Here is a 57,413-nt window from a genome sequence, read left to right as displayed (position 1 = left end):
GAGGGGCACTTCACCGCCGCGGAGATCGCGGAGCTGTGCGACCCGGCCGGGTACACCGGCATGGCCGGCGCCCTGGTGGACCGGGCGCTGCGGCACTGAGCGAGCCCGGGAGAACGGAGCGGGGACCTCGCGGGCACAGGCCCGCGAGGTCCCCGTCCGGGCCGGCCCCGGATCAGCGCCGGTCCGGCCGCTGCTTCAGTCCCGGATGACGGTCTTGGTCCGCATCAGGAACTCCCCCAGGTAGCCGTCGTGCGGCACCCCGGGCCGGATCCAGTACGTCGGGTGGTCGCCCCGGTAGACGTTGCTGATGCTCGGCTCCCGGAGCAGCCGGTCGAACAGCGCGTCGTCCCCGGTGAGCGCGGTCAGCACCAGCGAGTTCCGCAGCGGCGCCACCCCCGCCTCCGGCGTCCACGGCGCCACCCAGACGCAGGGGAAGGCGAGTTCGACGCCGGTCTGGTCGGCGTCCGGCCGGTCCAGCTGGTGCACGGCCGGGCGCAGCACCGCGCTGCCGTCGCCGAGTTCGGCCACCACGCCGTCCCCGCCGAGCCAGGCCCTGGTGCCGGCCGCCCGGCGCAGCAGGTACGCCTCGATCGCCCGGGCCTCGGCCACCGGCTGGACCGAGAGCACCGCCTTCTCGTCCTCCGGCGGCAGGCTCGGGATCCCGGCCAGCCGCTCCGCGATCGCCCGGGCCAGCGGCGCCGGGTCGCCCTCGACCAGCACGGCGGTGGCGTTGATGCAGGCCACGCCGCCCTGGTGGGCGATCGAGTCGACGATGGTGTCCAGGTGCTCGCGCCAGTCGGTGTCCCGGGTGACCAGGATCTTGGACCGGCCGGGGCCCTGCGGCAGCACGGTGCTGCCCGCGTACTTGCGGACCACCTCGTCGCCGCCGTAGACCATGCCCAGGTCGGCGCCGGCCAGGATCTCGTCCGCGGCCTCGTGGTCGGTGGGCAGCAGCATCACCTGGTCGGCGGCGAAGCCCGCCAGCCGCAGCGCGGTGACCAGCCGGTGCGGGGTGAGCGGCTCACGGCGGGAGGGGCGGACGGCGACCCGGTAGCCGAGTGCCAGCGCCTCCAGCCAGAGCCCGTGCGGGCCGGGGTGGTTGCCGGCCGCGTGGACGGCGAAGACCTCGCCGCGACGGGTCCAGACGGCGCTGCCGTCGAGGGTGGCGCCGTCCCGCCAGTCGCTCACCGCGCCGGCCGGGCGGGCCCGGTAGGCGGACCAGCCGGCCTTCTCGGCCGAGTCGGCGATGGCCCGGGTGGCGTCCCGGACGACCGTGATCGGCACCCCGGAGACCCGGGCCACGGCGCGCTCGTAGGACGGGAAGTCCAGGCCGTCGATGGTCTCCGAGGTGAAGATCCGGCCGGCCCGGGCCAGCGCGGCGAAGCGCTCCTCGGCCGGCAGCGACTCGGCCGCGTGCAGGGCGCGCATCGCCCGGGTGACGAACAGCTTCGGGACGAGGCTGAGTTCGGCGAACGGCGCGCCGGTGACGTCGGTCACCTCGGTGCGGCGCCGGGCCCGGAACGGCTCGCCGGGGCCGAGCGCGTCCAGTTGGAGCAGCGGCTGCTGCGCGGGCGGCTCGGAATGTGCGGGCGGCTGCGCGGGCTGCGTCATCAGTACACCCCCTCGATCACGGTCTCGTTGTCGAACTCCTGGACCGGGGCGATGTCCGCCACCGCGTCGCCGAGGTGCCCGGGCAGCGCGGCGATCCGGGTGCCGTGGTCGCGCTCCAGGTTGTTGGGCATCAGCAGGCTCTTGGACACGTGGTGCATGACCACCTGCCCGCGCTCGCCGTACTCCACCGTCCGCCCGGTCTCCGGGTCGATCACGCCGAAGCTCATGTACGGCGAGTACGGGTCGTAGACGCAGGGGTCGTCGTCGGTCAGCCCGTGCCGCTCGCTGGCGTTGCCGAGGATCATGGTCGAGCCGTAGCCGCTGTAGAGCACGGCGTTCGGGAAGACCTCGGTGCGGTAGAGGTGGCGGGTGTCCGGGTCCATCTGGGTGCCGACCCAGTTGATCGCCCGGATCTTCTCGCCGACCAGCTTGGCGAGGCCGTCGCGGCGGGCGATCCGCTCCAGCACCGGCGGGGTGCACATCAACACGCCGATGTCCTGGGTCTCCAGCAGGTACGCGACCTGGTCGACGATGTGCTCGGCGTACGCGCCGGCCTCGGCGCCCTTGCCGTCGGCGATCAGCCGCTTCACCCAGCGCGGGTCGAGGTCGACGGTGAAGGACAGGCCGCCGCGGTAGGCGGTCTGGGCCTTGATCACGTCGCCGACCATGTGCGGGCCGGTGGGGGCGACCACCAGCCAGTTGACGCCCTGCGGCACGCCGTGGCCGTCCAGTTGGGCGCTGGACCAACCGAGCAGCCGGTCCAGCCAGTCGCGCAGCAGCACGATCCGCTTGGGCGCGCCGGTGGTGCCGCCGCTCTCGTAGACGCCGACCACCTCGGGGCGGTCGCCGTAGCCGCGCGGGATCAGGTCCTCGACCCGGGCGGTGCGCAGTTCGCCGGCGAGGTTGGGGAACTTGGCGAGGTCGGCGTGGGTGCGGACCTCGGTGAGCGGGTCGAAGCCGAGGCCCGCGGCCCGGGCCAGCCAGAACGGCGAGCCGGTCTCCGGCGAGAAGTGCCAGCGCATCGCGGCGCGCAGGTACTCGTCGGGGTCCGGCACGGCGTCGAACGGCAGGTCGAGCAGCGGGTCGGCGGCGGGGTTGGCTGCAGCAGGCACAGCGGTCCTTCCTCGGGTCAGCGGGCGGTGCCGGGCGGGTTGTCGATCGCGTAGCGCCAGCGGCCGTCGGCGCCGCGCCGGGCGACGTCGGTGGCCGTGCCCTCGTCGCGGAGCGGACCGTCCGGGCCCTCGCCCTCGATCAGGTAGTCCCCGATCAGCAGCGCGAGGTCGCCGGCCACGTAGCACTGCCGGACCTCGATCCGGATCGGCAGGCCGAAGGCGAGGAAGCGGCCGGTGGCGGCGCGCCGCTCGTCGCCGGTCACCACCTCGCCGGGCGCGTTGACGAAGACGGCGCCGGGCTCGAAGAGCCGCTCCACGGCCTGCGCGTCACCGGCGTTGAAGGCCGCGGCGAAGACCAGCGGCAGTTGGGCCGGGTCGGTGGGCGGCAGGCCGGCGTCCGGACCGGTTCCGGTCGTGGTAGTGGTCATGGCGGAGCTCATCCCGTCTGGACGGCGGCGGTGACCCCGCCGGACGGCTGGTCGGGCAGCCGGTCGAGGCTGAACCCGAAGTGGGTCTTGTACGCCTCCAGGACGGCGTCGTCGGTGCCGAACTCCTGGGTGCCGCGCTCGCCGCCGGCCACCGTGGAGAGCTGGTTGCCCTTGAGGGTGATCCGGCCGTCCTCGGTCCGCAGCGAGCAGAACACGTCCTGCAGGAAGGGGGATTCGGGCGCGGTGCGGTACCACCAGAGGGTCGGGCGGAAGTCCTCGATCCGCACCGGGCGGTCCTCCAGCCGGTACAGCGGCTTGCCGTTGAGGAACACGTCGAAGCCGCCGCCCTCGACGTCGGCCAGCCGGTACTCGCCGTCCGGGTCCTGCTGGACCTCGCGCGAGGCCAGCCGCAGCGGGTGCCGGCTGTTGCGACCGAAGCCGGTGTCGACCAGCCACTGCTCGCCGTCGACGGTGACCCGCAGGGCGAGGTGGCACAGGGCCGCGCCGAGGGTGCCGCCGGGGCGGTGGACCCGGCCGGGGAGGATCTCCACCTGGTAGCCGAGGGCGGTGAGCAGGAACGAGAGGGCCGGGTTGACCTCGTAGCAGCCGCCGCCGCGGCGCTGCCGGACGATCTTGTCGAGGACCTGCTCGTCCATGTGGATGGGCTCGTCGAGGTGGTAGCCGAGGTTCTCGAACGGCACGGACAGCACTTGCCGTTCCTGGAGGTGGGTGAGCGCGGCGAGGTCGGCCCGCTCGGGCCGTTCGGCGCCGATCCGGGCGAGGTACGCGTCCACCATGGCGTCGTCCAGCACGGTGATCTCCTCTTGTCGGGTTCCGGTGGTCCGGTGCTGCGGTGGTTCGGTGGTCCGGTGCTGCGGTACTGCCGTGGTCAGGTGTTGCGGTGTTGCGGTGGTCCGGTGCTGCCGCCGGGTTTTCCGGCTCCGGTAATCCTTTTCCGGATGGAACGGTTGTGGGACGTGTACAACCCGTCAGGGGAATTCGGGAGCCCCGGGCGCTATTCGAACGGAGTCCGGCAATCCGAGCGCGTGAGCGATCAGATCACCGGTGATCCGGACTCCGCCGAGGGTGAGCACCGACTCGGCGTGGAACTGCACCGAGGCGAAGCCCGGCCCGCGCAGCGCGTGCACCTCGCCGGTCGCGGCGTCCCCGGCGACCCGGACCGCGCCGCCGCCGGGCGCCTCGAACTCCGCCGGCCCGCCCGGGCAGGCGTCCCACACCGCGGCGAAGGTGTTGTAGAAGCCGACCCGCTCGGCGGCACCGAACAGGTCGACCGAGCGCTGCACCCCCTGGTTGGGCACCGCGCGGCGGACCAGCGGCAGCCCCAGCTCGGCGGAGAGCACCTGGTGGCTCAGGCAGACCGCCAGGAACGGCCGCCGCGCGTCCAGCAACTCCCTTGCCGCCGTGCGCAGATGGGCGATCTTCGGATGGGAGGTGTCGCGCGGGTCGCCCGGACCGGGCCCGAGCACCACCAGGTCGGCCCCCTCGCGCGAGTACGGCTCGTCGAACCGCCGCACCACGACCTCCGGGCCGAGCGCCCGCAGTTGGTGGCCGATCATCGCGGTGAAGGTGTCCTCGGCGTCCACCACCAGCACCCGCAGGCCCGCCAGTTCGGGGCGCGGACGGGCCCGTCCGGACACCTCGGCGAGCCAGAAGCCGGACAGGTCCCGGTTGCGCCCGGCCAGGGCCGCCCGCACCTCGGGGTGCGCGGCGAACCCGCCCCGGCGGCCGTCCACCGGGGTGGACGACCCGGCCGCCCCGGCCCCGCTCGCGGCGAGCAGCCCGGCCGCCTTGGCGCCGGTCTCGGCCACCTCGGAGCGCGGGTCCGAGTGCCGCACCAGGGTCGCCCCCACCCCGATCCCCAGCCGGCCGGTGGCCGGGTCGATGTCGGCGGTGCGGATCAGGATCCCGGAGTCCAGGGAGCGCCCGCCGGCCGTGTCCCGGCCGATCAGCGCGGCCACCCCGCTGTAGTAACCCCGGCCCCCGGGCTCGTACTTGGCGATCACCCGGGCGGCGGACTCCAGCGGGCTGCCGGTGACGGTGGGCGCGAACAGGGTCTCGCGCAGCACCTCGCGCGGGTCCCGGGTGGTCCGGCCCTCGATGAAGTACTCGGTGTGCGCGAGCCGGGCCATCTCCTTGAGGTACGGGCCGACCACCCGGCCGCCGCCCGGGCAGATCCGGGCCATCATCTTGAGTTCCTCGTCGAGCACCATGCAGAGCTCGTCGGTCTCCTTGCGGTCCGCCAGGAACTCCAGCAGCCCGTCCAGCTCCGGCCCCTGCTCCGGGTAGCGGTAGGTGCCGCTGATCGGGTTCATCACCGCCCGCCCGCCGTGCACGCTGATGTGCCGCTCGGGCGTGGCGCCGACCAGGGTCCGCTCCCCGGTGTGCACCAGGAAGGTCCAGTAGGCGCCGGTCTCCCGCTGGAGCAGCCGGCGGAACAGGGTGAGCGCGGCGGCGGTGGTGTCCCCGCCGACGGCGGCGACGAAGGAGCGTTTGAGCACGAAGTTGGCGCCGGTGCCCTCCCCGATCTCCTCGGCGAGCACCCGGCGCACGGTCTGCGCGTACTCCTCGTCGCCGATGTCGAAGGCGCCGCCGGTCAGGTCGACCGGGCCGTCGGGGAGGCGGTCGAGCAGCTCGGCGAGCGGGAGCTCGGACTGCTCGGTGACGGTCAGCGCGAGCAGCGGGGTGCCGTCGTCCGGCGCCTCGAAGCCGCGCTCGGCGATCTGCCGGTAGGGGACCAGGACGAGCAGCTCGTGCCGCTCGCCGCCGGGCCGTTCGCCACCGGAGGGCGGGGCCGCCGCCGGCAGGTCGGCCAGTGGCAGATCGGCCAGCGTGGCAGGCGCCGACACCTCGCCGAGCAGCAGCTCGACGACCCCCGGGCCGGTGGCCTCGGGCCGGTGCAGCAGCGCGAACGCGGGCGGCCGGGCGGCCAGCACCCGGCCCAGCGGGTCCAGCGGGTCCAGCGGGTCCAGCGGGTCCAGCGGGGAAGGGGTCGCGTCACGCACCGAGCCCGGCACCCCCGTCCACCGTGAGGTCGTGCAGGGTGATGTGACCCGCCTCGTCGGACAGCAGGAAGGCGACGGCGTACGCGACGTCCTCGGGCCGGGCCAGCTTGCCGAGCGGGATGCCGACCTTGAAGGCGGAGGGCACCCCGGCGACGGTGGCGGCCCGGCCGTCGACGCCGTCGGCCCACATCCCGCTGAGCATCGGGGTGTCGGTGGAGCCGGGCGCGACCACGTTGCAGCGGATCCCGTAGCGGGCGACCTCCAGGCCGAGGCTCTTGGTGAAGTGGGTGGCCGCCGCCTTGGAGGCCGCGTAGGCGGCCATCTCGGCGCGTGGGGTGAGGCCCGCGTTGGAGGCGACCGTGACGATCGCGCCCCGCCGGCGCGGGATCATCCGGTGGACCACCGCCCGGGAGACCCGGAAGACGCCCTCCGCGTTGATCGCGAAGGTGGTCCGCCAGTCCTCGTCGGTGAGGTCGCGGACCTCGCCGAGCCGCAGCACACCGGCGTTGTTGACCAGGTGGTCGATCGGGCCGAGCTCCCGCTCGGCGGTGTCGACGGCGGCCTCGACCGAGGCGCTGTCGGTGACGTCGGCGGGGACGGCCGCGACCGTGAGGCCCTCGGCGGCCAGCTTGCCGGTGAGTTCGGCGAGGCGGTCGGCGTCCCGGTCCACGGCCGCGACCAGCGCGCCGCGAACGGCCAGCAGCCGGACCACGGCGGCGCCGATGCCGCCCGCCGCGCCGGTGACCAGTGTCACCTTGTTTCTCATGTGCGGACCTCCCTGGGGGACGCGGACCAACAGCTCGGGCCGCGGGTGGGTTGGGGGTGGTGCACGGGTCGGAACGGGATGGTGCGAGCGGTGCAGGGAGTACGGGACGTGCAGGCGGTGCAGGGCATGAGGGGCGTACGCGACCCGGGCGGCCGCGACCCGGGCGGCCGCGCGCCCGGCGCTCAGGCGCGCCAGGCGGACACCACCGCGAGCGCCTGGCCCGGGTTGAGCCGCGGGTCGCACAGGCTCGTGTACTTGTCGCCGACCCGGGCCAGCCCGGCCGCGTCGTCGGCGCACTCGGTCACGTCGTCGGGGGTGGTCTCCAGGTGCAGGCCCCCGGCGGCGGCACCCTCCGCCCGGACCGCCCGCTGGAACGCCTCGACCTCCCGGACCAGGTCCGGCACCAGCCGGGTCTTGAGCCCGTCCGGCCCGGCGACGGTGTTGCCGTGCATCGGGTCGCACAGCCAGACCACCGGGTGGCCGGCCGCGTGCACCGCCCTGACCAGGCCCGGGAGGACCTCGGCGACGCGGTCGGCGCCGAGCCGGGCGATCAGGGTGAGCCGGCCGGGTTCCCGGCCGGGGTCGAGCAGGGCGCACAGCCGCAGCAGCTCCGCCGGGGTGGTGGTCGGACCGACCTTGCAGCCGACCGGGTTGACCACCGAGGCCAGCAGGGCGACGTGCGCGCCGTCCGGGTCCCGGGTCCGCTCGCCGATCCACGGGAAGTGCGTGGAGGCCAGCAGCGGGCGGCCCCGCGCGTCCCGGCGCAGCAGCGGCAGCTCGTAGTCCAGCAGCAGTGCCTCGTGGCTGGCCCACACCGGCGGACAGGCGACGGACGGGTCGCCCGGGGCGAGCCGGGACAGGTGGTCCAGCACCCGGCGGGACGCCTCGTAGCCCACCGCCAGCCGGCGCGGATCGGGGGTGCGGCGGACCGGGTCGGGTTCCGGGCCGTTGACCAGGTGCCCCCGGTAGACCGGGAGTTCGACGCCGTCGCAGAGCTCGGTGGGGCTGGAGCGGGGCTTGGCGAACTGGCCGGCGATCCGGCCGATCCGGAGCACCGGGCGGTGGGTGGTGAGCTTCAGCCGCCCGGCCAGCAGGTCGAGCAGCGCGGCCTTGCGGGCGGTGTCGCCGGCGGTGCACTCCTGCGGGTCCTCGGCGCAGTCGCCCGCCTGGAGGACATGCGCCTCCCCCCGCGCGACCCGGCCGAGCAGGGCCCGCAGCCGGTGCACGTCGGCGGCCGCGACCAGCGCCGGACGGTCGGCCAACTCCTTCTTCGCGGCGGCGAGTTCGTACGGATCGGGCCAGTCCGGCTGCTGCCCGGCGGGGCGGTCGGCGAGCTGTCCCAGGAGCAGGTGGTCCACTGACGTCTCCCTCCCGGACCGGCGGGGCCCCTACTGGTCGGCGAGGCCGCCGAGCAGTCCGGCCACCCGGACCACCCGGCGGGCCTGGAACTCCACGGCGGCGATGTTCTCCTCGTGCACCTGGCCCGGCACGTTCCGGGACACCGCGCTGGCCCCGTACGGATTGCCGTTCTGCGGGCGGAACAGCACCGGGTCGGTGGAGCCGGTGGCCAGGATCAGCGAACCCCAGTGGCAGAAGGCGTTGTGCAGCGCGAGGATCGCCGTCTCGTGGCCGCCGTGCGGCGCGGAACCCGAGGTGAACGCGGACACCGCCTTGTCGGCCAGCCCGCCCGGGATCGACAGCGGCGCCGTCGCGTCGACGAACCGCAGCACCGGCGCGGCCGGCAGGCCGAACCGCACCGGGGTGCCGATCAGGATGCCGTCCGCCCAGGCCAGGTCGTCGATCGTGGCCACCGGGACGTCCGCGGTGCGGTCCCGCAGCTCCCGCGCGGCCTCCTCGGTGCCCGGTACATAGGTGTCGTCCGGCAGGTCGGCGATCCGGCGCAGCCGCACCTCGGCGCCCGCCTTCCCGGCGGCGTCGGCCGCCGCCCCGGCCAGCCTGGCGACATTTCCGGTGGAGGACCAATAGATGACGGCAATGGTGGTCACAGCGGTGAACTCCTCGGTGACGTGGGCGCGTTCCACTGATCGTTGACCGTGGACGGCCGACCGGCCAACGGAGTTCCCGGCACTACGTCAGGTGGGGCCGCACTCCATCAAATACTCGGCGGCCAGTTCTCCGGGCACCCCGCAATGACCATGCCCGGCATTGACCCCCGCCCGGCCGGGCATTGACCCGGAGCCGACCTGACATTGACCGGGGCACTCACTTTTCCGGGCACGAATTGCTGCCTATCCTCGGCCACGGCACCGTTTTCGGTCCGTCACAGAGCCGAGGAGCAGTGATCCCGCAGTGAAGAAACCGCCGGCCGCCGACCCCAGAACCGGAGACCTGCGGCCGCTGATCGCCGAGGGTGTCTCGCCCTGGCTGGACGGGATCAACCGCGGCCTGGTCACCTCGGGCCTGCTCGGCCGGCTGATCGACCGCACCGGTCTGCGCGGCGCCACCACCAATCCCGCCCTGCTGACCGGTCCGATGCGCCACGACCCCGTCTACGACGAGCAGTTGGCCCGGCTGGCGGAGCACCACGTCTCCCCGGAGGGCTCGGTCTGGGCCGCCACCGTGCACGACCTGCGGCTGGTCTGCGAGGAGTTCCTCGGCGTGCACCGCGCCACCCACGGCCACGACGGCCTGGTCTCGGCCGACCTGGACCCCCGGCTGGCGCACGACGCCGCCGCGACCGTCACCGAGGCCGTCGAACTGGCCCGCGCCGTGGACCGGCCCAACCTGCTGGTCAAGATCCCGGCCACCGCCGCCGGCCTCACCGCGATCCGCGACTGCGTCGGCCGCGGGCTCGGCGTGCACGCCACCGGGCTGTACTCGGTGCGGCGCTACGGGCAGGTGGTGGACGCCTACTTCGACGGCCTGGAGCAGGCGCTCGCGGCCGGCCTCCCACTGGCCGCGATCGCCTCGGTGGCCTCGCTCCCGGTCGGCCGGGTGGACCGGGAGATCGACCGGCGGCTCGCCGCGACCGCCGGCCCGGACGCCGCCGCGCTGCGCGGCCTCACCGCCCAGGCGGCAGCCCGGCTGATGTACCGGGCCTACGAGGAGCGGCTCGGCGACGGCCGCTGGCGCACCCTGCGCGCCTCCGGGGCCCGCCCGCAGCGGCTGCTGTGGACCGACTCGGCGCTGGGCGGGGCCGCCGCCCAGGCCCGGTACGTGGCCGGGCTGGTCTCCTGGGGCACCGCGCACGCGATGACCAGGCCGGTACTGGACGAGGCGGTCCGCAAGCTCCGGCTGGAGGGCGACACCCTGCTCGGCCAGTACGAGGCGGCCCGGGCGGTGCTGGACCGGTTGGGCCGGCTCGGCATCGACTACGGCGCGGTCGCCCGGCGGCTGGAGGAGCAGAGCGTCCCGCTGCTGGTCGACCACTGGCTGCGCCTGCACGCCGCCGTCGAGGGGCGCCCGGCCGCCCGGCCCGGCGATCAGGAACCGGCCCGACTCCCCCTCCGCTGAACCCGACTTCCCTGCTGTCGAATCATCCTGATGATCCGTCACTGGGGCACCAAGGGCCCCGCCCGGACGGCCCGGACCTGTTCTTGACGGGAACAACCGCCCCCGCATACCTTCCGGATTGCAGGCCGTCACGCACTCCTTCCGTTCACGGGGTCCGGGCGCGTCTCGTGGATCCAGCCCGGACGAGGCCGCGGCGTCGGGGTGCGTGCACCGCAAGGCGGAGGTAGCGGCACCTCCCGGCCACCGGGCTGGGGGCGGAGCCGCTGCGATGGGGGCACCTCCCGGCCGCAGGGCCGGGGCGCGCGTGCCCTGGGGGTACCTCCCGGCCGACGGCCGGGGGAGCGTCGCGGACCAGGGCCGATCCACACGACACGCCCCAGGGGGAGGGAAGGTCATGACGCGACGGTCCGCCGACTCAATCGCGTTCAACGTCCTGGAACTGCTGGCCAGCGAGGCTCCGGCCGCCCAACTGGCGGAGCTGGTCGAGCAGGCCCGGCGGAGCTGCGAGTCCGCCCCGGAGCGGGAGGCGATCTGCCGGATCGAGCAGCTCGGCCTGTCCATCCGCTCCCGGTCCCAGCAGCGGCGCCGCCGCGAGGCCGGGCTGGCCGCGCTCGCCGACACCGCCCGCGACCTGGCCCTGCCCTACGAACTCGACAGCCTGCTGCGGGTGATCACCCGCCGGGCCCGGCTGCTGCTGGGCGCCGACCTCTCCTGCCTCACCACCGCCGAACCGGCCGGCGGCGACAGCGCCCCCGGACCGGTCCGGATCCGCACCACCGACGGCCCGAGCGCCTCGCTGCGGGTCGGCCTGGCCGTCCCCGACGGCTTCGGCCTGGGCGGCGGCGTACCGGCCGACCCGGGACCGTTCTGGACTCCGGACTTCCTCGTGGACGAGCGGATCCGGCGCAGCCCGGTGGTCGACGGGGCGATCCGCGCCGAGGGGCTGCGCGCCGTGATGGCCGTCCCGCTAGGCCACCGCGCCCGCCCGTTCGGCACCCTGTACGTCGCCGAACGCGCGGTGCGCTACTTCACCACCGACGAGATCTCGCTGATGGCCGCGCTCGGCGACCTCGCCGGGGTGGCGATCGAGAAGGCCCGGCTGCTGGAGCGCGCCGCCCGGACCGCCCCCGCCGCGGCGACCCCGGCCCGCAACGACGACCCGGCCGCCCCGGCCGGCGCCGCCGACCCGGCCGCCGAACTCGCCGAGGCCCACCGCGCCCTGGTCGACCTGGCGCTCTCCGGCCGCGACCCGCACGCCCTGGTCCGCGACGCCGGCCGCCGGCTCGACCTCGGCCTGCGGGTGTACGCGAGCGACGGCACCGTGCTGGCCTCGACCGGCGAACTGCCCGAACTCGACGGGCCGACCGTGGTCGCCACCGCCGTCGACACCCATGCGGCCGGCCGGCCGGTCCGGCTGGCCGGGCCGCTGTGGGCGGCCCCGGTCCGGGCCGGCTCCACCGATCTGGGCACCCTGCTCGCCCGGCCGACCGGCCGGCGGGCGGACCTGGCCGCGGAGTTCTGCCAGAGCATCGCCCAGGCGGTCGCGGTCGCCCTGCTGCTGGAGGGCCAGCGCTCGGCCGCCCCGGTCCGCCACGTCGGCGACGAACTGCTCGACGAACTGCTGAGCAGTCCGCAGCGCCCGCCCCGCCAGCTCGACGTCCGGGCCCGCCGGCTCGGCATCGACCTGTCCGCGGCGCACGTCCTGGTGGTCGCCCGGCCCGAGGGCGAGGCCCAGGGCAGGACCGCGACCTGGGCCGGGCTGTACGCCCACCGGATGAGCGGCCTCAAACGCGTCCACAACGGCCGGGCGGTGCTGCTGCTGCCCGGCAGCGACCCGGGCCGGGCCGCCCGCGCGGTCGCCGAGGAGCTCACCCCGCTGCTCGGCCTGCCGGTAACGGTCGGCGCGGCCGGTCCGGTCAGCGATCCGACCTCGGTCTTCCACGGCTACCAGGAGGCGCTGCGCTGCCTGGACGCGATGACCTCGCTGGGCGCGGTCGGCCGCGCCGCCTCGGCCCGCGAACTCGGCTTCGTGGGCGTCCTGCTGGCCGACAACCACGATGTCGAGGGGTTCATCGAGTCGGCGGTCGGCCCGGTGCTCGACTACGACCGGCAGCGGCTGACCGAGCTGACCCGCACCCTCCAGGCCTGGTTCGACACCGGCAACAGCCCGACCCACGCCGCCCAGCGGCTGCACGTCCACCCCAACACGGTGGCCCGCCGGCTGGAGCGGATCGGCGAACTGCTCGGCCCGGACTGGCTGAAGCCCGAGCGGTCCTTCGAGATCCAGCTCGCGCTCCGGCTCAGCCGGGTGCGCCGCACCCTGCTCGACCGGGTCGCCCGTGCCGACCCCGGCCGTCCCGGGGACGCGGCGGGCGACCCGACCGGCGACCCGACCGGCGATCCGACGCGCGACCCGACGCGCGACCGGTGGGGCGGTCCGACCGGCAGCCCGACCGACCGCCCGGACCGGACCGACCGGACCGGCCCCGCCGGCTGACCCCGCCGCGCCGCTACAGCTGGACAGTGCCCCGGTACAGCCGGTCGGCATCCCGGTACAGCCGCTCGCCACCTCAGTACAGCCGGTCGTCGCCGCGGGCCAGCACCGCGACCGCGTGCGCCGCCGAGGCCAGGGTGATGTGCCGGTGCCAGCCGCCGAACGAGCGGCCCGCGAAGTCCCGCACCCCGACCCGGTCGGCGGTCCTGGTGAAGTCCAGGTCCACCCGGTCGGACAGCCGGGCCAGCCGCACCAGCGCCGCCACCGGCAGATCCACCAGGTCGGTCAGCCACAGCTCGGCCGGCCAGCGCCCGCCGGCCGAGCCCATCCCGAGCAGCAGCAGCTCCCCGCCGCCGCCCCGGCCCCGGCCCTGGCGGGCGGCCCCGGGCCCGGCCGGACGCACCCGGACGGCGGCGACCAGTCCGCCGCGCAGCTCGCCGGACGGGTCGGACCAGACCACCGGCCGGCGCAGTTCCCGGGCCGCGGTGAGCAGTTGGCAGGCGGGCCCCGGTCCGGCCGGGTGGCCGGGCAGCGGCGCGACCGGCCGCAGCGGGAACGAGCCGGAGATCCGGGCCAGCATCGGCAGCCGCTCGCCCCGCATCCGGCGCACCAGCCGCAGCCCGTCGGCGTCCCTGGCGTCCGCGACCACCGGGCGCACCGGCAGCCCCCAGCGGGCCGGCAGGCCGAGCACCGCCTCCAAGGCGCAGTCGCCGAGGCTCTCCGCGTCGACCTCGTCGGGTATCAGCGCCTGGCTGCGCCTCGGCGCGTCCTCCAGCCAGGTCCGCGGCAGGTGCAGCCGCCAGTTGACCGGGCCGCTGAAGCTCTCCGACGCGGCCCAGACGCCCACCGCCTGCTGGGCGTTGAGCACCTGGCCGAGGGCCGGGATGAAGCGGCGGTCCACCCCCACCGAGTGGTCGCCGGCCTTGGGGACGACCATCGGCCGCAGCACGTAGGCCTGCGGCGGGGCGATCCGGGCGAGGTGCTGGGCCAGTGCCTGGCGGACCGGGCCCCAGTCCCAGGTGGAGCTGGTGATGAAGTGGTGCAGGCTCTGCTCGGCGGCCGGGCCGCCGACCACCGTGGCGATGTTGCGGATCGACTTGCGTCCGCGTGCGCCCAGCAGCCCGCGCAGGTACTGGGCGCCCTTGCGCCGCTGGTCGCTGCGCGGCAGCGAGGCGAACAGCACGCCGCACAGCTCCTTGAGCAGCACCTCGTGCGAGGCGTCGAGCAACTGCGCGTCCTCCGGCGGAGCCTGGGGGTCCGTCGGCAGGGTTCGGGTCATGGCCGGGCCGCTCATCGGTCCCCCTCGAATGGCGGATGACTGCGCCGTGCTCACGCTAGGGCGCGCGCCCCGCTCCGCTAAGGTGCGCGGCCCACCCGTCCGGCGCGGACGGTGGTGGCCCGGCCACCGGGGTCCCGACCGCCGGTGCGGCGGGTCCGGATTCCGGTGTGCCGGGCCGGTGCCCGGTCAGGCGGTGAAGTCGGCCACGTGGTCGCGGGCCCACTCGGCGAAGGTCCGGGCGGGGCGGCCGGTGAGCTGCTCCACCGTGTCGGACACCTCGGTCGGGACGCCGTCGGAGTTGGCCCAGTAGCCGACCACCGCGTCCATCACCCAGATCGGGACGATCGGGGCGAGGGCCTCGCGCGCCTCGGCGTCGGTCAGCTCCTCGAACTCCAGCGGCCGCCCGAGCGCCTCGGCCAGGTCGGCGAGCTGCTCGCGCTGGGTGATCGACCGGGGGCCGCTGATGAAGTACGCCCGGTTCTCGTGGCCCTCGCCGGTGAGCGCCGCCACCGCGACCGCGGCGATGTCCTTCTCGTGGATCGCGTCGCTGTGCGACTCGGGGTACGGGAAGCGGATCCGCCCCTCGGCCCGGATCGACTCCGGCCAGCCCCACATCAGGATGTTGGTGGCGAAGTTGTGCGGCCGCAGGAAGGTGTACGCGATCCCGGAGGCGAGGACGGCGTCCTCGACCGCGCGGTGCATCTCCACGATCGGCTTCTGCACCGGGAAGGCGTCCACGACGGTCTGCGAGGAGAGCACCACGACGTGCCGCACGCCGGCCTCCCGCGCCGCGGCGAGGAAGCCCGCCGTGCCCTGCGGCACCGCGTAGAGGAACACCTTGTCGACGCCGGCCAGCGCCGGGCCGTAGGTGTCCGGGTCGGTGAGGTCGAGCGCCGCGGCGTCGACCGGGGCGGGCGGTGCCAGCTTCTCCGGGGTCCGGGCTCCGGCCCGGACGTCGGCGCCGGCCGCCAGCAGCTGCGCCAGCACCTCGGCGCCGACCTGGCCGGTCGCCCCGGTGACGAGGATCTTGCCCATGGGTACGGCTCGCTTTCGAAGGTGGGAGGTGGGAGTCAGGAGGTGGGAGCGGGGCCGGCCGGCTTGCGGCGCGGTGAGGAGAACCGCTTGGTGATCGGTGCCTCGACCAGCCGGTAGAGGATCCAGGAGAGCAGCACGGTGACGCCGATCGCGAGCAGCAGCAGGCCGATGCCCTCGGGCGTCGAGTACAGCTTGGTGCCGAGCAGGTCGCGCATCTCGGTCAGCACGATGAAGTGCAGCAGGTAGAAGGCGAAGGAGATCTCCCCGAGCCAGGTCATCGCCCGGTTGCGGAAGGGCGTGAACCGGCCGTCCCGGTCGGCTATCGCGGCGGAGGCGACCAGCAGCGCGATCGGCACCACGGTGGTGACCCGCTGCGCGTACAGGTAGGGCACCCAGCGGGTGGCGACGTAGCCGGCCACCAGGAGCAGGCCCGACCACACCATGCCGATGTCGCGCCAGCGGCCGGAGCGCACCGCGAGGGCGACCAGGATGCCGAGCGCGAAGTCCAGCAGCCGCACCGGCGGGAGCACGTAGGAGAACCAGTACTGCACCACCGAGGAGTCGTAGCCGCCGGGGACGCCAGGGGTGTCGGGCAGCACCAGGTAGGCCAGCGCCGGGGTGGCGACGATGGCGGCGACGGTGCCGCCGATCCAGAGGAACAGCCGCTCCGGCCGGATCCGCCGCAGCGCCCGGTGCAGCAGCGGGAAGGAGAGGTAGAAGACCAGCTCGGCGCCGAGCGACCAGCTCGGCGGGTCGACGCTGAAGTAGGTGTTGAAGTCGGGTATCCAGACCTGCAGCATCAGCAGGTTCAGGACGGCCGTGCGGACCGGGGTGTAGGAGCCCGCGAAGAAGATCATGGCCAGCGCCCAGGCGACCACGTAGTTCGGGACGATCTTGACCATCCGGCGCCGCCAGAAGCCGGTGGCGGTGTCGCCCGGGCGGGCCGACCAGGTGAGCACGAAGCCGCTGAGCACGAAGAAGAACGCCACCCCGAGGCCGCCGGCCTGGTCGGCGAGGTCGACGAAGCGGAACTCGGTGCTGTCGTCGGCGAAGAACCGCAGGGTCGGGATCGGCAGGGCGGCGTGGTACGCGAAGACCGCAAGGGCGGCGGGGAAGCGCAGGCCGGTCAGGGACGGCAGACGACTGGCGGAGGGCTGCGTCGTCCGCGCTCCGCTCCCGCCGGCGGGTCTCGGTCCCGGCTGGGCGAGGAGTCGGTCGGTGGCCATGTGGTTCCGTCCTTGGGTGTCGAGCGGTGGGTCGGACCAGTAGCAGGCCGTCCCGACCCGGAGGCCAAGTAAACTACTCCGTGCAGATGAGAGATTGCACCGATCGGTGTAGCATCTATGTCAGGTCGGGGGACACCCCGTCCCCGTCCGGCTTTCCGCCCGAGACCAGGGAGTTGACGAACGATGCCGCGATCCGCCGCCGCCCGTCCGCGCCTCCCGCAGGATCGGCCCCATGCGTGCAGCGTTCATCCCGAGGCTCGGACCGGCGTCGGACATCCGCTACGGCGAGGTGCCCGAGCCGGTCCCCGGGCCCACCGATGTCCTGGTCGACGTGGCCGCCGTCTCGGTCAACCCGGTCGACACCTTCGTCCGCTCGGGGCTCTTCCGGACCCCCCTGCCCTTCCCGTTCGTGATCGGCCGGGACCTCGTGGGCACCGTGGCCGGGGCCGGCCCCGGCGCCCCCCGCTTCGCCCCCGGTGACCGCGTCTGGACCAACAGCCTCGGCCACGACGGCCGCCAGGGCGCGGCAGCCGAACGGGCCGCCGTCCCCGCCGACCGGCTCTACCACCTGCCCCCCGGCGTGGACCCGACGACGGCCGTCGCCGTGGTCCACCCCGCCGCCACCGCCCACCTCGCCCTGTTCACCCACGGCGGGCTGCGCACCGGCGAGACCGTGCTGGTCGGGGGCGGCGGCGGCAACGTCGGCGGCGCCCTGATCGTGCTCGCCGCCGAGGCCGGCGCCCGGGTGGTCACCACCGCGCGGCCCGCCGACGCGGAGCACTGCCGGGCCCTCGGCGCCACCGAGGTCCTCGACTACCGCGCCCCCGACCTGCCCGACCTGGTCCGCGCCGCCTGCCCCGGCGGCATCGACCTCCACCTCGACACCTCCGGCACCAACGACCTCACCACCGCCGTCGACCTGCTCGCCCCGCGCGGCCGGATCGTGCTGCTCGCCGGCGCCCGCTCCCGCCCCGAACTGCCCGCCGGACAGCTCTACATGAAGGACGGCTCGATCCGCGGGTTCGTCATCTCGCACGCCTCCGGCGCCGAACTCGCGGACGCGGCGGTCACCGTCAACCGGCTGCTCGCGGCCGGCCGGCTGCGGCCCCGGGCCCTGGAGGTCCGGCCGCTGAGCGCCGCCGCCGAGACCCACCAGCGGCTGGAGAAGGGCGAGTTGAACGGCCGCCGGGTGGTCCTGACGACGCCCGGCCGGTAGCCGCCGAACGCCACAGCTACGCCGCCCCGTCCCCCGTCCGCTCCCCGACGCCCCCGACGCCCCCGACGCCCCCGAAAGGCTCCCCATGTCCCCGTCCGCCGACGCCGAGCAGACCGCCGGGCCACGCCGTTCGGGCCTCCTGCTGGCCCTGCTGGCGTTCGCCCAGTTGATCGTCTCGATCGACTACAACATCGTCTACGTGGCGCTCCCGGAGATCGGCAGCGGCCTCGACTTCTCCGCCCAGAACCTGCAGTGGGTGGTCAGCGCCTACGCCGTCGCCTTCGGCGGCTTCCTGCTCTTCGGCGGCCGCGCCTCCGACCTGTTCGGCCGCCGCCGGATGTTCGTGCTCGGCCTGCTGCTCTACGCCGGCTCCTCGCTGCTCGGCGGCCTCGCCAACACGCCCGGCCTGCTGATCGCGGCCCGCGCCCTCCAGGGCCTCGGCGGCGCCTTCCTGTTCCCCGCCACCCTCGCCCTGGTGGTGCTCAGCTTCACCGAGGGCCGCGAACGCAACCGGGCGCTCTCGGTCTGGGCCGCCGCCGGCGCCAGCGGCATGATCATCGGCTCGCTGGCCGGCGGGGTGCTCACCCAGGCCTTCGGCTGGGAGGCGGTGTTCTACGTCAACGTGCCGCTGGCCGGCGGCGCCGCGCTGCTCGCCCCCCGGCTGATCGGAGCCGACGGACCGCGCGACGGATCCCGCTCGTTCGACCTGCCCGGCGCGCTGACCGCCACCGCCGGGGCCACCCTGGTGGTCTTCACCCTGGTCCAGGGCCCCGCCTCCGGCTGGACCTCGCCGACCGTGCTCACCACCGCCGTGCTCGGCCTCGGACTGCTCGCCGCCTTCGTCGCGATCGAGTCCCGGACCGCCGACCCGCTGATGCCGCTGCGGCTGTTCCGCAACCGCAACCTGTCCACCGGCGTGCTGACCACCTTCCTGTTCATGGCCAGCTTCGGCACCCTGCTGTACTTCCTGACCGTCTACTTCCAGACCGTGCACGAGTACAGCGCGCTGCGCACCGGCGTCGCCTTCCTGATCCCGATGGTCTGCGGCTTCGTCGGCTCCATGCTGGGCGGCCGGCTCGCCACCCGGTTCGGCGCCCGCAACACCCTGATCGCCTCCTACCTGCTCGGCGCGCTCGGCACCGCCGCGACCGCGCTGACCATGGCGCCGGACGGCAGCTACGTCGCGCTGCTGCCCGGCCTGGTCGTCCTGAGCCTGTGCCAGGGCGTCATCTTCACCACGATGTTCTCCGCCTCCGCCACCGGCGTGCACCCCTACGAGCAGGGCATCGCCTCCGGCATCGTCTCCACCGGCCAGCAGGTCGGCAGCGCGGTGGGCCTCGGCATCCTGGTGGCGATCGCCAACGCCGGCACCGACGGCCTCACCGGCGAGGCCCTCCGCTCCGCCACCACCGACGGCCTGCGCACCGCCGTCCTGGTCGCCACCGGTGGCATCGTCGCACTCGTCCTGGTCGCGCTCGGCTTCGAGCGCGCCCCCCACCGGGCCGCGGCCGCCGCCGAGAACGCCTCCGCCAAGAGCCTCGCCTGACCCCGACGTTCCCCCGCACCTCCCCCCGCCCCTTCCCCACTCCCGAGGAGAACCACGTCATGCCCTTCGTCGCCAGCCCCAGCGCCCGCGTCTCCTACACCGTGGAGGGCTCCGGCCACCCGCCGCTGGTCTTCGTGCACGGCACCGGCTTCGGCGCCGGGGGCACCTTCGGCCACCTCACCGGCGACTTCACCGACAGCCGCACCGTCCTGCTGCCGGACTTCGCCGGCTGCGGCGACACCGAGGACGACGGCCGCGAGCTGACCCCCGAGCTGCTGGCCGAGCAGATCGCCGCCGTGATCGAGGCGGCCGGCGACGGCCCGGCCGACGTGGTCGGCTTCTCGCTCGGCTCGGTGGTCGCCGCGACCCTCGCCGCGCTCCGCCCGGAGCTGGTGCGCAGCCTGGTCCTCACCGCCGGCTGGAGCCGCCCGGACGACGCCTACCTGCGCAACCACATGACCACCTGGCGGGCCATCAGCGGCGACGCCGAGGCCTTCGGCCGGTTCGGCACCCTGACCGCGTTCAGCCGCGACCACCTGAACTCGCTGGAGCCCGACGCGCTCGAGGGCATCATCAAGGGCAACGAGCCCACCGAGGGCGCGCTGCGCCACATCGACCTCAACCTGAGCGCCGACATCCGCCCGCTGCTGCCCCGGATCACCGCCCGCACCCTGGTGATCGGCTGCACCCAGGACGCCACCGTCCCGGTCGGGCTCTCCCGCGAGCTGGCCGACGCCATCGCCGGCAGCACCTACGCGGAGATCGACAGCGGCCACGTGGTCGTCTACGAGCAGGGCGCCGAGTGGTCCCGGCTGGTCCGCGAGTTCGTCCTCCAGGAGGGCTAGAGCTTTGCCGAGGCGACTTTGCAAAGAGTGACTTTGCAAAGTCCTGGCGCACTTTGCAAAGTCACCTCGGGACTTTGCAAAGTGCGCGCGGGCTCCTCCCCGGTCCCGCCCCGGCACCGCCCCGGCACCGCCCGGTCCCGCCCCCGGTCCCGCCCGCCCCGGGTGCCGACGCCTCGTCACCCGGGGCGTAGGGTGCCCGCCGTGGACGAACTGATATTCCGGGGGCGGGACCGCTACCGCCCGTCCTGGTCGCAGCTGGCGATCGTGCTCGTACTGCTGGTCGCCCAGGGGTTCGCGGCCCTGCACGGGCTCGGCACGGTGGGCTTCCTCTGGCTCGCCGGCTGCACGCTGGCGCTCTCCGCCCTGGGCCTGTGGGTCACGGTCCGCAGCTGGAGCCGGGTCGGCCCCGAGGGCATCACCATCTGCTGGGGCTTCGGGCGCGGCCGCACCTACCCCTGGGACCGGATCCGCTGGATCGACGTCCGCACGGTCGACGCCCAGGGCGGCACCACCTCCCAGGTGCGGATGTTCATCGCCAACGGGCGGCGCCGGACCCTGCCCGGGCTGCTGCACAGCGACCTGTACCCGTCCCCGGACTTCGACGAGCAGTTCCACCGGGTCCGCAACTGGTGGGAGCTGAACACCGAGGCCTCGGCCCGGGTCGAGCCCGGGCGGCGGTTCCGGGACCGGATCACCGTGACCGTGGCCGCCGTCCTCGCCACCCTGGTCATCGCCGCCGTCGGCGCCGCCGTGATCTTCCTCCGGTAGCCGCGCCGACCGGGCCCTCACCCACCGCGACCGCCCCGATCCGGACGGTTCCCACGGCGTGCCGGACCGCCGTTGGCAGCGGACGGGCGTCCCCTGTGACACTGGAGGCGCTCGAAAACCGAGGTGCGCTCCGCCGCCCCTCCTTGCGAACCTAGAGGGATGCCCGCCGTGAGTTCTCCCGCAGTCCAGTCCGCCGCCGAGCCCGCCCGGAGCGAGGCGCCCGGCATCGGCGAGCTGGCCGCGCGCCTGCCCGAGCTGACCCTGCGCGACCAGGTCCGGATCGGCCGCCGACTGGACGGCGCCCGCCGGGTCCGCAAGGACGAGGCCCGCGCGCAGATCGCCGCCGAGATCGCCTCCGACATCGACAAGGCCGAGCTGCTGGTCGAGCGGCGGCGCGGCGCGGTGCCGGAGATCCGGTACCCCGCCGAGCTCCCGGTCAGCCAGAAGAAGGACGAGATCCTCGCCGCCGTCCGCGACCACCAGGTGGTGATCGTGGCCGGTGAGACCGGCTCCGGCAAGACCACCCAGATCCCCAAGATCTGCCTGGAGCTGGGCCGCGGCGTGCGCGGTCTGATCGGCCACACCCAGCCCCGCCGGATCGCCGCCCGCACGGTGGCCGAGCGGGTCGCCGAGGAGCTGGACAGCCCGCTCGGCGAGGCGGTCGGCTGGAAGGTCAGGTTCACCGACCAGGTCGGCCCGGACACCCTGGTCAAGCTGATGACCGACGGCATCCTGCTCGCCGAGGTCCAGACCGACCGCGAGCTGCGCCAGTACGACACCCTGATCATCGACGAGGCGCACGAGCGCAGCCTCAACATCGACTTCCTGCTCGGCTACCTCAAGCAGCTGCTGCCCCGCCGTCCCGACCTCAAGGTGATCATCACCTCGGCGACCATCGACCCCGAGCGGTTCGCCCGGCACTTCGGGGACGCCCCGATCGTCGAGGTCTCCGGCCGCACCTATCCGGTCGAGGTCCGCTACCGCCCGATCGTGGACGAGGACGAGGACGGCGACACCGACGAGGTCGACCGCGACCGCGACCAGATCCAGGCGATCTGCGACGCCGCCGTGGAGCTCCAGGCCGAGGGGCCGGGCGACATCCTGGTCTTCCTCTCCGGCGAGCGCGAGATCCGGGACACCGCGGACGCCCTCGACAAGCTCAGGCTGAAGCACACCGAGGTCCTGCCGCTCTACGCCCGGCTGAGCTCGGCCGAGCAGCACAAGGTGTTCCAGCGCTCCTCCTCCCGCCGGATCGTGCTGGCCACCAACGTCGCCGAGACCAGCCTCACCGTCCCCGGCATCAAGTACGTGATCGACCCGGGCAGCGCCCGGATCTCCCGGTACAGCCACCGCACCAAGGTCCAGCGGCTGCCGATCGAGGCGATCAGCCAGGCCAGCGCCAACCAGCGCAAGGGCCGCTGCGGCCGCACCTCGGACGGCATCTGCATCCGGCTCTACTCGGAGGAGGACTTCCTCTCCCGCCCGGAGTTCACGGACGCCGAGATCCTGCGCACCAACCTGGCCTCGGTCATCCTCCAGATGACCGCCGCCGGCCTCGGCGACATCGCCGCCTTCCCGTTCCTGGACCCGCCGGACTCGCGCAACATCAAGGACGGCATCAGCCTGCTGCACGAGCTGGGCGCGCTCGACCCGGCCGAGAAGGACCTCCGCAAGCGGCTCACCCCGCTCGGCCGCAAACTGGCCCAGCTCCCGGTGGACCCGCGGATGGCCCGGATGGTGCTGGAGGCGGACCGCAACGGCTGTGTCCGGGACGTCATGGTGATCGCCGCCGCGCTCTCCATCCAGGACCCGCGCGAGCGCCCCGCCGAGAAGCGCCAGGCCGCCGACGAGCGGCACCGCCGGTTCAGCTCCGAGAGCTCCGACTTCCTCGCCTTCCTCGCCATGTGGCGCTACGTGCGCGAGCAGCAGCGCGAGCTCTCCTCCTCCGCGTTCCGCCGGATGTGCAAGGCCGAGTTCCTCAACTACCTGCGGATACGGGAGTGGCAGGACATCTACTCCCAGCTGCGCACGGTCGCCAAGCAGCTCGGCGTCACCATCGAGGAGGCCCACGAGGACGCCGAGCCGGACGCGGACCGGATCCACCAGTCCCTGCTGGCCGGCCTGCTCTCGCACATCGGCCTGTTCGACGTGGAGAAGCGGGAGTACGGCGGCGCCCGGGGCGCCCGGTTCGCGGTGTTCCCCGGCTCCGGCCTGTTCAAGAAGCCGCCGCGCTGGGTGATGTCGGCCGAGCTGGTGGAGACCTCCCGGCTCTGGGCCCGGATCAACGCGAAGATCGAACCCGAGTGGGTCGAGCCGCTGGCCGCGCACCTGGTGAAGCGCAGCTACAGCGAGCCGCACTGGGAGAAGAAGTCCGGGGCCGTCCTGGCGTTCGAGAAGGTCACCCTCTACGGGGTGCCGGTGGTCGCCGCGCGGAAGGTCAACTACGGCCGGATCGACCCGGAGCTCTGCCGCGAGCTGTTCATCCGCAACGCCCTGGTCGAGGGCGACTGGGAGACCCACCACCGCTTCTTCGCGGAGAACCGCAAGCTGCTCGGCGAGGTCGAGGAGCTGGAGAACCGGGCCCGCCGCCGCGACATCATGGTCGACGACCAGACCCTGTTCGAGTTCTACGACGGCCGGCTGCCCGAGGACATCGTCTCCACCCGGCACTTCGACGCCTGGTGGAAGAAGACCCGGCACGAGCAGCCCGACCTGCTCAACTTCGAGAAGTCGATGCTGATCAACGACGCCGCGGGCGGCGTCACCGAGGCCGACTACCCGGACCACTGGGTGCAGGGCAAGCTGCGGTTCGTCCTGACCTACCAGTTCGAGCCGGGCAGCGACGCGGACGGCGTGACCGTCCACATCCCGCTGCCGGTGCTCAACCAGGTCACCGCGGAGGGCTTCGACTGGCAGATCCCGGGCCTGCGCGAGGAGCTGGTGACGGCCTGGATCAAGTCGCTGCCGAAGGCGGTGCGGCGCAACTTCGTCCCCGCCCCGGACTTCGCCCGCGCGGCGCTGCGCGAGCTGAGGAACCACCAGGAGCGCCAGGAGCCGCTGCTGCCGGCCCTGGAGCACATCCTGAAGCGCCTGACGGCGGTCACCGTGCCTCCGGAGGCCTGGGACGAGGAGCGGGTCCCGGAGCACCTCAAGGTGACCTTCCGGGTGGTGGACGGGCGCAAGAAGCTCGCCGAGTCCAAGGACCTGGAGGAGCTGCGGCTGCGGATGAAGCCCAAGCTGAAGGAGACGCTCTCCTCGGCGGCCTCCGGCCGGGGCATCGAGCAGTCCGGGCTGATCGCCTGGCCGACCGGGCTGCCGGTGCTCCAGCGGACCTTCGAGCAGCGTTCCCGGGGCCATTCGCTGCGCGCCTACCCGGCGCTGGTGGACGAGGGCGAGTCGGTGGGCGTGAGGCTGTTCGACACCCCGGAGGCGCAGCAGCGGGCGATGTGGGACGGCACGCGGCGGCTGCTGATGCTGTCGACGACCTCGCCCGCGAAGTCGATCCAGGGCCGGCTGGGCAACCAGGCCAAGCTGGCGCTGTCGTACAACCCGCACGGCTCGGTCCCGGCGCTGTTCGAGGACGTGGTGGCCTGTGCGGCGGACCGGCTGATGGCCCGGGCGGGCGGGCCGGCCTGGGACGAGGCGGCGTTCGCGGCGCTGCGGGACAAGGTGCGGGCGGACCTGTACGACCTCTCGGCGGACACCACGCTGAAGACGGCGACGGCGCTGATCGCCTTCCACAAGGCGACGACCCGGCTGAAGTCGGTGAGCAGCCCGGTGCTGCTGAACGCGGTGAACGACATCCGGCTGCACCTGGCCTCGCTGGTGCACCCGGGCTTCGTGACGGCGACCGGCTGGCAGCGGCTGCCGGACCTCAAGCGCTATCTGCTGGCGGTGGACCGCCGGCTGGAGGCGCTGCCCAACCATCCGCAGCGGGACGCCCAGCAGCTGCTGAAGGTGCAGCAGGTCCAGCAGGCCTACGGGGAGCTGCTGGCGGCGGTGCCGGCCGGGCAGCAGCCCTCGGCGGAGGTGCTGGCGATCCGCTGGATGATCGAGGAGCTGCGGGTCAGCTTCTTCGCCCAGTCGCTGGGCACCCCGTCGCCGGTGTCCGAGAAGCGGATCCTGAAGGCCATGGAGGCGGCCAGGGCCGCGCTCTGACCCCTCGGCCTCCCTCCGGCCCGCCTGAGCTGCGGACGGGCCGGAGGGGGCGCCCGGGAGCCGGTTCGACCTGGGGGCCCCGCATGGGCTACAGTCTGTCTTGTTCGCAGCGCGGCAAGCGAAGCGGACAGATCAGGAAACACTCTGGTCCTGTGGAGCAGTTGGTTAGCTCGCCACCCTGTCAAGGTGGAGGTCGCGGGTTCAAGTCCCGTCAGGATCGCCGTAGCCGAGAGGCCCGGAACCGTTTGGTTCCGGGCCTCTCGCGTTTCACCGGCCCCTCCTCTATCCCGGAGTGGGCCCGGATCACAAGTGAACGCCCGCGTGACGGTCGTCACGTACCCCTTTCGGGAACCGACCGTTCGGGCACCCTTCCCCCAGCCCGCTAATTTAATATGTAAAATTGTACTGTTATTCACAGTAAATCCCCCCCACCTCCCCACCATCGAATCGTTATCCGGAGTTCAACATTCCGGTGGATCGCGCGAGTACGACAGTCGATCCGGCGACCGGTGCGGCCGGTTCGACAGAGCTGTAGAAGAAGTGCGCGGGCACAGAAAAAGGGGCTGCTTACCGGACCCGGCGGAGTCCGGTAAGCAGCCCCTTTCGAAGAGCCTTGAGCGAGGCTCTGTCAGGCCTCGGTTCGCTGGGCCGGAATACCGGCCAGCAGGGCGCGCACCTCCGCCTCACGGTATCGGCGGTGCCCGCCCAGCGTGCGGATGGACGTGAGCTTGCCGGCCTTGGCCCAGCGCGTCACGGTCTTGGGATCCACACGGAACATGGTGGCGACCTCTGCCGGCGTCAGCAGAGGTTCGGCATCGGGGGTACGAGCGGTCATGAGCGGCCTCCTCGGGAGAACCGAACCAGGGCGGTTCTATCCTTCAAATTCTGCACCTTGGCCCGCGATGCCCGAAATGGCATAGACGGGCCGAGTCGGTTATAGGACGAACGGCTTGTCCTGGTGTCTACAACTACACCATCCGTCCAGCCCTATCGACCAAACCGCCAAAATTGACCCCTCACGGGTTCAAGGCCGACGGATGGCGATGGACCACCCCATAACGGGCAGTCACCTTATAGTGACATTCGGTTACGAGAGGACCAGACCCGCCGTTTTCCCGCAAAGCGCACATCGACTCCAGAACCACCCAAAAGTGGGCACGCTCGCGTGAAGTTGGGCTGGTTGTCCCATTTTTGCACATAGGGGTAAGTTCGCGTCAACGGTGAGTAGTGTCACGTTCGGTAGGTATTGACCCGAACCAGGACCTTGGTCATGCGGCTCGGGCCGTAGGACTCTTACAGTCTTACAAGTACCACCGACACCCCCACCGGCCAGCGATGACGCCGCCTCGGCCCGGCCCTCCCACCGGCCCCGGCCGCTCAGTTGGCGTGGCGCAGCGCCAGCACCCGCCGCCAGCGCACGGTCAGCGCCTCGTACGCGCGCAGCGCCTCCGCCGTGTCACCCGCCCGCAGCGCCCGCAGCCCGTCCTCGAGCTCCCCCGCCGAACGGTCCGCCAACAGCCGCTCCGGCCCCAGCAGATGCACCAGCCCCCCGTAGTCCAGTTCCACCAGCGACCGCGGATGGAACTCCTCCAGCCATCGCCCGACCTGCTCCGCCCCCCGCACCAGCTCCCCTTCCGGCACCGCCTCGCGCAGCGCCCGGTACGCCCGGGCCACTCGACGGCGCGCCTGCGCCATGGGCGTCAGATAGAACAGTGACGCCCCGTCCCCCCGTTCCCCTTCCTCACCCTTCTCCCCCCTCTCTGCGGGAACGAAGCATCGATCCTCGTCCCCGAACGGGAGGAACCAGCGCACCGGCACCTCCCAGCGGTTGGTGAGGATCCACGGCCGGGCGTCCGGGTGCTCGGCCCGCCAGCGCTCCCGGTCCGCCTCCGCCACCTCCCGGGTGGCCGGCGGCAGCGCGGTGTCCAGCAGCGCCACCGGCGCCCCCGCCCGCAGCTCCTCCAGCGCCTGCCAGGTGCGCAGCCTGGTCGCCCAGGGGCAGACGTACAGCACCCCGTCCACCAGCCGGACGTAGGCCCGCTCGGCCTCCCGGTCCGGCAGCGCCCGCGGGGTCCGGCCGATCAGCTCGGCCAGTGCCGAGCGCTGCTCCGCGAGGGCCGCCGCGGCCACCGAGCGGCCCGCCTCGGGCGCGTCGGGACCGTGCTCCGCCGCGTAGGCCTGCCAGCGCGCCCGCTCGGGCTCCGGGTAGGCGGCCAGCGGCTCGTAGACCCGCAGGTGCGCGGCGTAGGGCGGCAGCACGGAGGTACGGACGACGGTCACGTCCTGCATCGTCCCACGCACCCCCCGCCGCCCGGGAGCAGTCGGTCGGACCGGTCCGGTGACGGCCCGTTCGCGGACGCACCCGAAGTGCGCGAACGGGCTGATGGCGGCCCTGCCGTCCCAGCATCCGGACAGTGGTACCGAGCTTCGCCAAGGGGGCGGACCGGCGGGGCCCGCGCGACTACGCTTCGCCTTAGGCGCCCGCACCACCGCAGCGGGCCTCGAATACTGGAGTCACCACAGTGACCGACGTACAGACCGCCGCCACCACGCACTCCGCACCCGGCGTGCTCGGCAGGATCTTCGGCAACTCCCAGGACGGCGCCACCGGCGACGGCCACGAGCAGGTCGTGCTCTGCCACGACCGCTCCTCCGGACTGAAGGCGATCATCGCCATCCACTCCACCGCCCTCGGCCCGGCCCTCGGCGGGACCCGGTTCTTCCCGTACGCCTCCGAGGAGGCGGCGCTGGAGGACGCGCTCAACCTGTCCCGCGGCATGTCCTACAAGAACGCGCTCGCCGGCCTCGACCTCGGCGGCGGCAAGGCCGTCATCATCGGCGACCCGAACAAGGTCAAGAACGAGGCGATGCTCCGCGCCTACGGCCGCTTCGTCGAGTCGCTGCGCGGCCGCTACATCACCGCCTGCGACGTGGGCACCTACGTCCAGGACATGGACGTCGTGGCGCGCGAGACCGAGTTCGTGACCGGCCGCTCGCCCGAGAACGGCGGCGCCGGGGACTCCTCCATCCTGACCGCCTTCGGCGTCTTCCAGGGCATGCGCGCCTCCGCCCAGGCCCGCTGGGGCCAGCCGACCCTGCGCGGCAAGCGCGTGGGCGTCGCCGGCGTCGGCAAGGTCGGCCACTACCTCGTCGGCCACCTGGTCGCGGACGGCGCCGTCGTGGTCGTCACCGACCCCTTCGAGGCCGCCGTCAACCGAGTGCGGGCGGCCCACCCGGAGGTGGAGGTCGTCGCCGACACCGCCGCGCTGCTCCAGGCCAAGCTGGACGTCTACGCCCCCTGCGCGCTCGGTGGCGCCCTGACCGACGACACCGTGGCCGCGCTGGGCGAGTTCGGCACCTCGGTCGTCTGCGGCGCCGCGAACAACCAGCTGGCCCACCCGGGCGTCGAGAAGGACCTCGCCGACCGCGGCCTGCTCTACGCCCCGGACTACCTGGTGAACTCCGGCGGTGTCATCCAGGTCGCCGACGAGATCGACGGCTTCAACTTCGAGCGCGCCAAGAACAAGGCGACGAAGATCTTCGACACCACCCTGGAGATCTTCACCCGGGCCGCCGCCGACGGCGTGCCGCCGGCCGTCGCGGCCGACCGTCTCGCGGAGAAGCGGATGCGCGAGATCAGCGCGCTGCGCTCGGTGCTGCTGCCGGCCGCCCGCCGGGGCTGATCCGGATCGGTGTGCGCGGGGGACGGCCGGGTGCCGTCCCCCGCGCATCACAATGTGGAACCGGATTCTCGATTCTGCCTCCGATCGGGTGATCCGAAGCCCCCCTAGGGGGGATAATCGATCCGGGAACAACGGACCCGAGACACCTCCGGACAGCGTGCAGAAAGCCGCAAAACCTCCCCTGACCTGGGACGACCTGGTCGCGGGTGCGGCCGGTGCGCGCCACGTCACACTGACGACGTACCGTCCAGCGGCAGAAACAGGTACCGTTAATGCTCCAAGGGACGGTCCTCCCCATTCGGGCAGGCCGCTCTTGATCATGAACACGTGTCAGACTCGGGGCCGTGAGCCCCATCGTTGAGGGGGTCGACCCATGGGGCGCGGCCGGGCCAAGGCCAAGCAGACGAAGGTCGCCCGCGAGCTGAAGTACAACAGCGGCGGGTTCGACGCCAATCGTCTCTCCAGCGAGCTGGGCGTATCGCCCTCCACCTCCCCGATCGAGCCGGAGCCGATCGAGGAGGACGAGGAGGACGACGATCCCTACGCGGAGTACGCGGCTCGTTACGCCGATGACGACGAGGACGACGACGCCGAGTCGGGTACCGGGCCCTCCCAGGCCCGCCGTCGCGCGTAGTCTCCCAGTCTGACCGGACCGGCCAGGTGCCCAGTGCGCCAGGCCGGTCTTTCGGCGTTCCCGCACCCTCCCGGGCGGCCCCGCGGCCGCCTTCGGGGCGACCTGCCCGGAGCCGGTGGTCCGGCCCGGCAGCCCGCGCGGAGGCCCCTCCCGAGGACACTGCCCCAAGCCCCGCCCGAGGACCCTGCGCGAAGGCCCCGCCGGCCGACTGCCGACGGGGCCTCCCCGCGTTCACGTGCCCCGTGCTCAGCCGGCCACGAAGCCCTCGTAGGCGTTGTAGAGGGCCGCGCCGTCCGTGTGCTCGGCGGTGCGGTCGACGATGTCGCCCAGCACCCAGGACTCCACGCCGCGGTCCTCCAGGACCGACAGCACGGTGTCCACCGAGTGCGCCGGGACGACCGCGACCATGCCGACGCCCATGTTGAGCGTCTTCTCGATCTCCAGGGTGGCCACCTTGCCGACCTCGGCGACGGTCCGGAAGACCGGCAGCGGGGTCCAGGTGCCGCGGTCCAGGCGGGCGTGCAGCCCGGCCGGGATCACCCGGGCCAGGTTGGCCGCCAGGCCGCCACCGGTGACGTGCGAGAAGGCGTGCACCTCGGCAGCCCGGATCAGCGCCAGGCAGTCCAGCGAGTAGATCCGGGTCGGCTCCAGCAGCTCCTCGCCGAGGGTGCGGCCGAACTCCTCGACCTTGCGGTCGAGCTTCCAGCCGGCCTGGTTCAGCAGCACGTGGCGGACCAGCGAGTAGCCGTTGGAGTGCAGGCCGGAGGCGGCCATCGCGATGACCACGTCACCGGCCCGGACGCGCTCGGCGCCCAGCAGCGCGTCCGCCTCGACCACACCGGTGCCGGCGCCCGCGACGTCGTACTCGTCCGGCCCGAGCAGGCCCGGGTGCTCGGCGGTCTCGCCGCCGACCAGGGCGCAGCCGGCCAGGGCGCAGCCCTCGGCGATGCCCTTGACGATCGCGGCGACCCGCTCCGGGACGACCTTGCCGACGCAGATGTAGTCGGTCATGAACAGCGGCTCGGCGCCGCAGACCACGATGTCGTCGACGACCATGCCGACCAGGTCGTGGCCGATCGTGTCGTGCTTGTCCATGGCGGCCGCGATGGCCACCTTGGTCCCCACCCCGTCGGTCGCCGAGGCCAGCAGCGGCCGCTCGTAGTTCTTGAAGGCGGAGACGTCGAAGAGGCCGGCGAAGCCGCCGAGACCGCCGACGACCTCGGGGCGGTTGGCCTTCTTCACCCACTGCTTCATGAGCTCGACGGCGCGGTCGCCCGCCTCGATGTCGACGCCGGCGGCGGCGTAGGTGGCACCGTTCTGGTCGGTAGTCACTGCTGTGCGGCCCTTTCGGGTCTGTGGTGGGGGACGGAACAGCGGTGGGGTCCCGGATCGCGGGACCCCACCGAGGGTTCTTACGGGCGGCGCAGCGCGTCGGCCGCGCCCGCCCCGCCGAGCAGCGACTGGACGCCGTCCAGGTCGCTGCCGCTGGTCGGCTTGCCGCGGACCGCGGGGGCCTGCTGGCCGCCCTTGATCTCGGCCTCCAGCAGGAGCTTGCCGAGCAGCGCCGGGTCGGGCAGCTCCATCGGGTACTCGCCGTCGAAGCAGGCCCGGCAGAGCCGGTCCTTCGGCTGCTTGGTGGCCTCGATCATGCCGTCGATCGAGATGTACGAGAGCGAGTCCGCGCCGAGGGTGCGGCCGATCTCCTCGATGGTCATGCCGTTGGCGATCAGCTCCGCGCGGGTCGCGAAGTCGATGCCGAAGAAGCACGGCCACTTGACCGGCGGGGAGGAGATCCGGATGTGGACCTCGGCCGCGCCCGCCTCGCGGAGCATCTTCACCAGCGCGCGCTGGGTGTTGCCGCGGACGATCGAGTCGTCCACGACGACCAGGCGCTTGCCCTGGATGACCTCGCGCAGCGGGTTCAGCTTGAGCCGGATGCCGAGCTGGCGGATGGTCTGGCTGGGCTGGATGAAGGTGCGGCCGACATAGGCGTTCTTCACCAGGCCGGAGCCGTAGGGGATCCCGCTGGCCTCGGCGTAGCCGATCGCGGCCGGGGTGCCGGACTCGGGCGTCGCTATCACCAGGTCGGCCTCGACCGGGGCCTCCTTGGCCAGGCGACGGCCCATCTCCACGCGGGAGAGGTGCACGTTGCGGCCGGCGATGGAGGTGTCGGGGCGGGCGAGGTAGACGTACTCGAAGACGCAGCCCTTGGGCTTGGCCTCGGCGAACCGGGAGGTCCGCATGCCGTTCTCGTCGATGGCGATGAGCTCGCCGGGCTCGACCTCGCGGATGAAGGAGGCGCCGCAGATGTCCAGCGCCGCCGTCTCGGAGGCGACGACCCAGCCGCGCTCCAGCCGGCCCAGGACCAGCGGGCGGATGCCCTGCGGGTCGCGGGCGGCGTAGAGCGTGTTCTCGTCCATGAAGACGAGCGAGAACGCGCCCTTGACCTTGGGCAGGACGACCTTGGCCGTCTCCTCGATGGAGAGGTCCGGGTGGCCGGCGAGCAGCGCGGTCACCAGGTCGGTGTCGTTGGTCGCGGCCGAGCGCCCGGAGCGGGAGACGTGCTCCTCGCCGGGGAGTTCGGCGACCATGGCCGCCAGTTCGGCGGTGTTCACCAGGTTTCCGTTGTGCCCGAGGGCCAGCGAACCGTGGACGGTCGCCCGGAAGGTCGGCTGGGCGTTCTCCCAGACCGAGGAACCGGTGGTCGAGTAGCGGGCGTGTCCGACGGCGATATGCCCGTGCAACGACCCCAGGGAGGCCTCGTCGAAGACCTGGGAGACAAGTCCCATGTCCTTGAAGACGAGAATCTGGGAGCCATTGCTCACTGCGATGCCCGCGGATTCCTGACCGCGGTGCTGCAGGGCGTAAAGGCCGAAGAACGTGAGCTTGGCGACCTCCTCGCCGGGAGCCCAGACACCGAAGACGCCGCAAGCGTCCTGGGGGCCTTTCTCACCGGGAAGAAGATCGTGGTTGAGTCTTCCGTCACCACGTGGCACGCCTTCGAGTCTAGGACAGTCGGCCCGGCCTTCCGGACCCCGGGCGGCCGCTGTCGCGCGGGCCGCTCCGGGTAACGCGCGTAGACAAAACCCCTTACCGGGCCCGGATTTCGGCGCACCCGAATTCGGCGGCGTCGCGCTTGCCCTTGCGGTTCGCGCCCGTTGGCGTGTTCCGCGGGCGGCGGGCGCTTCGCCCGGCGTTGGTCCGCCGTTCGCCCAACGTGAGCCTGCTCACCCGGCGCCGCGCGCCGCACGGACGGCCCAGGGGCGGGGCGGGGGTGACTCAGGGCCAGCTACGGGGTGTCCTGGGTGACGGGCAGCAGCAGGCCCCAGCACCCGGCGTGGACCGTCCAGGTGCGGGCCCGCACCGGGCCGACCGCGCGGCCGTCCGCCTCGTAGCCGAAGCCCCGGCCCGCCACCGAGATGCTGGCCGCCCGGGCGCGCAGCAGGGCACCCGGCGCGCGGACCACGATCTCCATCACGCCCTCGCCCGCGGCCGCGCCGGAGGGCAGGGTCACCTGGACCACCCGGACCGGCCGGTGGACGTCGGCGAGCAGCCGGCCGTCGGCCTCGACCCGCAGCCGGGCGCTGTGCTCGCCGCGGGCCGGCTCGATCCGCTCCGCCCGGCCGGAGGGCCCGCCCCGGCCCGTCCGGGTGCTCCCGCCGGCCCCACCCGTGTCCTCCGGCCCCGTGCGCACCCCGGTCGGCTCCGGGGTGAGTGCGGTCGCCTGCTCGGCCGCAGCCAGTTTCGCCCATAGCGAACGCCACCCGCCCGGACGGCCCACCGCACGCCGCGTCCCGCCGCCCGAGATCCGCACCCCGCCGAGCGCCACCCCGCCGCCGTCGTCGACCAGCAGGTCCAGCTTCCGGGCCGTCCCGGTCAGCACCGCGCGCGCCGCCGCGACCGGCGCGACCGGCACCCCGAGCGCCCGGGCCGCCGCCAGCTCCTCCGGCCGGCCGACCGGGACCAGGCCCACCGGGTCGGCGCCCAGCTCGCGTTGGCGGTACAGCGCCTGGAGCACCCGCTGCAGCGCGAGGTCGGAACCGATCACCACCGGTCGCCTCCGACCCCGGTGCGAAAGCACCCGATCGAGCTCGGAAGGCGTCTCCGGACAGGCCACCTTGACGTCCGTCCCACCGGAGAGAACGTCCTTCGCGATCCGCACCGACTCCCCGTCGGACTGCCGGGCCGCCGGGTCGAGGAGCAGGAGAAGCGGCTCCGGGCCGCCGGTTGCGGGCGTGGACAGGGACGACACAACCGGTCCTTCCTCAGGTAATCTCTCGGTGCAAGAGCCCCTTGCGCTATTGCGCCAGGGGCTTCGTCTATCTCGGGGCAGACTGCGGCCTACGCAGGATGCCCCAACCGGAAGGGGTGTACGCCTGTGCCGGCACTCGTGCTCGTTGGCGCTCAGTGGGGAGACGAGGGCAAGGGGAAGGCGACCGACCTCCTCGGCGGCTCCGTCGACTACGTCGTTCGCTACCAGGGCGGCAACAACGCCGGTCACACGGTGGTCATCGGCGACCAGAAGTACGCGCTGCACCTCCTGCCTTCCGGCATCCTCAGCCCGAACGTCACGCCGGTCATCGGCAACGGCGTCGTGATCGACCCGGGCGTGCTGCTCTCCGAGCTCAGCGGGCTCGACGAGCGCGGCATCGACACCTCCAAGCTGCTGATCTCGGGCAACGCCCACCTGATCACGCCGTACCACCGCACCCTGGACAAGGTCACCGAGCGCTTCCTCGGCAAGCGCCGGATCGGCACCACCGGCCGCGGCATCGGCCCGACCTACGCGGACAAGATCAACCGCGTCGGCATCCGGGTGCAGGACCTCTTCGACGAGTCGATCCTGATCCAGAAGGTCGAAGCGGCGCTGCACGACAAGAACCAGCTGCTGGTCAAGCTCTACAACCGCCGCGCCATCCCGGCCGACCTGGTGGTCCAGGAGTACCTCGGCTACGCCGAGAAGCTCCGCCCGTTCCTGGCCGACACCACGCTCGTCCTGGACGAGGCGCTGAAGGCGAACAAGGTCGTCCTGCTGGAGGGCGGCCAGGGCACCCTGCTGGACGTCGACCACGGCACGTACCCGTTCGTCACCTCGTCGAACCCGACCGCCGGCGGTGCCTGCACCGGTGCCGGCATCGGCCCGACGAAGATCGACCGGGTCATCGGCATCCTGAAGGCGTACACCACCCGCGTCGGCTCGGGCCCGTTCCCGACCGAGCTGCTCGACGCGGACGGCGAGGCGCTGCGCCGGATCGGCGGCGAGCGCGGTGTCACCACCGGCCGTGACCGCCGCTGCGGCTGGTTCGACGCGGTGATCGCCCGCTACGCGACCCGGGTCAACGGCCTCACCGACTTCTTCCTCACCAAGCTGGACGTGCTGACCGGCTGGGAGCAGATCCCGGTCTGCGTCGCGTACGAGATCGACGGCAAGCGCGTCGAGGAGCTGCCGTACAACCAGTCGGACTTCCACCACGCGAAGCCGATCTACGAGAACCTCCCCGGCTGGACCGAGGACATCAGCGGGGCGAAGACCTTCGCCGAGCTGCCGAAGAACGCCCAGGCGTACGTGAAGGCGCTGGAGGAGATGTCGGGCGCCCCGATCTCCGCCATCGGCGTCGGCCCGGGCCGGTACGAGACGATCCAGATCAACTCGTTCGTCTAGGCCTCACGGCTTTCGCGACAGGGCCCCGCAGGTTCTCCTGCGGGGCCCTGCCCTTGATCTCGGATGTTTGCACTAAGGCAATACTTCATTGCATCTAGTGCAGTCACGCGTTACCTTTCGATCATGACCGCGAAGCTTCCCTCCCCCACCACCCTCACCGGCCGCCACGTCCGACTGGAGCCGCTGGACCGCCGCCACCTGTCCGACCTGTGGGCCGCCGTCGGCCCCGACCCCGAGGTGTGGCGCTGGGTCCCGTTCAGCGCGCCCACGTCGGAGGAGGAGCTGGGCGCGATGCTGGACGTCCGCCTCGGCGAGGTGGCGGCCGGGGAGGCCGTGAAGTTCGCCGTGATCGAGCTCGCGAGCGGGCGGGCCGTCGGCGTGACCGGCTACTACGCGTTCCACGCGGAGGACGAGCTCGTCGAGATCGGCGGCACCTGGTACGCGCGGTCCGTGTGGCGCACCGCCGTCAATACCGAGTCGAAGCTGCTGCTGCTCACCCACGCCTTCGACGACCTGGGCATGGGCCGGGTGTTCTGGAAGACCGACGCACTCAACGACCGCTCGCGCAACGCGATCCAGCGGCTGGGCGCGCAGTTCGAGGGCGTCCACCGGCGCGAGAAGCGGCGCGCCACCGGCGTGTGGCGGGACACCGCGTACTTCTCGATGCTGCGCGAGGAGTGGCCGGCCGCGAAGGGCCGGCTGGAGCAGCGGCTCACCGCGGGCTGAGCGCTAGGGTGCGTCCTCCCGCGGCGCCAAGTCCCCGCCGCCGGTGCGTCGTTCCCTCGGCTGACGGGTCGCGATGATCTGCGCCACCACCCCGACGAAGACCACCGACACCAACAGTCCCGTCAGCAACACCACGGCCATCAGCGATCGACCGCCGCCACGGCCCAGACCGCCTTGCCGCACACCCCGATGAGTTCCACACCCCAGTCATCGGCCAAAGCGGCGACGAGGTCAAGCCCCCGCCCACACGTTCGAGCCACATCCGGCTCGGGTCTTGCGGGCGCGGTGGTCGATCCGTCGGCGACGGCGATGTAGAGCTGCCCGCACCGGAGTTCGAGCGCGACGCTGGGTGCCCCGTCGCCGTGGAGCAGGGCGTTCGCGAGGAGTTCGGAGAGGATCAGGCACGGCCCGTCCGGATCGGCGCCGGTGGCCGTCAGCATGTCCCGCAACAGCCGCCGCACCACCCCCACCGTTTCGAGGCTTGCGGGCGGGAAGAGATCGACCCGAAATTCACGGTCGGGGTCGGCGTCGAGAGGGCGCAGGAGTGGAAGCAACATCGACTGTCTCCAGTCCAGTTGAGGGATGAGGTCGGCTACCCGCGCAGACCCACCACCCATGGCTTCGAGCCTCCTGGCGGGGCGTCAGGCTGCCCTGTGCCGCTGACACTAGGGTTAATGGGGCAATTGTTGCTACTACTCCTGGAGCACATCACCCGATCGAGCTACTCTGTGGACCCGCTGTCCACGGCGCGGCAAACTGCACCGAAAGCACCCACCGAGGAGGGGCACGCATGCCACCACGCCTGTCGCCCAGCGTGCGCCAGCAGCGCCTCGGCTCGGAACTGCGCCGGCTGCGCGAACACGCGGGCCTGACCACCAAGGCCATGGCGGCGGAGCTGGGCACCGACGTCCCCAAGATCTCCCAGATGGAGAACGGGAAATCGGGCATCAGCGCCGACCGCCTCCGCTCCTGGGCGTCGGCCTGCAAGTGCGCCAACCCCTCCCTCATCGAGGCCCTGACCCTGATGACACAGGACCGCGGAAAGCACTGGTGGCACCACTTCCGCGGCCGGCTCCCCGCCGGAATGCTCGACATCGCCGAGCTCGAGCACCACGCCGAATCACTGCTCGTCCTGAACACGACCTCGGTCCCGGGCCTGCTCCAGACCAGTCGCTACGCCGCCGCGATGTTCGCCCGCCTGCGCCCGCCACTGCCGCGCCACGACGCCGACGTACGGACCGCCTTCCGCACCGAACGCCAACAAGTCCTTTCAGCGGGGCGGCCGTTCACGGCGTTCATACACGAAGCCGCGCTACGGATGCAGTTCGGCGGCCCCGCGGTCCTCCGGGAACAGCTCGCCAGCCTGCTCGACGATGCCGAGCGCCCCGGCGTCACCATCCGCGCGATCCCCTTCAGCGTCGACACCTATCCCGGCTCTGGCGAGGACCTCTTCCTCGCCCGGGGACCGGTTCCCGAGCTGGACACCGTTCAGATCGACCTGACCCAGGGGCCGCAGTTCATCGACTCCGAAGCGGACCTGGCGGCCTACCGTGCCATGGTCGCCGAGTCCGACTCCCTCGCCCTCGACCCCGAGGAGTCCAGCGACTTCATCCGGCGCATCATGACGGACCTGAAAGGCTAGTTACCCCGATGACCGACTGGCAGAAGTCCTCGATAAGCGGCAACAGCAACCAGTGCGTCGAAGTACGCACCGCCGGCGGCCACATCGAGATCCGCGAGTCCGACGCCCCCGAATCGATCGTCACCACCACCCCCACCAAGTTCGCGCTCTGGCTCGAAGGCGTCAAGCGCGGCGAGTTCGACCACTTCACCCACGCCTGACCCCACCGGCCGACCCCGAAGGGACCCACCCCCATGGACACCACCTGGCAGAAGGCCGCCCCCGGCGGCGAGGGCGAGGACGCCCTCGAAATCCGCACCGTCAACGGCATGGTCGAACTCCGCGACCCCAAGAACGACGCCATCATCGTCCGCACCACCCCCCGCAAATGGGCCGCCTTCGTCCTCGGCGTGAAGGCCGGCGAGTTCGACCACTTCGTCGCCTAGCAACCCCCTCCTCCCGTTGCCCCCTCGCGCCGCGCGAGGGGGCAACGGCCGCGCAGGAAGTCGGCCCGTCCGACTTCCCCGTGCGGGCGGGGGTGCTTGGGCCCCGAAGAAAATGGGAGCGAAGGGGTGGGGGCGGCTTGGATAGGATTGCGCAGCCCACAGTGGAACGTCGCTCTGGCCGGCCGACCGGGAGTCGGCGACTGTGCCCGGATCCCGCCGCCTGCCCAGAGCCTGCGCCTGTCACGGCACTCCGGGACAGGGGTGCGTGCGGGAGAAATCGGAGCATCCGAGGATGGCTCGGCACCTGATCACCAGCGCCCTTCCGTACATCAACGGGATCAAGCACCTGGGCAACATGGTCGGGTCCATGCTGCCTGCGGACGTCTACTCGCGGTACCTGCGGCAGCGCGGCCACGACGTTCTCTACATCTGCGCGACCGACGAGCACGGCACGCCGGCCGAGCTGGCCGCGCAGGAGACCGGGCTGCCGGTGGCCGAGTTCTGCGCGCGGGCGCACGAGCAGCAGAAGGCGGTGTACGACGGCTTCCGGCTGTCGTTCGACCACTTCGGCCGCAGCTCCTCGCCGCAGAACCGGGAGATCACCCAGGAGATCGCGCGCGAGCTGCACGCCAACGGCTTCATCGAGGAGCGGGCGATCCGCCAGGTGTACTCCAACACCGACGGCCGCTTCCTGCCGGACCGCTACATCGTCGGCACCTGCCCGCACTGCGGCTACGACAAGGCGCGCGGCGACCAGTGCGAGAACTGCACCCGGGTGCTCGACCCCACCGACCTGCTGGAGCCGCGTTCGGCGATCAGCGGCAGCGCCGACCTGGAGGTGCGGGAGACCACGCACCTGTTCCTGCTCCAGTCGAAGCTGACCGGGCAGGTGGAGGACTGGGTCGCCGCGCACGCCGACGAGTGGCCGGTGCTCGCCTCCTCGATCGCCCGCAAGTGGCTGACCGAGGGCCTCCAGGACCGGGCGATCACCCGCGACCTGGAGTGGGGCGTGCCGGTGCCGGCCGATGTGTGGCCGGAGCTGGCGGCCTCGGGCAAGGTCTTCTACGTCTGGTTCGATGCCCCGATCGAGTACATCGGCGCGACCAAGGAGTGGTCGGACGCGGCTCCGGCCGGCGAGCTGCGGGACTGGAAGTCCTGGTGGTACGAGGCCGACGAGACCGTCCGCTACACCGAGTTCATGGCCAAGGACAACGTCCCGTTCCACACCGTGATGTTCCCGGCGACGATCCTCGGCTCGCGCCGCCCCTGGAAGAAGGTCGACTACGTCAAGGCCTTCAACTGGCTGACGTACTACGGCGGGAAGTTCTCCACCAGCCAGAAGCAGGGCATCTTCACGGACGTCGCGCTGGAGCTGCTGCCCGCCGACTACTGGCGCTACTTCCTGATGGCACACGCGCCCGAGTCGGACGACTCCAGCTTCACCTGGGACCTCTTCGCCTCCGTGGTCAACAAGGACCTCGCCGACACTCTCGGCAACTTCGTCAACCGGGTGCTGACGTTCAGCCGCAAGCGGTTCGGCGACGAGGTGCCCGCCGGGCACGCGGCGGGCGAGGCCGAGGAGCGGCTGGGCGCGCAGATCGCGGAGCTGCTGGCCGACTACGAGACCCAGCTTGAGGCGCTCAACTTCCGTAAGGCGACGCAGAGTCTGCGCACGCTGTGGAGCGCGGGCAACGCCTACCTGGACGAGAAGGCGCCCTGGCTCCAGGTGAAGACCGACCCGGAGGCGGCGGCGCTGACGCTGCGCACGGCGATGAACCTGATCCACCTGTACGCGGTGGTCTCCGAGCCGTTCGTCCCGACGGCGGCACAGGCGATGCGCGAGGCGTTCGCACTGCCGGCCGACGCTCCGGCGCGCACTCTCGACTGGGTGGACGCGGCCGGGGCCCGGGCGCTGGACGCGGTGCCGGCGGGGACGCCGTTCACGGTGCCGCCGGTGCTGTTCGCGAAGATCACGGACGAGGACCTGGCCGCCTGGTCCGCCCGCTTCGGCGGCGGGGAGTAAGCACGGAACAGTAGCGCAGGGCACGACCGCTCGGCCGTCCCTCCCGTTCGCGGGGGAGGCGGCCGAGCCGCGTTTCCGGGACGGCGGAGCGGCGGCGGAGCGGCGGCGGGGGCCGGCCTCGGCCCGGGCTCAGCCCAGCGCGCCGCGCGCCGCACCGAGCAGCGGAGCCAGTTCGGGGGCACCGACGGCGGCCTCGTCGAGGGCGCCGGTGAGGGCCTCCTCGTAGGTGGCGCGGGCCTCCCGGTGGCGGGTCCGGCCGGCGTCGGTGAGCACGGTGTAGACGCCGCGCTTGTCGTCCGGGCAGAGGTCCCGGTAGGTGAAGTCGGCGGCACCGAGGCGGGCGACCAGCCGGGTCACGGAGCTCTGGTTGAGGCCGAGGCCGGTGGCGAGCTCCTGCATCCGCAGCTCGGACTTGGGCGCCTCGGCGAGCAGGCCGAGGGCCCGGTACTCGGAGAGCCCGAGGCCGTGCCGCCGCTGCAGGACGGTGGCGAGCCGGCCCTCGACCTGGGCGTGCAGCGCGGTGAGCCGGTTCCACATCCGGGCGTCGGCCGCGCCGTCGGGAGCCTCGGACGGGGTGACCTCGGGGCCGGGGCCGGGGTCGGACGGGGTGGTGGGCACGGGGGTCCTCCCTTGCCGGGCTGGGTGGTTGACACAAGCTTACTTGTACATGCATGCTCTTGCCCAGCAGAAAGTGCTTGCACATACATGCAACAACTACTCGGGGGGCTCGTCCCATGGCCTGGATCCACCTGCTCGTCGCCGCCGTCTTCGAGGTCGTCTTCGCCCTCGCCACCAACGCCACCCACGGCTTCACCGAACTGGGCCCGTCCCTGCTGACGGCCGCCGCGGCCGCCGGCGGGATCTTCTTCCTCAGCCTCGCGCTGCGCACCCTCGACGTCGGCGTCGGCTACACCGTGTGGACCGGCATCGGCTCGGTCGGCACCGTCGTCCTCGGCACGCTGATCTTCGACGAGGAGATGAACGCCGGGAAGGCCCTCGCCTTCGTCCTCATCATCGGCGGGGTGCTCGGCCTCAAGCTCGCCGACCGGCTGAGCAGCCGCGGCGCCTCCGCAACGGCCACCGCACCCGCACCCGTGACCGCGTCCGCGTCCGCGTCCGCCTGAATCGCCCTCGACCCTCCGCACCGGCATCCCCACCAAGGAGTTGAACCGTCATGGCCTGGGCCTACCTGGCAGTCGCCGTCGTCTTCGAGATCGTCTTCGCACTCGGCACCAACGCCACCAAGGGCTTCACCCGCCTCTGGCCCTCCGTACTCACCCTGACCGCCGCCGCGGGCGGCATCTACACCCTGAGCCTCGCCCTGCGCACCCTGGACGTGGGCGTCGGCTACACGATCTGGACGGGGCTCGGCTCGATCGGCACGGTGGTGTTCGGCGCGCTGATCTTCAAGGAGCGGATCACCCTGCCCAAGCTGGTCTCCTTCGCCGCGATCATCGCCGGCGCGGTCACCCTGAAGCTCTCCTCCGGACTCTGATTCCCCTCCACCGGAGGCGTTTTCACCCGATCGTGGAATCGCCCGGCCGGGGACGGATCCGCAAGACTGGCCGTCCCCGACCGACACCCGAGGGAGGCGCGGACGATGGACGCCGAGGAGGGGTCACCGGCCGAGCAGCCGCTGGCCGAGTGGTACGCCGAGCGGGCGCGCCGCCGCCGGGCGCCGGGGACCAGGGACGCGATCACCCTCACCCCCGGCCCCCGGCGCGCGGCGCACCTCTTCCAGGACGTGCCGCGCCTCGTGGTCGAGTGGGACGGCCACGCCTGGCAGCCGGTCGCGGTGGCCGAGAACTACGCCGAGGCCTACCCGTTGATCGTCCGCCCCGGGGCGGACGCCGTACCGGGACCGGTGTTCCCGCAGGCGGACACTCCGGTGCCGCTGCTGCGGAAGGGCACCGGACGGCACCGCAAGCCCGACCGGTGAGGCACCGCCCGAAGATCCCGCCGAGGAATCGCTAGCGGTCGGCGGCCGCCCGGGCGGTGTGGACGGTGATCGCGGTCAGGTAGAAGGCGTCCGGCCGGGCCAGGATGCCGGTGGGCGCCTCCCGGTCCAGCAGGGCGTCCAGGACCGCCCGGTCCTCCGCGTCCAGCTGGGTGTCCAACTGCTCGCGCCGGCGGGAGAGCTGGACGTGCAGGAACTCGCGGGCCGCGGTGTCCAGCGGGGCCGGACGGTCGACCAGGAAGGTCCGGGTGCCGCTCGGCACGAGTCCGGCCTCGGCCAGCATGGCCGGCCAGTCCTCCACCACCGCGACCGCGCCGGGCGTGGCCTCGCGCATCTGCGCGAACACCTCCTCGTGCGCCGCGTCCAGCCGGGCCTGGAGACCGGGACGGCCGAGGCCGAGGTCGCGCGGGAGGTACCGGGCGGGCAGGCCGCGCTCGGCGACGGCCAGCAGGCCGCCGGGGCGCAGCGTCCCGGCCAGGGCGGTCAACGCGGCCTGCTGGTCGCCGAGATGGTGGATCGCGTTGCCGGACCAGATCAGTTCGGCGCTGCCCAGGGTGCCGAAGTCCTCGGGAAGTTCGGCCTGCCGGGTGCCGACGCGACCGACCGAACGGACCCGGGCCCGCTCCAGCAGGGCGGCCGACTGGTCGACCGCCACCACCTCGGCGGACGGGAAGGCGTCAGCGAGCAGTCCGGCGATCACCCCGGGTCCGCTGCCGACGTCGAGCACCCGCTGGACGGGGGTGCCGTCGAGCAGTCCGCGCAGCCAGTGCGCGGCCTCGGTGACGGCCGGGGACTGGAGGTCGGCCTCGCGCTCCAGGTGGACGGCGAGGGCGTCCCAGTCGAAGTCGCCGTCGTGGCCGTGGTCGTGGTCGTGCTGGTGACCGTGGTCGTGGCCGTGCTGCTGGGTGTTCTGGTGCCCGTGCTGGTGGCCGTGCTGGTGGGTGTGCCCGGTCATCGGGTACTCCGTTCCTTCGAGGTGGGTGGTCACCGCGCCGGTGCGGCGACGGCGGCGGTGCTGCTGGTGCTGTCGGCGGTGACAGCGGCGAGCGCGCGCTCGGTGTCCTCGTCGACCAGGTCGTGGTTGAGCGCGATGGCGGCCGCGGACCCCGCCCCGGCGGCGGTGATCACCTGGGCGCGCGGGTCGGCGAGGTTGCCCACCGCCCACACCCCGGGTACGCCGGTGCGGCCCGTCCGGTCGGTGACGACCCAGCCCTGCGCGTCCCGGTCGCAGTCCAGGCCGAACAGCGGGGCGTCCCGGGCCACCAGGTGCGGAGCGAGGAACAGCGCCTCGCACGGAACGGCCGAGCCGTCCGCCAGTTCGACGCCGTTCAGCCGGTCGTCGACGACGGCCACCCGCGCGACCTCGCCCCCGACCACCCGGACGCCCCGGGCGCCGAGCCTGGCCCGGTCGTCCGCGGAGATGTCCAGGGTGTGCGCGAGCAGGACCACGTCCGCCGACCACTGCCGCAGCAGCAGCGCCTGCCCGACCGAGCCCGGGTCGGTGCCGAGCACGCCGAGCGGCCGGTCGCGCACCTCGTAGCCGTGGCAGTAGGGGCAGTGCAGCACGTCGCGGCCCCAGCGTTCGGCCAGGCCCGGCAGCTCGGGGAGCCCGTCGCGCAGACCGGTGGCGACCACCACCCGACGAGCCCGCAGAGCTCGGCCGTCGGCCGGGTGGACGTCGAAGGCGGGGCCACCGGCGTTCGGCACCGGCACGATCCGGTCCACCAGGCCGTCGAGCAGATCCACTCCGTAGCCCCTCAGCTCGGCCCGGCCCGCCGCCAGCAGCTCCCCCGGCGGCACGCCGTCGCGGGTGAGGAAGCCCCGCAGGTGCGCGGCCGGGGCGTTGCGCGGCTGCCCCGCGTCCACCACGGCCACCCGGCGGCAGGCCCGGGCCAGGACCAGGGCCGCGCTCAGCCCGGCGGCGCCACCGCCGACCACCACCACGTCGTAGCCGCCCTCGGCGGCCCGGACGCGCACGTCGCTGTGTGTGTCGCTCATCGCGATCACCTCCACCGCCAGGCTGCGCCGACCACCGCCCGGGAGGCAACTTTCGTTGCTGTTTCAGCAACACCCCTCGCCCTGCGGAGTGAAGTGCCCCTTGCGTTCGAGCGCACTCCAACTCCTAAGGTCGGCACGGCCGACTCGGCACGTCGGACCTCGGCGCGGACCCCCCGCGCCCGCGACGGCTGCACCAGGAGGAACCACCATGCGCTACCGCGTCCTCGGCGGCACCGGCATCGAGGTCAGTACCTACTGCCTCGGCACCATGATGTTCGGCGCCATCGGCAACCCCGACCACGACGACTGCGCCCGGATCGTGCACGCCGCGCTCGACGCCGGCATCAACTTCGTCGACACCGCCGACATGTACTCGAAGGGCGAGTCCGAGGAGATCGTCGGCAAGGCCCTGGAGGCCCGCGGCGACCGCGACGACGTCGTGCTCGCCACCAAGGTGCACTTCCCGATGGGCGAGGGCCGCAACCGGAGCGGCAACTCCCGCCGGTGGATCGTCCGCGAGGTCGAGGAGAGCCTGCGGCGGCTGCGCACCGACCGGATCGACCTCTACCAGGTGCACCGGCCCGACCCCGGCACGGACATCGAGGAGACCCTCGCCGTGCTCGGCGACCTGGTGCGGGCCGGCAAGATCCTCGCCTTCGGCTGCTCGACCTTCCCCGCCGAGGAGCTCGTCGAGGCCCACCACGTCGCGGAGCGGCGCGGTCTGCCGCGATTCCGGACCGAGCAGCCGCCGTACTCGCTGCTCGCGCGCGGCATCGAGCGGGACGTCCTGCCGACCGTGCGGCGGCTCGGCATGGGCGCGCTGACCTGGTCGCCGCTCGCCTCCGGCTTCCTCACCGGCCGCTACCGCAAGAACCGGCCGATCGACATAAGCACCGGTCGCGCCGCCCTGATGCCGGCCAGGTTCGACCCGGCGCTGCCGGTGAACCAGGCCAAGCTGGACGCCGTCGAGGAGCTGACCGCCGTCGCCGAGGGCCTCGGCCGCACCCTGCCCGAACTCGCCCTGGCCTTCCCGCTCGCGCACCCGGCGGTGACCTCGGTGATCATCGGCCCGCGCACCCTGCCCCAGTTGGAGGCGGCCCTCAAGGGCGCCGACCTCGTCCTCGACGACGCGGCCCTGGACCGGATCGACGCGATCGTCCCGCCCGGCACCAACGTCTACCACCCGGACGGGGTCTGGCAGCCCCGCGCGCTCACCGAACCGGCCCTCCGCCGGCGGCCGGAGGCCGACCGCCGGGCGGCCGACTGAGCACCGGAGGGAGCGTCCGGGGGCCAGCCCCCGGTCACCCGCGCAGCAGGTCGACCACTCCGGTGAGGTCCTCGGCGCCGTGGCGGGCGTCGGCCGCCAGGCGGCGCTTCATCAGGTCGAAATAGGGCGTGAGTAGTTCGGCGCTCACGCCCTGCTCCTCGGCGGTGCGCAGGAAGGTCGGCACGCCCGCGACCTGCATGGCCAGATCGGAGACGACCCCTTCGGTGTAGTCCCCCGCCGCCAGCTGCCGCGCCGTGGTGGCGACCGAGCCGGTCATCGCGGTGAGCCAGGAGGAGAGCAGCGGCGCGAACGCGACCGGGTCGACCGACTCCTCCCGTACCAGCGCGAAGGCGTGCGCGACTCCCGCGAACATCCCGTACATCGCGCTCAGCAGGGCCACGTCGTGCAGCGCGGCGAAGCCGGCGTCCTCGCCGACATAGCGGGTGCCGGCCGGGACGGCGAGAACCTCCCGGTGCTCCTCGAACAGCTCCCGCGAGCCGCTGTAGAACACGTACGGACCGGCCTGCGGGACGCCGATCATCGGCGGGACGGCCATGATGCCGCCGTCCAGGTAGCGGGCACCGCGGTCGGCCGCCCAGGCGGCCCGGGCGCGGGCCGTGCCGGGGGTGCCGGTCACCAGGTCGACGATGTCCTTGCCGGTCAGGTCGACGCCGGCCAGGGCCTCCCCGACCGACTCGTCGTCCAGCAAGCAGACCACCACCAGCCGGTTGGCGGCGACCGCCGCGGCCGGGGTGGCGGCGGTGATGGCGCCCTTCGCGGCGAATGGTTCGGCGCGGGCGGCGGTGCGGTTCCAGATCGTGAGCGGGTGCCCGGCGGACAGCCAGGCGTCGGCCAGCGCGGCGCCCATCGCGCCGAGGCCGAGCAGGGTGAGCGGGGCGGGAGCAGTGGTTGCGGAAGGGGTGGATCCGGGACGGGTTGCGGTGTCGTTCGTCGTCATGCCGACCAGGCTCGTCGCACACCCCGGAGGTGCTCAAGTACGCACTTGGGAGTGGGTGGTTACCCTGAGGTGAGCGAGCAGGTCGGCGGAGGGGCGGGGGCAGGACGTGGCGACCAGACCGAGGCCCGGCGCGTACGTGTGCGGGATCGATGCCGCGATGGACGTGATCGGCGGCAAGTGGAAGGTGCTGATCCTCTGGGCCCTGGGCGAGCGGCCGAGCCTGCGCTTCGGCGAGCTGCGCCGGCACGTCCCCGGGATCACCGAGAAGGTGCTCGCCGCCCATCTGCGCGAGCTGGAGGCGGACGGCATCGTGCACCGCGTCTCCTACGACGAGGTGCCGCCGCGGGTCGAGTACTCCCTCACGGCGGCCGGGCGGCGGCTCAACGAGGCGCTGGCCCCGCTGGGCGCCTGGGGCCGGGAGTACGTGCTGGACGGCGCCGCGGAGGCATCCAGCTCCGCGGAAGGCGCCGCGGAAGGCGCTGCGGACCCGTCCGCCCCCGCGGAAGCTCAGGCGATCGAGGCCGACACGATCGCCGCCACCGCGAGGTTGCAGCTGGCGGTCACCCAGACTGCCGGGTGCGGCTCCGGGTCGACCAGGATCGCGCCCAGCTTGCCCGGCGTCAGCACGTCCACCACCCAGAACGCGACGGCCATCAGCACCAGGCCGAGCACCCCGAAGCAGCCCGTGGAGACCAGGCCCTTCCCGAAGTCCTCGTAGGTGTAGAGGATCGCGGTGAAGACGATGCCGCCGATGCCCAGCAGCGCCGAGCTGAGCAGCACGGCGGCGTTGCGGTTGCGCTCCACCCAGATCTGGTGGCCCAGCCGCCCCGGCGTGAGGGCGTCCACCAGCAGGATGCCGAGCAGCAGCAGGACGACGCCGACGCCGCCGAAGGCCGCCGCCGCGCCGAGTCCGTGCAGGATGTCGTTCATGGGTTGTCCAGCCCCCCGGGTCCGTGTCTCAGGTCGCTCCTCGTGGACCGGGCCGCCCGCGTGGGGGCCGGTCCCGCGGTCAAGGATCGGCAAAAGATAACGCATCGGGGCCGGACCGGGCCGGGGAACCGGGGTCCCTCCCGTACCGTCGCGGCCCACGCGTACCATCGGTCGCCATGACGCAGCCGCCCGACAGCCCCGCCCCGAGACCGGACACCGCAGGCTCCGCCGGGCCCGGCACCCCGGCCGGCCCCGGCACCCGCCGCCGCTCCGGCTTCGTCGCCCTGGGCATGGTCGGCACCCTCGCGCTCGCGCTCTCCGGCTGCTCGTCCTCCTCCGGCGGCAACCCGCCGAGCCGCTGCGTCGACCCGACCACCCTCAAGGTCCTCGACAGCCACTCCTGCTCCGGCGGCAAGGCCGCCGGAGCCACCGCCGGCCGCTGGTACTACTGCGGTTCCGGTGCCACCAATGCCGTCGGCGGCACCTTCGACAAGGCCGCCACCAAGCGCGGCGGCTTCGGCTGCCCGGCCGGCTCCAGCGGCTCCGGCGGGGGCTGATCCGCCGTGCGCCGCCGTACCGTCGACCCCCGCCCGGACTGGCTGACCACCGTCGAGGGCCAGGGCCTGATCTACGCGATGTGCTCGGACCCCTGCAACCAGGGCGGCCCGCACGCCTACTGGGACGAGTCCGCGTACTACGAGTTCTCGCTGCCCGAGGTGGAGGCGCTGGAGGAGGTGGTCGAGGAGCTGCACACGATGTCGCTGGCCGCCGCCGCCCACGTGGTGCGCACCGGCCGGTTCGCCGAGTACGGCATCACCGACCCCCGGCTCGCCGCCGCCGTCACCGAGTCCTGGCACCGCCGCGACGAGCAGCCCTCCCTCTACGGGCGGTTCGACCTCGCGTACGACGGCACCGGCCCGGCGAAGCTGTTCGAGTACAACGCCGACACCCCGACCTCGCTGATCGAGGCGGCCGGCCCGCAGTGGTTCTGGATGGAGGAGCGGTTCCCGCACGCCGACCAGTGGAACTCGCTGCACGAGCGGCTGGTGGCCGCCTGGGCCCGGCAGAAGCACCTGCTGCCGTCCGGTCCGGTGCACTTCGCGCACTCGCGCGGCGACACCGAGGGCGAGGACTGGATGACCACCCTCTACCTCCAGGAGTGCGCCGAGCAGGCGGGCCTCGAAACGGTCGGCATCGCCATCGAGGACATCGGCTGGGACGGCCTGTCCGGCCGCTTCGTCGACCTGGAGCACCGCTTCGTCCGCTCCGCGTTCAAGCTCTACCCGTGGGAGTGGCTGGTCTCCGACGAGTTCGGCGAGCAGCTGCTGGACGTCGTCGACCTCGGCGGCTCCACCGGCTCCACGCTGTGGATCGAGCCGGCCTGGAAGATGCTGCTCTCCAACAAGGCGCTGCTGGCCGTCCTCTGGGAGCTGTACCCGGGGCACCCCAACCTGCTGCCCGCCTACCTGGACGGCCCCCGCGAGCTCGCGGACCCGGACGGCCCCGGCTACGCCGCCAAGCCGCTGCTCGGCCGGGAGGGCGCGGGCGTGCGGATCGTCGAACCGGGCGGCCGGGAGACCCGGCTCGCCGACTGGGCCGGCGACCCGGACCGCTACGGCGCCGAGGGCCACTGCTACCAGCAGCTGCACCCGCTGCCCGACTTCGACGGCAACCGCCCGGTGCTCGGCACCTGGGTCGTCGACGGCGAGGCCGCCGGCCTCGGCATCCGCGAGACCGACGACAGCCCGATCACCCACCAGGGCGCCCGCTTCCTCCCGCACCTCATCGTCTGAATCCTCGGACGCACCGGAATGCGGACGGCGGCGGTGCTGTTTGATTGGCTCATGGCATCCCGTGCACGTGTACGCGCCCCCGAGCTGGTCGGGGCAGGCGGTTGGCTCAACACCGGTGGCAAGGAGCTCACGCTCGCCGACTTCCGGGGCAAGATCACCGTCCTGGACTTCTGGACCTTCTGCTGCATCAACTGTCTGCACGTCCTCGACGAGTTGCGGGAGCTGGAGGAGAAGCACCGCGACACCGTGGTGATCGTCGGCGTGCACTCCCCCAAGTTCGTGCACGAGGCCGACCACCAGGCCGTGGTGGACGCGGTCGAGCGGTACGAGGTGCACCACCCGGTGCTGGACGACCCGGAGCTGGTCACCTGGAAGCAGTACGCGGTGCGGGCCTGGCCGACGCTGGTGGTGATCGACCCCGAGGGGTACGTGGTCGCCCAGCACGCCGGCGAGGGACACGCGCACGCGATCGCCCGGCTGGTCGAGGAGCTGGAGACGGAGCACGCGGCGAAGGGGACGCTGCGGCGCGGCGACGGCCCGTACGTGGCGCCCGAGCCGACCGCCGGGGACCTCAAGTTCCCGGGCAAGGCGCTCCGGCTGCCGAACGGCAACTTCCTGGTGGCCGACTCCGGGCACCACTCGCTGGTCGAGCTGGAGGCGGACGGCGAGACCGTGGTCCGCCGGATCGGCGACGGTGTGCGCGGCCTGGTGGACGGCACCGCCCCACGGTTCAGCGAGCCGCAGGGGCTCGCGCTGCTCCCGGCCGGCTCCGCGTACGACGTGATCGTCGCCGACACCGTCAACCACGCGCTGCGCGGCGTCCGGCTCGCCGACGGCGAGGTGACCACCCTGGCCGGCACCGGCCGGCAGTGGTGGCAGGGCTCGGCGACCGAGGGCGCGGCCCGCGAGGTCGACCTCTCCTCGCCGTGGGACGTCGCCTGGTTCGACGGCCGGGTCTGGATCGCGATGGCCGGCGTGCACCAGCTGTGGGCGTACGACCCGGCCGCCGGCACGGTCGGCGTCGCGGCCGGCACCACCAACGAGGGCCTGGTCGACGGCCCCGCCGCCGAGGCCTGGTTCGCCCAGCCCTCCGGCCTGGCGGTGTCGGCGGACGGCGAGCGGCTCTGGGTCGCGGACTCCGAGACCTCCTCGCTGCGCTGGGTTTCACGTGAAACCAAGGAGGTGCACAGCGCCGTCGGCACCGGCCTGTTCGACTTCGGGCACCGGGACGGCGCGGCCGAGCAGGCGCTGCTCCAGCACCCGCTGGGCGTCACCGTGCTGCCGGACGGCTCGGTGGCCGTCAGCGACACCTACAACCACGCGCTGCGCCGCTACGACCCGGCGAGCGGCGAGGTCAGCACGCTGGCCACCGATCTGCGCGAGCCCTCCGGCGGGGTGCTGGTGGACCAGGACATCGTGGTGGTCGAGTCCGCCCGGCACCGGCTGACCAGGCTGCGGCTGCCCGAGGAGGCGGTCCGGGTGGAGGCGGTGGCGCACCGCACCCGGCGGGCCGCGACCGAGGTGGCGCCCGGCGTCCTCCAGCTGGACGTGGTGTTCCGGGCGCCGACCGGCCAGAAGCTGGACGAGCGCTACGGCCCGTCCACCCGGCTGCTGGTCAGCGCCACCCCGCCCGAGCTGCTGGTCTCCGGGGCGGGCGCGGACTCCGCGCTCTCCCGTGAGCTGGTGCTCTCCGCCGAGGTGACCGAGGGCGTGCTGCACGTCTCGGCGATGGCCGCCTCCTGCGACGACGATCCCGCGATCGAGTACCCGGCCTGCCACGTCCACCAGCAGGACTGGGGCGTGCCGGTACGGCTCACCGCCGACGGCGCGCGCCGGCTGCCGCTGGTGCTGGCGGGCATGGAGTGACGCACACCTAGGGCCCGCGCCACGACCCGCGCGGACGCGGAAGGGCCCGGCGAGCACGGGCGGGTTCTAGCGATCCCCGCAACACCCTGACCCCAGGGAGTTGCGGGGATCGTGGATTTTGAGGACTTGAAGGCGAGGTTCTTCGAAGCGCTGGACCGGGAGGACGGCAGTGTCACGGGGGCGGCCCGGGCGGTCGGGGCGAACCGTCACACGGCGGCCGGGTGGGCACGCAAGGCCGGTGTCCGTGGCCGTGGGAAGCCGGGAAGGAACAGGCACTCGGGCCGGGCGGAGTACGAGCGGCTTCGCGCGGCCGGGGTGCGACGGCAGGACGCCGCCGCGCGGGTCGGGGTCCACAAGCGCACCGCCCAGGACTGGGACCACGGGATCCGCAAGAGCGGCAACGCGCGCCTCCACCCCGATGGACACAAGATCGACTACACAACGGGCATGACCAGCACCGTTCCCCGCACGCCGGCGCCCTCGACAGCGGCGGTCGAGGCCAGGCTGCACCCACGGTTCCTGACGGTGACCGAACGGGAGCTGATAGCCGACATGCGCCGCGAGGGCCGGTCGCTGCGGGCAATCGGGCGGGCCCTGGGCCGGCCGGCCTCCACCGTCAAGCGCGAGATCGACACCCGTGCGGTCGACGGCGTCTACCGGCCGCACCGGGCCCAGCGGGCATGGGCGGCAAGCCGATCACGCCCCAAGGAGTCCAAGCTCGCCCGGCCGGGCGCACTGCGCGAGTTCGTCGCGGACGGGCTGCGGGAGCGGTGGTCGCCCGAGCAGATCTGTCACGCTCTGGTCAGCGAGTTCCCCGACGACGAGAGCATGCGGGTGAGTCCGGAGACGATCTACCAGGCGGTCTACGTCCAGGCCCGCGGCGGGCTGCGACGCGAGGTCGCGCTCGCACTGCGCACCGGGCGCACTCGCCGCAAGCCGCACCGCAGCCCCGAGCAGCGCACCCGCCGGTTCGTCGACGAGATGGTGATGATCTCCGAGCGGCCCGCCGAGGTCGAGGACCGGGCGGTGCCCGGCCATTGGGAGGGGGACTTGATCGTCGGCCCCCGCAGTGAGAGCGCGATCGTGACCCTGGTCGAGCGCTCCACCCGCTACGTCATGCTCGGGCACCTGCCCGGCGGGCACACCGCAGCGGAGGTCCGCGACGTGCTGGTGCCCTTGATCCAGAGCCTGCCCGAGCACCTGCGCGGCTCGCTGACTTGGGACCAGGGCTGCGAGATGGCCGCGCACAAGCAGTTCACCGTCGCCACGGGAGTGCCGGTCTACTTCTGCGATCCGCACTCGCCCTGGCAGCGCGGATCGAACGAGAACACGAACGGTCTGCTGCGGCAGTACTTCCCCAAGAGCACCGACCTGTCCGTGCACAGTCCCGAAGACCTCGAACACGTCGCCCAGCAACTCAACCGCCGGCCACGCAAAACGCTCGGCTGGAAGACCCCAGCCGAGCGCCTGCGTGATCTACTGACAGCCGCATAGGCCATCAGGTGTTGCGAGGACCCCTAGAAACCGCCACGTGCTCGCCGGGCCCTTCCGTGTGCCGGGGGAGGGACTCAGCCCTCCAGGAACGCCTTGATCGCGCTCGCCAGCAGGTACGGGTCCTCCGCGCCGCACAGCTCGCGCGCCGAGTGCATGGACAGCGCGGCGATGCCGCAGTCCACGGTCTGGATGCCGAGGCGGGCCGCGGTGATCGGGCCGATCGTCGTCCCGCAGGGCATGGCGTTGTTGGAGACGAAGGTCTGCCACGGCACGCCGGCCTTCTCGCAGGCCGCGGTGAACACCGCCCGGCCGACGCCGTCGGTGGCGTACCGGTTGTTGACGTTGACCTTGAGGATCGGACCGCCGTTCGGCATCGGGTGGTGGCCCGGCTCGTGCCGCTCGCTGTAGTTCGGGTGGACGGCGTGGCCCATGTCGGAGGACAGGCAGACGGTGCCGGCCAGCGCCCGGGCCCGGTCCTCCAGGCCGCCGCCGCGCGCGTACACGCTGCGCTCCAGGACGTTGCCGAGCAGCGGGCTCTGCGCGCCGGTGTCCGACTCGCTGCCGGTCTCCTCGTGGTCGAAGGCGGCCAGCACCGGGATGTACGGCAGGGCCGCGCCCTCGGTCTCGGCCGCGGTGGCCACGGCGGCGAGCGCGGCGGTGGCGGCGTGCACGGAGAGCAGGTTGTCCAGGCGCGGACCGGCCAGCAGCTCGCGGTCCCGGCCCAGGTACGAGGCGGGCTGGACGTCGTGGGTCATGAGGTCCCAGCCGCTCACCTCGGCCGGGTCGACCCCGGCGCGCTCGGCGACGTACTCGATCAGCGCGCCCTCGTCGACCGGCCCGAGGCCCCAGATGGGCGTCAGGTGGCGCTGCTTGTCGAGCTTCATGCCCTCGTTGACCTGGCGGTCCAGGTGGATCGCCAGCTGCGGCACGCGCAGCAGCGGCTCGTCCAGCTGGACCAGCCGCCGGCTGCCGTCGCGCAGGGTGATCCGCCCGGAGAGGCCGAGGTCCCGGTCGAGCCAGGTGTTGAGCGGGACACCGCCGTAGATCTCCACCGCGACCTGCCGCCAGCCGGCCGTCCCGGTGTCGGGGATCGGCTTGACCCTCAGGTTGGGCGAGTCGGTATGGGTGCCCACCACGCGGAACGGTGTCTCCGGGCCCGCGCCGGCCGGCACGTACCAGGCGATCAGCGCGCCGCCACGGACGACGTACCGGCCGCCGGCCACACCGTCCCAGGCGTCCGTTTCCAGTACCTGCCGGAAACCGGCTTTCTCCAGCCGCTCGGCGGCGCTCGCGACCGCGTGGTAGGGCGATGGCGAGGTGCCGAGGAAGGCGATCAGGTCATCGGTGTGCGTCCGGTCGAAGAAGGCCTGGCGGGCGGCGGTCGACATGCTGCTCCTGGGTCGAGGGAGGGCCGAGGCCGAATGGGAATCGGCTTCGCACCTTGAGCATATGCCCGTACACGGACATGACACTCGGAGCATCCCAACGGATGCAGAACGCAGACAGAAACGTGAACTGACGGGATCTGACGGCCCGCCGGGCCCTTCTCGGGCGCCGGCCGGGCCCCTCGGAGCGCCCTGCCGGACCACCCCCGGGACCGCCGGAGGACCCGGTCGCGGGTACACCGAAGGGCCCGGTCGAGGACCGGGCCCTTCGGTGCGAGGGTGGGTCAGGCAGTCGGTGCGGGCGGCGTCAGAACGCCCCCTCCGCCAGGTCCATGATCTCGTTGTCGATGCCCTCGGCGATCAGGCGCTGCGAGGCGACCGTCGGCAGGATGTTCTTGGCGAAGAAGCGGGCGGCCGCGACCTTGCCCTGGTAGAACGGCACGTCCTTCTCGGAGGCGCCGGACTCCAGCTTGGCCAGGGCCACCGCGGCCTGGCGCAGCAGCAGCCAGCCGACCACGACGTCGCCGGAGATCATCAGCAGGCGGGTGGTGTTGAGGCCCACCTTGTACATGTTCTTGACGTCCTGCTCGACCGAGGAGAGGTCGGCGAGCAGCTTGCCGACGACGGCCTCCAGGTCGCCGGCGGCCTTGGCGAGCAGCTCGCGCTCGGCGGCCAGGGCGTCGCCGCCCTCGGCGGAGCCGAGGAACTTCTGGATCTGCTCGGACAGTGCGGTGAGCGCCTGGCCGCCGTCCTTGACGATCTTGCGGAAGAAGAAGTCCTGGCCCTGGATGGCCGTGGTGCCCTCGTAGAGGGTGTCGATCTTGGCGTCCCGGATGTACTGCTCGATCGGGTACTCCTGCAGGTAGCCGGAGCCACCGAAGGTCTGCAGGGACTGGGCGAGCTGCTCGTAGGACTTCTCCGAGCCGTAGCCCTTGACGATCGGCAGGAGCAGGTCGTTGAGGCGTTCGGCGGCGGCGTCGTGCTCGCCGCGCAGCTTGGCGGCCATCATGTCGTCCTGGACGGACGCGGTGTAGAGCACCAGGGCGCGCATGCCCTCGGCGTACGCCTTCTGGGTCAGCAGCGAGCGGCGGACGTCCGGGTGGTGGGTGATGGTGACGCGCGGGGCGGTCTTGTCCAGGAACTGCGAGATGTCGGCGCCCTGCACGCGCTCCTTGGCGTACTCCAGCGCGTTCAGGTAGCCGGTGGAGAGGGTGGCGATGGCCTTCGTGCCGACCATCATCCGGGCGAACTCGATGATCTTGAACATCTGGCGGATGCCGTCGACCTTCTCGCCCAGCAGCCAGCCCTTGGCCGGGTGCTTGGCGCCGAAGGTCATCTCGCAGGTGTTCGAGGCCTTGAGGCCCATCTTGTGCTCGACGTTGGTGGCGTAGGCGCCGTTGCGCTCGCCCAGCTCGCCGGTCTCCCAGTCGAAGTCGAACTTGGGGACGATGAACAGGCCCAGGCCCTTGGTGCCCGGCTTGCCGCCCTCGGGGCGGGCCAGCACCAGGTGGATGATGTTCTCGGACATGTCGTGCTCGCCCGAGGTGATGAAGCGCTTCACACCCTCGATGTGCCAGGAGCCGTCCTCCTGCTTGATCGCCTTGGTGCGGCCGGCGCCCACGTCCGAGCCGGCGTCCGGCTCGGTCAGGACCATGGTGGAGCCCCACAGGCGGTCGGTCATCCGCTGGGCGACCTTGAGCTGCTCCTCGGTGCCCTCCTCGGCGACGACGCCGGCGAAGGCCGGGCCGGAGGAGTACATCCAGACGGCCGGGTTGGAGCCGAGGATCTGCTCCGCGAAGGCCCAGATCAGCGAGCTCGGGGTGACCTGGCCGCCGATCGACTCCGGGATGCCCAGGCGCCACCACTCGGCGTCCATGTACGCCTGGTAGCTCTTCCTGAACGCGGCCGGGACGGGCGCGGTGTTGGTCTCGGGGTCGAACACCGGCGGGTTGCGGTCGGTGTCGATGAAGGACGCGGCGAGGTCGTTCTCGGCCAGGCGCGCGATCTCGCTCAGGATGTTCTTCGCGGTCTCGACGTCCATGTCCGCGAACGGTCCGGTGCCGTACACCTGCTCGCGGCCGAACACCTCGAAGAGGTTGAACTCCACGTCCCGCAGGTTGGACTTGTAGTGACCCATGGCCGTTTTCTCCGGTTCGTCGCTTCCGGGAGACCGCCGCGTTCGGGCGCCCCGTACCCACCAGTAGGCCTCATGATGCTACCCAGCGGTAACTTGTTTCAAGCCCCAGCCGGTGAATCCCTCGTGGATTCCGCTATGAACGTGGTCACGTCCCACAAGCCGGGACGGCCACTCCTTGTCAGGATCGACGCCCGCACGGGTGGCCGCGCTCCCGATAGCCTGTCCGTGTGTACGGCTATGACCAGAACGCATACCCGGGCGACCCCTACCAGCAGGCGGGGCCGCAGCCGGGCATGAACGGCATGCCCGGCCCCGGCCCCGGCCCGTACGGCGAGCAGCCACCGGGGGCGCAGCAGTCCCTCTACCCGGAGCCCTCGCCGCCGTCCCTGGCGGACGCCGTCCGGGCCTTCACCACCGGCTCGATGGCGGTGGAGGACTTCCAGGCCATCTTCATCACTTCCAAGGTGCACTGCCCGCGCGGTGACCGGCCGGGCTTCCTGGCGCTGCACAACACGCCGACGCCGGTGATCCCGATGTTCAGCTCGCTCAAGGAGCTGCGGCGGTACGCGGGCAAGGAGTCCAAGTACTTCACCGTGAGCGGCGCCGAGGTCCTCGACCTGCTGCCGACCGGCTACGGCTTCGCGCTGGACATGGAGGGCGAGCACCGGATGGTGTTCGACGCCAAGGCGGTCGAGCAGATGGTCGACTTCACGATGCGCCGGATGTACGGCTGACCGACGATGGGCCGGGGGCCGCCCGGCCCCGTCGTCCGGCCACCCGTACTCACTTGGTTCAAAATTCAACTTGCTTCTAGTTGAGGATTGAACTAATCTCGTGGACGTAGGCCAGAGGAACATCCCCCGAAGGAGGCCGACATGCCCGCCGTGACCGTCGACAACCCGCTGACCCTCCCGCGCGTCACCACCCCGGACCCCGCCGTCACGAGCGCCCGGCCGGTCCTCACGGTGGCCACCGCTCCCGAGGGCTTCGAGGGCGAGGGCTTCCCGGTCCGCCGCGCCTTCGCCAAGATCAACACCAAGTACCTCGACCCGTTCATCATGATGGACCAGATGGGCGAGGTGGACTACGCGGCCGGCGAGCCCAAGGGGACCCCCTGGCACCCGCACCGCGGCTTCGAGACGGTCACCTACATCATCGACGGGACCTTCATCCACCGGGACTCGCACGGCGGCGGCGGCACCATCACCGACGGCGACACCCAGTGGATGACGGCCGGCTCCGGCCTGCTGCACATCGAGACCCCGCCCGAGTCGCTGGTGCGCTCCGGCGGCCTGTTCCACGGCCTCCAGCTGTGGGTGAACCTGCCCGCCGCGGACAAGATGATCGCCCCCAAGTACCAGGACATCCGCGGCGGCAGCGTCAAGCTCCTCAGCACCGAGGACGGCGGCGCCCTGCTCCGCGTCATCGCCGGCGACCTGGACGGCCACCAGGGCCCCGGCAGCACCCACACCCCGATCACCATGATCCACGCCTCGATCAGCCCCGGCGCCCAGCTCACCCTGCCCTGGCGCCCCGACTTCAACGCCCTCGCCTACGGCCTGGCCGGCAGCGGCACGGCCGGCACCGAGCACCGCCCCTTCCACCGGGGCCAGGCCGTGGTCTTCGGCGACGGCGGCTCGATCACCCTGCGCGCCGACGGCAAGCAGGACTCCCGCGACAGCAACTTCGAGGTCGTCCTCCTCGGCGGCCTCCCCATCCGGGAGCCCGTCGCCCACTACGGCCCGTTCGTCATGAACAGCCACCGCGAGCTCCAGCAGGCCATGGAGGACTTCCAGGCCGGCCGCCTGGGAACCATCCCCGCCGACGGCCACTGAGCACGCGTACAAGGGGA

The 57,413-nt window shown here is 72.7% G+C and carries 50 protein-coding genes, 1 tRNA gene and 1 pseudogene (1 of these 52 only partly in view); 28 read left to right on the top strand and 24 right to left on the bottom strand.

Annotated features, from left to right (window positions below; translation table 11 throughout):
* Positions 1-99, top strand: the final stretch of a protein-coding gene (gene pcaB, locus BI06_RS10410; RefSeq protein ID WP_043467145.1) for a 3-carboxy-cis,cis-muconate cycloisomerase. Its footprint begins 1,317 nt before the window's first position; 99 of the gene's 1,416 nt are visible here — the last part of the coding sequence; its start codon lies beyond the left edge, outside the window; it ends in the stop codon at positions 97-99.
* Between the two features lie 96 nt (positions 100-195).
* Here the strand turns inward: pcaB and BI06_RS10405 are convergent, their stop codons facing one another.
* The 8 genes from BI06_RS10405 to BI06_RS10370 all read right to left on the bottom strand — a co-directional run bounded on the left by BI06_RS10405 (position 196) and on the right by BI06_RS10370 (position 8,946).
* Positions 196-1,611 carry an aldehyde dehydrogenase family protein gene (locus BI06_RS10405; protein WP_051740622.1) on the bottom strand — a complete coding sequence of 472 codons (1,416 nt, stop codon included), beginning with the start codon at positions 1,609-1,611 and terminating at the stop codon, positions 196-198.
* Positions 1,611-2,723: an AMP-binding protein gene (locus BI06_RS10400; protein WP_030392243.1), complete on the bottom strand. Its 1,113-nt coding sequence runs from the start codon at positions 2,721-2,723 to the stop codon at positions 1,611-1,613. The genes BI06_RS10405 and BI06_RS10400 overlap by 1 nt, the downstream gene beginning before the upstream one ends.
* Before the next feature lie 17 nt (positions 2,724-2,740).
* Complete coding sequence (locus BI06_RS10395; protein ID WP_043467142.1) at positions 2,741-3,151, bottom strand: DUF4440 domain-containing protein; 411 nt, start codon at positions 3,149-3,151, stop codon at positions 2,741-2,743.
* Positions 3,152-3,159: 8 nt separating this feature from the next.
* Positions 3,160-3,963: an arylamine N-acetyltransferase gene (locus tag BI06_RS10390; protein WP_030392245.1), complete on the bottom strand. Its 804-nt coding sequence runs from the start codon at positions 3,961-3,963 to the stop codon at positions 3,160-3,162.
* Between the two features lie 177 nt (positions 3,964-4,140).
* Positions 4,141-6,174 (bottom strand): anthranilate synthase family protein, encoded by a 2,034-nt coding sequence (locus BI06_RS10385; protein ID WP_369826086.1) that lies wholly within the window; start codon positions 6,172-6,174, stop codon positions 4,141-4,143.
* The gene (locus BI06_RS10380; protein ID WP_030392247.1) at positions 6,167-6,940 is read right to left on the bottom strand and encodes a 2,3-dihydro-2,3-dihydroxybenzoate dehydrogenase; all 774 of its coding nucleotides are present in this window, start codon (positions 6,938-6,940) and stop codon (positions 6,167-6,169) included. Before BI06_RS10380 ends, BI06_RS10385 begins: the two co-directional genes overlap by 8 nt.
* Positions 6,941-7,122: 182 nt before the next feature.
* Complete coding sequence (locus tag BI06_RS10375) at positions 7,123-8,298, bottom strand: 3-deoxy-7-phosphoheptulonate synthase (RefSeq protein ID WP_043467139.1); 1,176 nt, start codon at positions 8,296-8,298, stop codon at positions 7,123-7,125.
* A gap of 30 nt (positions 8,299-8,328) precedes the next feature.
* Positions 8,329-8,946 carry a flavodoxin family protein gene (locus BI06_RS10370; protein ID WP_030392249.1) on the bottom strand — a complete coding sequence of 206 codons (618 nt, stop codon included), beginning with the start codon at positions 8,944-8,946 and terminating at the stop codon, positions 8,329-8,331.
* A 304-nt stretch (positions 8,947-9,250) separates the two neighbouring features.
* On the opposite strand from BI06_RS10370, the gene BI06_RS10365 reads away from it, so the two are divergent.
* Entirely contained in the window at positions 9,251-10,414 is a 1,164-nt protein-coding gene (locus tag BI06_RS10365) for a transaldolase family protein (protein WP_051740621.1), read from the top strand.
* A 394-nt stretch (positions 10,415-10,808) separates the two neighbouring features.
* Positions 10,809-12,911, top strand: coding sequence for a helix-turn-helix domain-containing protein (locus tag BI06_RS10360; protein ID WP_063794948.1), 2,103 nt, complete (start codon positions 10,809-10,811; stop codon positions 12,909-12,911).
* A gap of 73 nt (positions 12,912-12,984) precedes the next feature.
* On the opposite strand, the gene BI06_RS10355 is transcribed toward BI06_RS10360, so the two are convergent.
* The 3 genes from BI06_RS10355 to BI06_RS10345 form a co-directional block, all read right to left on the bottom strand.
* Entirely contained in the window at positions 12,985-14,187 is a 1,203-nt protein-coding gene (locus BI06_RS10355) for a transposase (RefSeq protein WP_233290088.1), read from the bottom strand.
* A 186-nt stretch (positions 14,188-14,373) separates the two neighbouring features.
* Positions 14,374-15,222, bottom strand: coding sequence for an NAD(P)H-binding protein (locus tag BI06_RS10350; RefSeq protein WP_030392253.1), 849 nt, complete (start codon positions 15,220-15,222; stop codon positions 14,374-14,376).
* Between the two features lie 35 nt (positions 15,223-15,257).
* Positions 15,258-16,448 (bottom strand): acyltransferase, encoded by a 1,191-nt coding sequence (locus BI06_RS10345; protein ID WP_030392254.1) that lies wholly within the window; start codon positions 16,446-16,448, stop codon positions 15,258-15,260.
* A gap of 232 nt (positions 16,449-16,680) precedes the next feature.
* On the opposite strand from BI06_RS10345, the gene BI06_RS10340 reads away from it, so the two are divergent.
* From BI06_RS10340 to BI06_RS10315, 6 genes are all read left to right on the top strand, one after another.
* Positions 16,681-17,664, top strand: coding sequence for an NADPH:quinone reductase (locus tag BI06_RS10340; protein WP_043467136.1), 984 nt, complete (start codon positions 16,681-16,683; stop codon positions 17,662-17,664).
* Positions 17,665-17,749: 85 nt separating this feature from the next.
* Positions 17,750-19,210, top strand: coding sequence for an MFS transporter (locus BI06_RS10335; protein WP_051740620.1), 1,461 nt, complete (start codon positions 17,750-17,752; stop codon positions 19,208-19,210).
* A gap of 59 nt (positions 19,211-19,269) precedes the next feature.
* A complete protein-coding gene (locus BI06_RS10330; RefSeq protein WP_030392257.1) occupies positions 19,270-20,055 on the top strand; it encodes an alpha/beta fold hydrolase in 786 nt (261 codons plus the stop codon).
* Positions 20,056-20,256: 201 nt separating this feature from the next.
* Complete coding sequence (locus tag BI06_RS10325; protein ID WP_030392258.1) at positions 20,257-20,823, top strand: hypothetical protein; 567 nt, start codon at positions 20,257-20,259, stop codon at positions 20,821-20,823.
* Positions 20,824-20,991: 168 nt separating this feature from the next.
* Positions 20,992-24,981 carry an ATP-dependent RNA helicase HrpA gene (hrpA, locus tag BI06_RS10320; RefSeq protein WP_369826083.1) on the top strand — a complete coding sequence of 1,330 codons (3,990 nt, stop codon included), beginning with the start codon at positions 20,992-20,994 and terminating at the stop codon, positions 24,979-24,981.
* A gap of 146 nt (positions 24,982-25,127) precedes the next feature.
* A tRNA-Asp gene (locus tag BI06_RS10315) sits at positions 25,128-25,201 on the top strand.
* Positions 25,202-25,609: 408 nt separating this feature from the next.
* Here the strand turns inward: BI06_RS10315 and bldC are convergent.
* Positions 25,610-25,816 carry a developmental transcriptional regulator BldC gene (gene bldC, locus BI06_RS10310; RefSeq protein ID WP_014137253.1) on the bottom strand — a complete coding sequence of 69 codons (207 nt, stop codon included), beginning with the start codon at positions 25,814-25,816 and terminating at the stop codon, positions 25,610-25,612.
* 542 nt (positions 25,817-26,358) lie between these two features.
* Positions 26,359-27,270 carry a hypothetical protein gene (locus tag BI06_RS10305; RefSeq protein ID WP_043467129.1) on the bottom strand — a complete coding sequence of 304 codons (912 nt, stop codon included), beginning with the start codon at positions 27,268-27,270 and terminating at the stop codon, positions 26,359-26,361.
* A 278-nt stretch (positions 27,271-27,548) separates the two neighbouring features.
* Between BI06_RS10305 and BI06_RS10300 the strand changes: the two genes are divergently transcribed.
* Positions 27,549-28,664, top strand: a complete 1,116-nt coding sequence (locus tag BI06_RS10300) for a Glu/Leu/Phe/Val dehydrogenase dimerization domain-containing protein (RefSeq protein WP_233290105.1) — start codon at positions 27,549-27,551, stop codon at positions 28,662-28,664.
* A 373-nt stretch (positions 28,665-29,037) separates the two neighbouring features.
* Complete coding sequence (locus BI06_RS10295; RefSeq protein ID WP_030392262.1) at positions 29,038-29,298, top strand: DUF3073 domain-containing protein; 261 nt, start codon at positions 29,038-29,040, stop codon at positions 29,296-29,298.
* Positions 29,299-29,544: 246 nt separating this feature from the next.
* Here BI06_RS10295 and purM read toward each other — a convergent pair whose 3' ends face one another.
* The 3 genes from purM to BI06_RS10280 all read right to left on the bottom strand — a co-directional run bounded on the left by purM (position 29,545) and on the right by BI06_RS10280 (position 33,346).
* Complete coding sequence (purM, locus tag BI06_RS10290; protein WP_030392263.1) at positions 29,545-30,630, bottom strand: phosphoribosylformylglycinamidine cyclo-ligase; 1,086 nt, start codon at positions 30,628-30,630, stop codon at positions 29,545-29,547.
* Positions 30,631-30,710: 80 nt separating this feature from the next.
* Complete coding sequence (gene purF / locus BI06_RS10285; RefSeq protein WP_030306023.1) at positions 30,711-32,294, bottom strand: amidophosphoribosyltransferase; 1,584 nt, start codon at positions 32,292-32,294, stop codon at positions 30,711-30,713.
* A gap of 293 nt (positions 32,295-32,587) precedes the next feature.
* The gene (locus BI06_RS10280; protein WP_233290086.1) at positions 32,588-33,346 is read right to left on the bottom strand and encodes a diacylglycerol kinase; all 759 of its coding nucleotides are present in this window, start codon (positions 33,344-33,346) and stop codon (positions 32,588-32,590) included.
* 330 nt (positions 33,347-33,676) lie between these two features.
* Between BI06_RS10280 and BI06_RS10275 the strand changes: the two genes are divergently transcribed.
* The gene (locus BI06_RS10275; RefSeq protein ID WP_030392265.1) at positions 33,677-34,960 is read left to right on the top strand and encodes an adenylosuccinate synthase; all 1,284 of its coding nucleotides are present in this window, start codon (positions 33,677-33,679) and stop codon (positions 34,958-34,960) included.
* Positions 34,961-35,083: 123 nt separating this feature from the next.
* Entirely contained in the window at positions 35,084-35,686 is a 603-nt protein-coding gene (locus BI06_RS10270) for a GNAT family N-acetyltransferase (RefSeq protein WP_043467127.1), read from the top strand.
* Positions 35,687-35,826: 140 nt separating this feature from the next.
* Here the strand turns inward: BI06_RS10270 and BI06_RS10265 are convergent, their stop codons facing one another.
* A complete protein-coding gene (locus tag BI06_RS10265) occupies positions 35,827-36,243 on the bottom strand; it encodes an ATP-binding protein (RefSeq protein WP_149030322.1) in 417 nt (138 codons plus the stop codon).
* A gap of 233 nt (positions 36,244-36,476) precedes the next feature.
* Between BI06_RS10265 and BI06_RS10260 the strand changes: the two genes are divergently transcribed.
* From BI06_RS10260 to metG, 4 genes are all read left to right on the top strand, one after another.
* On the top strand, positions 36,477-37,328 hold the full coding sequence (locus BI06_RS10260; protein WP_043467125.1) for a helix-turn-helix transcriptional regulator: 852 nt from the start codon (positions 36,477-36,479) through the stop codon (positions 37,326-37,328).
* Positions 37,329-37,336: 8 nt separating this feature from the next.
* Positions 37,337-37,528 (top strand): DUF397 domain-containing protein, encoded by a 192-nt coding sequence (locus tag BI06_RS10255; protein ID WP_043467123.1) that lies wholly within the window; start codon positions 37,337-37,339, stop codon positions 37,526-37,528.
* Between the two features lie 33 nt (positions 37,529-37,561).
* Entirely contained in the window at positions 37,562-37,753 is a 192-nt protein-coding gene (locus BI06_RS10250; RefSeq protein ID WP_030392270.1) for a DUF397 domain-containing protein, read from the top strand.
* Positions 37,754-38,045: 292 nt separating this feature from the next.
* Positions 38,046-39,776: a methionine--tRNA ligase gene (metG, locus tag BI06_RS10245; RefSeq protein ID WP_043467120.1), complete on the top strand. Its 1,731-nt coding sequence runs from the start codon at positions 38,046-38,048 to the stop codon at positions 39,774-39,776.
* A gap of 129 nt (positions 39,777-39,905) precedes the next feature.
* Here the strand turns inward: metG and BI06_RS10240 are convergent, their stop codons facing one another.
* The gene (locus tag BI06_RS10240) at positions 39,906-40,394 is read right to left on the bottom strand and encodes a MarR family transcriptional regulator (RefSeq protein WP_341845476.1); all 489 of its coding nucleotides are present in this window, start codon (positions 40,392-40,394) and stop codon (positions 39,906-39,908) included.
* 116 nt (positions 40,395-40,510) lie between these two features.
* Between BI06_RS10240 and BI06_RS10235 the strand changes: the two genes are divergently transcribed.
* The 3 genes from BI06_RS10235 (at position 40,511) to BI06_RS10225 (ending at position 41,715) form a co-directional block, all read left to right on the top strand.
* The gene (locus BI06_RS10235) at positions 40,511-40,900 is read left to right on the top strand and encodes a multidrug efflux SMR transporter (protein ID WP_051740616.1); all 390 of its coding nucleotides are present in this window, start codon (positions 40,511-40,513) and stop codon (positions 40,898-40,900) included.
* A 50-nt stretch (positions 40,901-40,950) separates the two neighbouring features.
* Positions 40,951-41,271, top strand: coding sequence for a multidrug efflux SMR transporter (locus tag BI06_RS10230; RefSeq protein WP_030392274.1), 321 nt, complete (start codon positions 40,951-40,953; stop codon positions 41,269-41,271).
* Between the two features lie 105 nt (positions 41,272-41,376).
* Entirely contained in the window at positions 41,377-41,715 is a 339-nt protein-coding gene (locus BI06_RS10225) for a DUF6087 family protein (protein WP_043467118.1), read from the top strand.
* A gap of 31 nt (positions 41,716-41,746) precedes the next feature.
* On the opposite strand, the gene BI06_RS10220 is transcribed toward BI06_RS10225, so the two are convergent.
* Both BI06_RS10220 and BI06_RS10215 read right to left on the bottom strand, forming a co-directional pair.
* Positions 41,747-42,688 (bottom strand): trans-aconitate 2-methyltransferase, encoded by a 942-nt coding sequence (locus BI06_RS10220; RefSeq protein WP_043467116.1) that lies wholly within the window; start codon positions 42,686-42,688, stop codon positions 41,747-41,749.
* Positions 42,689-42,717: 29 nt separating this feature from the next.
* Positions 42,718-43,731 (bottom strand): NAD(P)/FAD-dependent oxidoreductase, encoded by a 1,014-nt coding sequence (locus BI06_RS10215; protein ID WP_043467642.1) that lies wholly within the window; start codon positions 43,729-43,731, stop codon positions 42,718-42,720.
* Between the two features lie 208 nt (positions 43,732-43,939).
* Between BI06_RS10215 and BI06_RS10210 the strand changes: the two genes are divergently transcribed.
* Positions 43,940-44,998, top strand: coding sequence for an aldo/keto reductase (locus tag BI06_RS10210; RefSeq protein WP_043467113.1), 1,059 nt, complete (start codon positions 43,940-43,942; stop codon positions 44,996-44,998).
* Positions 44,999-45,032: 34 nt separating this feature from the next.
* Here BI06_RS10210 and BI06_RS10205 read toward each other — a convergent pair whose 3' ends face one another.
* Positions 45,033-45,956 carry an NAD(P)-dependent oxidoreductase gene (locus BI06_RS10205; RefSeq protein WP_043467110.1) on the bottom strand — a complete coding sequence of 308 codons (924 nt, stop codon included), beginning with the start codon at positions 45,954-45,956 and terminating at the stop codon, positions 45,033-45,035.
* Positions 45,957-46,113: 157 nt separating this feature from the next.
* Here BI06_RS10205 and BI06_RS53335 point away from each other — a divergent pair.
* Positions 46,114-46,323, top strand: a pseudogene (locus BI06_RS53335) (winged helix-turn-helix transcriptional regulator); the annotation flags it as partial.
* Between the two features lie 140 nt (positions 46,324-46,463).
* Here BI06_RS53335 and BI06_RS53330 read toward each other — a convergent pair.
* Entirely contained in the window at positions 46,464-46,886 is a 423-nt protein-coding gene (locus BI06_RS53330; RefSeq protein WP_030392281.1) for a DUF350 domain-containing protein, read from the bottom strand.
* A gap of 176 nt (positions 46,887-47,062) precedes the next feature.
* On the opposite strand from BI06_RS53330, the gene BI06_RS10190 reads away from it, so the two are divergent.
* The 4 genes from BI06_RS10190 (at position 47,063) to BI06_RS10175 (ending at position 52,039) form a co-directional block, all read left to right on the top strand.
* Entirely contained in the window at positions 47,063-47,443 is a 381-nt protein-coding gene (locus BI06_RS10190) for a hypothetical protein (protein ID WP_369826081.1), read from the top strand.
* 6 nt (positions 47,444-47,449) lie between these two features.
* Positions 47,450-48,679, top strand: a complete 1,230-nt coding sequence (locus BI06_RS10185; protein WP_043467107.1) for a glutathionylspermidine synthase family protein — start codon at positions 47,450-47,452, stop codon at positions 48,677-48,679.
* A 51-nt stretch (positions 48,680-48,730) separates the two neighbouring features.
* Complete coding sequence (locus BI06_RS10180; protein WP_043467104.1) at positions 48,731-50,545, top strand: NHL domain-containing thioredoxin family protein; 1,815 nt, start codon at positions 48,731-48,733, stop codon at positions 50,543-50,545.
* Positions 50,546-50,860: 315 nt separating this feature from the next.
* A complete protein-coding gene (locus BI06_RS10175; RefSeq protein WP_107113307.1) occupies positions 50,861-52,039 on the top strand; it encodes an IS30 family transposase in 1,179 nt (392 codons plus the stop codon).
* A gap of 74 nt (positions 52,040-52,113) precedes the next feature.
* Here the strand turns inward: BI06_RS10175 and BI06_RS10170 are convergent, their stop codons facing one another.
* Positions 52,114-53,427 carry a M18 family aminopeptidase gene (locus BI06_RS10170; RefSeq protein ID WP_030392285.1) on the bottom strand — a complete coding sequence of 438 codons (1,314 nt, stop codon included), beginning with the start codon at positions 53,425-53,427 and terminating at the stop codon, positions 52,114-52,116.
* A gap of 304 nt (positions 53,428-53,731) precedes the next feature.
* Positions 53,732-55,561, bottom strand: coding sequence for an acyl-CoA dehydrogenase (locus tag BI06_RS10165; RefSeq protein ID WP_030392286.1), 1,830 nt, complete (start codon positions 55,559-55,561; stop codon positions 53,732-53,734).
* A 227-nt stretch (positions 55,562-55,788) separates the two neighbouring features.
* Between BI06_RS10165 and BI06_RS10160 the strand changes: the two genes are divergently transcribed.
* Both BI06_RS10160 and BI06_RS10155 read left to right on the top strand, forming a co-directional pair.
* Positions 55,789-56,295: an SseB family protein gene (locus BI06_RS10160; RefSeq protein ID WP_030392287.1), complete on the top strand. Its 507-nt coding sequence runs from the start codon at positions 55,789-55,791 to the stop codon at positions 56,293-56,295.
* 141 nt (positions 56,296-56,436) lie between these two features.
* Positions 56,437-57,396: a pirin family protein gene (locus BI06_RS10155; protein WP_030392288.1), complete on the top strand. Its 960-nt coding sequence runs from the start codon at positions 56,437-56,439 to the stop codon at positions 57,394-57,396.
* Positions 57,397-57,413: the final 17 nt, after the last annotated feature.

Source organism: Kitasatospora sp. MBT66 (genome assembly GCF_000710405.2).
GTDB classification, from domain to species: domain Bacteria; phylum Actinomycetota; class Actinomycetes; order Streptomycetales; family Streptomycetaceae; genus Kitasatospora; species Kitasatospora purpeofusca.
Note: the sequence above shows the minus strand (reverse complement) of the source record. Positions and strands in the feature narration are given on the sequence as shown.

Coding starts and splice junctions, on each gene's coding strand:
- BI06_RS10330 (WP_030392257.1), top strand. CDS start 19,270: ATGCCCTTCGTCGCCAGCCCCAGCGCCCGCGTCTCCTACACCGTGGAG.
- BI06_RS10220 (WP_043467116.1), bottom strand. CDS start 42,688: ATGACCGGGCACACCCACCAGCACGGCCACCAGCACGGGCACCAGAAC.
- BI06_RS10270 (WP_043467127.1), top strand. CDS start 35,084: ATGACCGCGAAGCTTCCCTCCCCCACCACCCTCACCGGCCGCCACGTC.
- BI06_RS10215 (WP_043467642.1), bottom strand. CDS start 43,731: ATGAGCGACACACACAGCGACGTGCGCGTCCGGGCCGCCGAGGGCGGC.
- BI06_RS10165 (WP_030392286.1), bottom strand. CDS start 55,561: ATGGGTCACTACAAGTCCAACCTGCGGGACGTGGAGTTCAACCTCTTC.
- BI06_RS10250 (WP_030392270.1), top strand. CDS start 37,562: ATGGACACCACCTGGCAGAAGGCCGCCCCCGGCGGCGAGGGCGAGGAC.
- BI06_RS10405 (WP_051740622.1), bottom strand. CDS start 1,611: ATGACGCAGCCCGCGCAGCCGCCCGCACATTCCGAGCCGCCCGCGCAG.
- BI06_RS10180 (WP_043467104.1), top strand. CDS start 48,731: ATGGCATCCCGTGCACGTGTACGCGCCCCCGAGCTGGTCGGGGCAGGC.
- BI06_RS10155 (WP_030392288.1), top strand. CDS start 56,437: ATGCCCGCCGTGACCGTCGACAACCCGCTGACCCTCCCGCGCGTCACC.
- metG (WP_043467120.1), top strand. CDS start 38,046: ATGGCTCGGCACCTGATCACCAGCGCCCTTCCGTACATCAACGGGATC.
- BI06_RS10340 (WP_043467136.1), top strand. CDS start 16,681: ATGCGTGCAGCGTTCATCCCGAGGCTCGGACCGGCGTCGGACATCCGC.
- BI06_RS10265 (WP_149030322.1), bottom strand. CDS start 36,243: ATGTTGCTTCCACTCCTGCGCCCTCTCGACGCCGACCCCGACCGTGAA.
- BI06_RS10295 (WP_030392262.1), top strand. CDS start 29,038: ATGGGGCGCGGCCGGGCCAAGGCCAAGCAGACGAAGGTCGCCCGCGAG.
- BI06_RS10260 (WP_043467125.1), top strand. CDS start 36,477: ATGCCACCACGCCTGTCGCCCAGCGTGCGCCAGCAGCGCCTCGGCTCG.
- BI06_RS10205 (WP_043467110.1), bottom strand. CDS start 45,956: ATGACGACGAACGACACCGCAACCCGTCCCGGATCCACCCCTTCCGCA.
- BI06_RS10170 (WP_030392285.1), bottom strand. CDS start 53,427: ATGTCGACCGCCGCCCGCCAGGCCTTCTTCGACCGGACGCACACCGAT.
- BI06_RS10350 (WP_030392253.1), bottom strand. CDS start 15,222: ATGGGCAAGATCCTCGTCACCGGGGCGACCGGCCAGGTCGGCGCCGAG.
- BI06_RS10345 (WP_030392254.1), bottom strand. CDS start 16,448: ATGGCCACCGACCGACTCCTCGCCCAGCCGGGACCGAGACCCGCCGGC.
- BI06_RS10225 (WP_043467118.1), top strand. CDS start 41,377: ATGGACGCCGAGGAGGGGTCACCGGCCGAGCAGCCGCTGGCCGAGTGG.
- BI06_RS10380 (WP_030392247.1), bottom strand. CDS start 6,940: ATGAGAAACAAGGTGACACTGGTCACCGGCGCGGCGGGCGGCATCGGC.
- BI06_RS10335 (WP_051740620.1), top strand. CDS start 17,750: ATGTCCCCGTCCGCCGACGCCGAGCAGACCGCCGGGCCACGCCGTTCG.
- BI06_RS10255 (WP_043467123.1), top strand. CDS start 37,337: ATGACCGACTGGCAGAAGTCCTCGATAAGCGGCAACAGCAACCAGTGC.
- bldC (WP_014137253.1), bottom strand. CDS start 25,816: ATGACCGCTCGTACCCCCGATGCCGAACCTCTGCTGACGCCGGCAGAG.
- BI06_RS10190 (WP_369826081.1), top strand. CDS start 47,063: ATGACGCAGCCGCCCGACAGCCCCGCCCCGAGACCGGACACCGCAGGC.
- BI06_RS10235 (WP_051740616.1), top strand. CDS start 40,511: ATGGCCTGGATCCACCTGCTCGTCGCCGCCGTCTTCGAGGTCGTCTTC.
- BI06_RS10395 (WP_043467142.1), bottom strand. CDS start 3,151: ATGACCACTACCACGACCGGAACCGGTCCGGACGCCGGCCTGCCGCCC.
- BI06_RS10305 (WP_043467129.1), bottom strand. CDS start 27,270: ATGCAGGACGTGACCGTCGTCCGTACCTCCGTGCTGCCGCCCTACGCC.
- BI06_RS10360 (WP_063794948.1), top strand. CDS start 10,809: ATGACGCGACGGTCCGCCGACTCAATCGCGTTCAACGTCCTGGAACTG.
- BI06_RS10230 (WP_030392274.1), top strand. CDS start 40,951: ATGGCCTGGGCCTACCTGGCAGTCGCCGTCGTCTTCGAGATCGTCTTC.
- BI06_RS10355 (WP_233290088.1), bottom strand. CDS start 14,187: ATGACCCGAACCCTGCCGACGGACCCCCAGGCTCCGCCGGAGGACGCG.
- BI06_RS53330 (WP_030392281.1), bottom strand. CDS start 46,886: ATGAACGACATCCTGCACGGACTCGGCGCGGCGGCGGCCTTCGGCGGC.
- BI06_RS10210 (WP_043467113.1), top strand. CDS start 43,940: ATGCGCTACCGCGTCCTCGGCGGCACCGGCATCGAGGTCAGTACCTAC.